This window comes from Sagittula stellata E-37, from assembly GCF_039724765.1.
In the GTDB taxonomy this organism is placed as follows: Bacteria; Pseudomonadota; Alphaproteobacteria; order Rhodobacterales; family Rhodobacteraceae; genus Sagittula; species Sagittula stellata.
In genome coordinates this window covers 1,576,987-1,631,009 of record NZ_CP155729.1, presented here as the reverse complement: position 1 = coordinate 1,631,009, position 54,023 = coordinate 1,576,987, and the positions used below count along the sequence as shown (strand labels likewise).

Sequence of the window (54,023 nt, the reverse complement as noted above, 5' to 3'; positions counted from 1 at the left end):
CTCGAAAACGATCTCCAGCGGTATGTCCTGCGCGACGACGTCATAGTCCTCCGCTTCGGGCACCGCGATTTCCAGCACGTCGCCCTCTGCCACCTTCGCCTTGGGGTCGGTCAGCAACGCGCCGTCGCGGGTCACGGCGCCCTCGGCGATCAGCCGGCCAAGACGGGTGCGCGACAGGGCCGCGGCCTCTGGCACATCGCGGGCAAGGGCCTTATCAAGGCGTTGCGGCGGATCGGCCGCGATGACGACACGAAGGCGGTCCATGGAAACTCCCGAGCCGGAATATCAGCACCCGCCGGGCCTGCGGTTCCTGCAGGCGATGGTGACGGTGCTCATGGTGGTGATGATGGTCGGGATCGTGGGGATCCTCGGCCTGATCTGGCACCGCTATAGCAAGGCGCAGGCCCCGCTGCCAGAGGTCATCACCCTGCCGGACGGCGCAACCGCCACCGCCTACACGCAGGGCGTGGACTGGTATGCCGTGGTGACCGGCGACAATCGCATCCTGATCTTCGACCGGGGCACCGGCAAACTGAGGCAGGAGATCGCGGTCGAACCGGCGGAATGATCCTTCGGGCGCGCCCTCAATACGCCGTCATGCGAAACTGATGCCGACCTGACCGAAAGCGCCGAAGTCCGCCTCCACATGGCTGCCCGGCGGGCATTCGAGCGGCCGGATGAACGAGCCCGACAGGATCACCTGGCCCGGCCGGATCGCCTGCCCATAGGTGCCCATCCGCTCTGACAGCCAGACGAGGCCCATAACCGGATCGTTCAGCACACCTGCGCCCAGCCCGGTCTCCTCGACCTCGCCGTCGCGGCTGACGACGGCCCCGACCCAGCGCAGGTCGACCAGGCGCGGATCGTGCCGTGCCTCCCCCAGGACAATCCCGGCATTGGCCGCATTGTCGGAAATCGTGTCGGCGATCACCCGTGCCCTGCCCGTCGCCGGATCGCTGCGCTGGATGCGCGTGTCGAGGATCTCGAGCGCGGGACAAACGTAATCCGTGGCGGCGATTACCGCGTCCCGTGTAACCCGGCCCTCCAGCGGCGCTTTCATGACAAAGGCGATCTCTGCTTCCACCCGCGGCTGGATGAAGCGTCCCTCTGGCACGACACCGCCCGTTTCAAAGACCATGTCGTCGAACAGCACACCGGAATCCGGCGTGTCGATCTTCAGCGCATCCTGCATCGCCCTGGACGTCAGCCCGATCTTCCACCCGATCACCTTGCGGCCCTCGACCAGCTTGGCCGTCATCAGCGCAGCCTGCACCGCGTAGGCGTCGTCCATGGTCATGCCCGGATGCTGCAGGGACAGGAGCCCGATCTGGATGCCCATCTTCTCCGCCTGCAGAAGGGCGGTGGCGGCGGCGTGGATCTCGTCCTCGGTCATTCGTCCTCCACCCCGTTTCTCAGGATGCCTATGCCTTCCGCCTCTACCTCGACCACGTCGCCAGGCTTCAGCCAGATCGGCGGATCGAACCGCGCCCCCGCGCCGGTAGGCGTCCCGCAGACGATCACATCGCCCGACACCAGCGTGGTGAAGGTCGAGACGTAGTTCACGATGTAGCGGAAATCGTACAGCATCCGCGACGTGCGGTCCTTCTGGCGCACTTCGCCGTTGACCCGCGTTTCCAGCGCGATGTCGTCCAACTGCGCGGGATGGGTGAACGGCACCAGCCACGGCCCCATTGCGGCGGACCGGTCCCAGTTCTTGCCCTGAGTCACGTTGAACTTCGCATGGCGCACCCAGTCGCGGATCGTACCCTCGTTGCAAAGCGTCAGGGCCGCGATGTGGTCGTAGGCGTCCTCCCGCGCGATCCGCCGACCGCCCTTGCCGATCACGATGGCGATCTCACCCTCGTAGTCGAGCTGTTCGCTTTCTGGCGGCCGCAAAAGGTTTGTGCCGTGCCCGACAAAGGACCGCGGGAACCGGACGAACAGAGACGGCTTGCCCGGCGCTTCCTGCCCGTCCTTGTATTCCGCATTGCGGTCCGGGAAGTTGACCCCGACGCAGATGATCTTCTCGGGCGTGCGCACCGGGATCTCCAGCACCGCATCCGCATGAGCAATGTCCGCGGCCTTCCCCATGGCCGCCTGCGCCAACCCCTTCAACGCCCCGGCCGCGATCACCTCGCGCAGGTCCGCGTGGCCGTCAAAACCGGTCATGTCGACCAGCCCGTTGTCCTGCCACAAACCGTATCCTGCCCGTCCTTCATGGGTGAAGCTGACAAACCTGACCATTACATCGCCTCCGAAATCTCGCGGATCACGTCCGCTGCCATCATCACGTCGTCGCGCGTGCAGTCGAACTGGCCGACCTGGAAGCGCACCACCTTGCGCCCGGCGAACATGCCCTGCGTGACATAGATCCGCCCGTCCGCATTGATCGCATCGACCAGCGCCTGCTGCGCCGCATCGTCCCCCGGCCCCCGGAAGGTAAACAGCGACAGGATCGGTTCCGTCACGATCTCGAACCCGGCGTCCCGCAGCGCCTCGCAGACGTCGCCGGACCATGCGACATGGTTGCGAATACGCGCCCGAAGACCCTCCAGCCCGTAATAGCGCAACATGAACCACAGCTTGAGGGCGCGGAACCGCCGTCCCAGCGGGATGGTCCATTCGGAGTAGTTCACCACCTCCGACCCGGAGGTCTTGAGGTACTCCGGCTCGATCTTCAGCGTGTCGATCTGCTGGCGCGGGTCCTTCAGGAACTGGACCGAACAGTCGAACTGCGCCCCCAGCCACTTGTGCGGATTGAAGACGATGCTGTCGCAGGCCTCGACCCCCGGCCACATCGCATCGCGGATCTCCGGGCAGATCATCGCGGCGCCGCCCCAGGCCGCGTCGAGATGCAGGTACAGCCCCTCCTCCCGGGCAACCGCTCCCACAGCCGACAGATCGTCCCAGGCGCCGATTCCGGTGCCGCCGGTGATCGCGATGATGCCCGCCGGCACATGTCCCACCGCCCGGTCCGCCGCGATGGCCGCCCGCAGCGCGGCGACATCCACCCCGTAGGCCGGGGCGCCCGCATCCGGCAGCTTCACAAGGTTCTCCTGCCCGATCCCCGCCACCCAGCAGGCCCTGTCGATGGACGAATGCGCCTGACCCGAACAATAGATCCGCAGCGCCCCCTTGCCCGACAGCCCCTCGCGGTTACCCGACCAGCCGGTCGCCCGCTCACGCATGGTCAAGACCGCAGACAGAGTGGCCGACGAAGCTGAATCCTGGATCACCCCCGACCAGCCCTCTGGCAGGCCCACCGCCTGCCGCAGCCACTGCACCATGACGCCTTCCATCTCGGTCGCCACCGGCGAAGTCTGCCACAACATGCACTGCGGCGCCATCACGGTGACCAGCATCTCCGCCAGCATCGAGGGCGGCGCGGCATTGGCCGGAAAATAGGCGAAGAACCGGGGATGCTGCCAATGCGTCAGCCGCTCGGGGACCACGCGCAGGAAATCCTGCCAGATGGTCTCCATGCCTTCCCCGGCCTCGGGCGGTGCCGCCTCCAGCAGGGCTGCCGCCTCGCCGGGGCGAACATCCGGCCGCACCGGCCGATCCCTGAGCGTCTTGTGATAGTCGGCCCCGAAAGCCGCCGCCTGCGCGCCCCAGCGCGCGAATTCATCCCAGTCCATCTTCCCTCCGCGCAGCGCGCCAGACAATGCGCTCCCTGCCCTTCATCTTGGCCCAAATACCTCGGGGGCGCCGCCAGCGGCGGCGGGGGCAGAGCCCCCAACCCGGCCCGCAACCCGGCACCGTCTCAGACCGCAGACGCTCACGGCGCGGCCCAAAGGCCCACCCTCGACTTCCAATTATCGGCCCCCGCTCCCCCTCCAGCCACAGCACGTCTTCATTCTCTACGCACACGGGAACGACGTCCGGGGCGGCAAACACCAATCTACCCGCGCCAAGTCGCCCGCCCACCCCCGCGGCAGAAACACTCACGGCGCCACGATGGGCGTCGCCTTCAGTTCCGCCGCACGCGGTTCCACACCTTCGAAGACCGAGCCTTCCTCGAACCACGACCGCGGCGCGGGCGCCCCCCAAAGCGTCTGGCGCTGCGGATCCTTCAGGTCCCAGCGGATCGGTTCGAGGTCCGGATCCACCGTCTGGTAGTCCGAACAGTAGATTTCGATCCGGTGCCCGTCGGGATCGCGGATATACAGGAAGAACGCGTTGGAGATCCCGTGCCGCCCCGGTCCGCGCTCGATGTTGGCAAGGTATCCGGTCGTCGACATCAGATCGAGCAGGTCGATGATGTTGAGCGGGGTCGGCACCCAGAACGCCGTATGGTGCAGGCGCGGTCCCGTCCCGTTGGTGAAGGCCACGTCGTGCACGCCCCCCTTCCGGTGCATCCACGCCGCCCAGAGCTTCTTGCTCTCGTCGTCCTCGGTGTATTCCGTCACCCGGAACCCCAACTTGCCGTAAAAGGCCACGGCCGCGTCCACGTCTGGAGCGAAACAGTTGAAGTGGTCGATCCGCAGCGGCTTCACACCGTTGTACAGCCTGTACTGCTGATGGATCGGCGGCAGACGGTCCATTCGGTGATAGAACTCCATCGGCGCGCCAAAGCAGTCCACAGTGCGCAGGGTCCGCCCCTGGTGCGACCGCTCCACCCACTCGACGGCATGGCCCTCGGCCAGGAACCAGTCGTGCGCGCGGTCCAGGTCGTCGTCGGAATAGACCTTGTAGGCCAGATACCGCACCGCCGGTCGGGCCGCCTTGCGCAGAACCATGCAGTGATGGCCCCGCTCCTCCATCGCCCGCAGGCACAGCATGTCGCTGGTTTCCTCCGTCACCTGCAGCCCGAGCGTATCGACATAGAACGCCTTCGAGGCCGCCAGGTCGGTGACGCCGAACTCCACGTGGCTCAGGCGCACGATGTTGAAGGGCGGATAAAGGTTCGGTTCGGGAATCGGCATCTCTCACTCCTCCGCGACGGCCCACGCCGCCGCATCTCTCTCGCATCGGGTCCATAGTGCCGCGGTCGGGATCGGGCGCACACCTCCGGCCCGTCGACCGTCAACTGCCCAGCTTCGGGATCCGGTGCGCCGCCGTGGCGAAACAGACATTCACCGTCTCCATGTAGAAATCGAACGACCAGTCACCCCCGTCGCGCCCGATGCCGCTGGCCTTCACCCCGCCGAAAGGCGTGGGCAGATGCCGGACGTTCTCCGAGTTCACCCACATCATCCCGGCCTCGAGGGCCGAGGTCATCCGGAACGCCCGCTCCAGGTCGCGCGTCCAGAGATAGGCGGTCAATCCGTAGTCCGTGTCGTTGGCAATGCGCAGCGCGTCCTCCTCGTCCCGGAAGGGGATCGCCGTCAGCACCGGTCCAAAGATCTCCTCCCGCGCCACCGCCATGTCGTTGGTGGCGTCGGTGAACAGCGTGGGCGCCACATAGCATCCCGTCTCGCCCACCTTCTTGCCGCCGGTGGCGATGGTCGCACCCTCCGCCTTCGCCCGCTCGAAGTAGGACAACACCTTCTCCTCGTGCACCGGATGGATCAGCGGCCCGATCACCGTCTCGGGGTCGAGCGGGTGACCCACCCTGATCCGCGCCGCCCGCTCGGCCAACTTCGCGCAGACCTCGTCATAGACGGTGTCCTGCACCAGAAGACGCGAGGACGACGTGCACCGTTCGCCGTTCAGCGAGTAGATCATGAAGACCGCTGCATCCACCGCGCGCTCCAGATCGGCATCGTCGAAGACGATCACGGGGTTCTTGCCGCCCAACTCGAAATGCACCCGCTTCAGCGTATCGGCCCCCTGCCGCATGATGTGCGAGCCGGTGGCGCTCTCGCCGACGAAGGCCACCGCCTTGATGCCCGGGTGCTCCGTCAAGGCCCGACCGCAGTCCTCTCCGAACCCGTTCACCACGTTCAGCACACCCGGCGGCAGACCCGCCTCTTCGGCGATCTCCACCAGCAAACGCGCCGTCAGCGGAGAGAACTCCGCCGGCTTCTGGACGACCGTGCAGCCGGCTGCGAGCGCCGGCGCGATCTTCCAGGTCGACAACATGAACGGCGTATTCCACGGCGTGATCACGCCCACCGGCCCGATGGGACGGCGCGAGGTCATGTTGACCTGCCCCGGAGCATGCAGGGTCTGCCCGTCGCAGGCCTCCGGCGCCTTGTCGGCGAAAAAGCGGAAGTTCTCCGCTCCGCGCACCGCAGCCTTCGCCATGAAACGGATCGCCTGCCCGGTGTCCATCGCTTCGACAACCGCGATCTCATCCGCCCGTGCCACGATGGCATCCGCCACCTTGTGAAGGATGGCACGGCGCTCCTTTCCCGGCAGCGCTTTCCACGCGCCAAAGGCCGCGCCCGCCGCCTGAACCGCCGCGTCGATCTCGGTAGCACCGCCCCGGGCGACACGCGCCAGCACCGCTCCGTCGACCGGCGACACCGTCTCGAAAGAAGCGTCCGACCCTATGTCCCTGCCGCCGATACGGTGAGTCACACCGCCCGAAAAGCGCGCCAGCGCCGCCTCCGCCCGTGCCAGATTTCCCGCCAGATCCGCCATCTTCCCGGCCTCCTGCTTCATCTTGGTCCAAATACCTGCATGCCCGGCCTCAGCCGTTTGCGCTGTCCGCCGCCAGGCGCGCGTGGATCGAATTTGCCTTCCACGACAGCTCCGGGTCGATCTCCCGGATCTCCAGCGAGAGAAGGAAATGCGGCGCGGCAAGCTGGTCCGCGCAGACCGCCTCGGCCACCTGGAAAAGCTGCCGCCCGGCCTCTGCCAGCACGTCCTTGTCGCGGCCCGCACCCACCGAAAGTTCCAGCGCGAGGAAGTGGTTGACCACCCCGCGCCCCGGGTTGAGGTCGCCCACCATGGCCAGCGAACAGCGGTGCATCTTCACCCGTATACCGCCCAGCGGAAACACGCCCGTCCCGGCCATGGCGGTGTGCAGCGTCCGCCCGAGCACCTCCATGTCGAGGTGCGCCTCAAGGCCCGCAGAATATTCGCAGCGCAAGTGTGGCATGTCATCCTCCCTTTGACACTTAACATGTTAAGTTTTATTCTGGCTGTCAACAGGAGACTTCCCATGCCCGATTTCCCGCTGTCCCAGACGCGCCGGACCCTGCCCATCGCCCTCTTGCGGGCGCGGGAAGCGGTCATGGAACGCTTCCGGCCCATGCTGCGCGCCATCGACATGACCGAGGCGCAGTGGCGCGTGCTGCGGGTCGTGCAGGAGATCCCGGGTATCGAGCCGACGCGGTTGGCGGAACAGGCGGTGATCCTCGCCCCGTCCCTGACGCGCATCCTGAAAACGCTGGAATCACGGGGGCTTGTCACCGTGGAGCGGCTGGCGGAGGATCGGCGGCGCACCCAGGTCCGGCTTGCCCCCGGCGGGGAAAAGCTGCTGCGCGAGGCGTCACGCGAGAGCGCCGCCATCTACGCCGCCATCGAACGCGAACTTGGGCGTGAGGACATGGCGGCCCTCATAGACAAGCTCGACATCCTGCTGACGCGACTGGAGGGGCCGGACAAGACCTCCGGGGACTGACATCAGGCGCCTCTGCCGCCGCAACCCGCCCGCCTCTAGCTTGCATCGCTTGCCCCGGTGACGAGGCATTCCCGGCACGCTTTCTGCGGCGCAGCGGCGGTCACGCTTTCTTAAGCGATGTGAAACCCGGCCCCCGGGCACGCCGGTCGGGCAGCCGTATCCCGCGCCATCCCGCCGCGATGCGGCGCGAATTTTCAGCAGCCGATACAATTGCTTGGGAAGCATAGCAGCCATGCGCCCGGCAACGATTGACGCGGCGCGGCACAGGCGACACCCAAGGCCCGACCTTGCCAAGAGCGACAGGAGAGCGACGATGAAGACCGGAACCAAACTGCCCGACGTGACCTTCCACACCCGCGTGCGGGACGACAGCATCGAAGGACCGAACCCCTTCCGCTGGCAGGACATGACCACCGCCGACTACTTCGCCGGCAAGCGGGTGATCCTGTTCTCGCTGCCGGGCGCCTTCACGCCCACGTGCTCCACCTACCAGCTGCCGGGATTCGAGAACAACTTTGCCGCCTTCCAGGGGCAGGGCATCGACGCGATCTATTGCCTGTCGGTGAACGACAGCTTTGTCATGAACCAGTGGGCCAAGGCGCAAGGCATTGAGAACGTGAAGGTTATCCCCGACGGCTCGGGCGAGTTCACGCGCAAGATGGGGATGCTGGTCCACAAGGACAACCTGGGCTTCGGCGCGCGGTCCTGGCGCTACGCGGCCATCGTGAACGACGGCGCGATCGAGGCATGGTTCGAAGAGCCGGGCCTGATGGACAACTGCCCGGACGACCCCTACGGCGCCTCTTCGCCGGAGAACCTGATGGCACACCTCACGCAGGCCGTGGCCGCCGAATAAGGGCCTTTCCGAAGGACGGAGGAAGCCCCGCCCTCCCGGTGGGGCTTTTTGCTGCGCGAGCGAAAGATCGGGGCCGAATGTGGTGTCGTCAACGCAGCGCCCGCCCCGTTCATCACGGCGCGTTAATCATTTCTTATGGTGAGTCCCGGCCGGTTCGCCCCCCTCAACCGGCCGGTTGTTAACCTTTTGCGCCGCATCGCAGCACGGGCGAATCGGGTGGGAGCGGCGGGACCGGGGCGGATGCGTCGGTTTGCGGCGACACAGGTGCCAAACCCCGCACAGGACGGCGCACGTTTCCGTGAGCCGCGGATGTTTTTTCGCCCGGCCCCGGCTCAGAGGCTTTCGGCGTGTTTCTTGAAGTTGTTCAGGATCGCCTGCCATCCCTCGCGCTGCATGTCGACGGAGTGCTGCGCCTCTGCATCGAAGACGGTAACGACCTGCGTGCCGCCGTCGACCGGGGTGAAGGTGGTTTCCGCCACCCGCCCATCCTCCAGCCGGAAACTGGCCTTCTCGTGCGGCACGACCTCCTGATAGGTGGCGTCGAAGTCGAATCCGAAAGAGCCGTCCCTGGCCTCCATCCGGGCGCTGTAGGCGCCGCCCGGACGCAGGTCGACGGAGGCCGAAGGGCAGCACCAGTCGTCGCTGGCAAAGTTCCAGCGGGTGATGTGGTCCGGCGTGGTCCAGGCGGTCCAGACCGTTTCGGGCGGCGCGTCCACCTGCGCGGCGATGGTGACCTTTTCAAAGCTCATGCGGGCGACCTTTCGGGTTCGAGATTGGCGGGCAGCGTGTCGGGCCGCGTCTGCGTACCGCTGCGCACCCGGCCTCGCCACTCCGCGCGCATCGCTGCGGCGGCTTGGGAAAGGTGGACGGGGTGCGGTACGGGCGGCGGTTTCATGGCGCCATCATGGCGCGTGTCTTCGGCCAGGTGAATACGCAAGTGCGCGATCCGGGCCGGAGGGCCGGCGGCCCGCGCCGGGAGAGGCTCTGCCTCCCCCGGACCCCCTCCGAGGTATTTGCGCCAAGATGAAGGGGTCAGCCGCCCGGTTTGCGGAAGAGGCGGGTCTGTTCGAAGAGGCTGTCGAGCCGGTCGAAGCGGTCGCGGGTGGCGGGCCAGCGTTCTTCCTGTGCGGCGGCGATCAGCGCTTCGAGCAGCATCATGGTGGAGATGTTCGAATCCCAGGCGGAAGGGATTTCGACCCAGCAGTTGAAGCTTTGCGTGGCGAGGTCGGCGATGGGGCTGGACCACTGGTCGGTCAGCAGGACGACGTTCACGCCCTTGTCGCGCGCCAGTTCGGCGAGACGCAGGAGGTTCGATTCGTAGCGCCGGATGTCGAACATCAGGAGCGTGTCGCCCCGTTCCATGTCGAGCAGGTAATGCGGCCAGTTGGCCGAGGCGGAGGTGAGGTGGATCGTCTTCGGGCGCACCGCCTGCAGATGGGTGAAGGCATAGTCGGCCAGCGCATGAGTGATCCGGCCGCCGACGATGAAGAGCGTGTGGTCGCTGTCGGCGAGCAGGTGGGCGGCGGCGTCGAAGGTGTCGGAGGAGAGGTTGGAAAAGGTGGTCTGGATGTTCTGCGTCACCGCCTTGGCGAAGCGGTTGAGGAGGTGGGATTCCGGCGCCTCCGCCGCCCAGTTGGCGCGGCGTTCCGTGGGGCCGGAGACCTTGGCCTGCAGTTCCTTCAGCAGCGCCTGGTGGAACTGGGGGAAGCCCTTGAAGCCCAGTTTCTGGACCATGCGGGCGATGGTGGGCGTGGAGGTGCCGGTTTCCGCCGCGACGATGGTGATCGAGGCGAGCCCGGCGGCCGGGTAGTTTTCCAGGAGCGCGTTGGCGGCCTTGCGTTCGGAGGCGGTGAGGCTGGTGTAATGCGCCCGGATCAGGTCGCGGACGGTGGCGTTGGGCTGCGTCAAGGTCGGTCCCCCCCGGGCATGTGCTGCGGCATTGGGCTGCGGTGGCGGGGCGCAACCGAAATCCCGCGCCCACTCTTGAAGAAATATTGACACAAGCGGCGCGGATGTGGAGAGTTTTCTTCAAAGCGGGGAGAAAAGGATGTCCGAAGGGCCGGGCGGAGACCGTCTGAACGCGGTCGACGTGATGAACGAGACGGGGCGCGGCGGCGTCCTGCTGATCTGCGAGCATGCGTCGGCGGAGATCCCGGCGCGGTTCGGGGATCTTGGCCTGACGGCGGAAGCGCGGGTCAGCCATGCGGCCTGGGACCCGGGCGCGCGGGATCTGGCGGTGGTGCTGTCGGCGGCGCTGGATGCGCCGATGGTGGCGGGCGCGGTGTCGCGGCTCGTCTATGACTGCAACCGCCCGCCCGAGGCGCCCGGTGCCATGCCCGCGCGGTCCGAGGTCTTCGACGTGCCGGGCAACGCCGGACTGACGGAAATGCAGAAGGCCGAACGGGTGGAGATGGTCTATCGCCCGTTCCATGCCGCCGTGGCCGCCCGGCTGGACGAGGCCCGCGCGGTGGTGACGGTGCACAGCTTCACCCCTGTGTTTCACGGTGCAAAGCGCGACACGGAGATCGGCCTGTTGCACGACAGCGACGCGCGGCTGGTGGATCTGATGCTGCCGCACGCGCCGAAGGGCCGCGTGGTGCATCGCAACCGCCCCTACGGTCCGGAGGACGGCGTGACCCATACCCTGAAGACCCATGCCCTGTACCGGGGCCTGCCCAACGTGATGATCGAGGTACGCAACGACCTGCTGACCACACCGGAGGACATCCGGACCGTGGCGCGCGACCTCATGTCGATGCTGACCCCGGCGCTGGAGGCGACATGCCCCGCGTCCTGATCGGTTTCGTCCGCGCCGTCGAGGCGATGAACCGGGCCATCGGCCGGGTCGCCATGTACCTGATCTTCGCGCTGATCGGCGTGCTGCTGTGGTCCTCGGTGTCGAAGGTGGCCTTCCTGCCCTCGCTCTGGACGCTGGAGACGGCGCAGTTCGTGATGGTCGCCTACTACATCCTCGGCGGGCCCTACTCGATCCAGCTGGGATCGAACGTGCGCATGGACCTGTTCTACGGCAACTGGAGCGTGACGCAGAAGGCCTGGGTCGACGCCTTCACGGTTCTGTTCCTGATGTTCTACCTCGGTGTGCTGCTGTACGGCGCGCTGGGATCGCTGGCCTATTCCATGGGCTACTTCGGGATGCAGCCGCTGGAGTATTTCGCCGAATTCTTCGGCGCCTTGTTCACCGGCGGGATCGACGGCGCAGCCGGGAAGATCGGCTTTCTCGAACGGTCCTCGACCGCGTGGCGCCCGATGCTGTGGCCGATCAAGCTGGTGCTAGCCTTCGGCATCTTCCTGATGATTCTCCAGACACTTGCAGAGCTGATCAAGGACATCGGCCGCATCCGCGGGGTAGAGATCTGATGTCCTATGAAATGATCGCGATCACCATGTTCGCCGGCATGATGCTGATGCTGATGACCGGCCAGCGCGTGTTCGGTGCCATCGGTTTCGTCGGCGCGCTGGCGGGGCTGCTGCTGTGGGGCACGGGCGGCGTGGACGTGCCCTTCGCCGCCGCTATGAAGCTGATGAAGTGGTATCCGCTGCTGACCCTGCCGATGTTCATCTTCATGGGCTACGTGCTGTCGGAATCGAAGATCGCCGACGACCTCTACCGGATGTTCCACGTCTGGATGGGGCCGGTGCGGGGCGGGCTGGCAATCGGCACCATCGGCCTGATGGTGCTGATCTCGGCCATGAACGGGCTGTCGGTGGCGGGCATGGCCATCGGGGCCACCATCGCGCTGCCGGAACTGCTGCGCCGGGGCTACGACAAGATCATGGTGACCGGCGTGATACAGGCGGGGTCGTCGCTGGGCATCCTCGTGCCGCCTTCGGTGGTGCTGGTGCTCTATGCAATGATCGCGCGCCAGCCGGTGGGGCAGCTTTGGCTGGCGGGCGTGGTGCCGGGGCTGATGATGGCCACGCTGTTCGTCATCTACATCTACGTGCGCTGCCGCCTTCAGCCGGAGCTTGGCCCGGTGCTGCCGAAGGAAGAGCGCGACGTGCCCATGTCGGAAAAGCTGCGCCTCCTGCGTGCGGGCGTCCTGCCGCTGGTGATCTTCTTCGTGATGATGTTCCCCTTCGTGAAGGGCTGGACCTCGCTGGTGGAAAGCTCGGCCATCGGGGCGCTGGCGGCCTTCGTCGCGGCAGTGCTGAAACGGCGGATGACGCGCGAGGTGTTCGAGACCTCGGTGCGGCAGACGCTGGCGATTTCCTGCATGTTCATGTGGATCATCCTCGCCGCACTGGGCTTTGGCGCGATCTTCGACGGGCTGGGCGCGGTGCGCGCCATCGAGAACCTGTTCACCGAACAGCTTGGCCTTTCCCCATGGATGATCCTGATCCTGATGCAGCTGTCGTTCATCGTGATGGGCACGTTCCTCGACGACACGGCGATGCTGGTCATCGTGGCGCCGCTGTACGTGCCGCTGGTGGGAGAGCTGGGCTTCGACCTGATCTGGTACGGCGTGCTTTACACGATCACCACGCAGATCGCCTACATGACCCCGCCCTTCGGCTACAACCTGTTCCTGATGCGCGCCATGGCGCCGCCGGAGATCGGGCTGACCGATATCTACCGCTCGATCGTGCCATTTGCGCTGGTCATGGTCTGTGCATTGGCGCTGGTGATGGCCTTCCCGGAGATCGCGCTCTGGCTGCCGGATCTGGTGTACGGAAAATAACCCTCAGAAGCCCCGTGCAGGGGACGCATTTCAACAAGGAGACTGGATATGACGACCTCACGCAGAAAGTTCCTGAAGACCGCCGGTGTCGGCGTCGCCGCCGCGCCGCTGGCCGCGCCCGCGCTGGCGCAGTCGACGATCACCTGGCGGATGCAGACCTATGCCGGTGCGGCACTGGCCGAGCACGTGGTGAAACCCGCCATCGACACCTTCAACAAGATCGCCGGCGACCGGATGCAGATCGAGCTCTACTTTGCCGATCAGCTCGTGCCCACGGGCGAGCTGTTCCGCGCGCTTCAGCGCGGCACCATCGACGCGGTGCAGTCGGACGACGACTCCATGGCCTCGCCGACCGAGGTGACGGTGTTCGGCGGCTACTTCCCGTTCGGGTCGCGCTATTCGCTGGACGTGCCGGTGCTGTTCAACCAGTACGGCCTCGACGAGATCTGGAAGGAAGAATACGCCAAGGTCGGCGTGAAGCACATCAGCGCCGGGTCCTGGGACCCCTGCCACTTCGCCACGAAGGACCCGATCAACAGCCTGGCCGACCTGGAAGGCAAGCGCGTCTTCACCTTCCCGACCGCGGGCCGTTTCCTGTCGCAGTTCGGCGTGGTGCCGGTGACGCTGCCGTGGGAAGACATCGAGGTCGCGGTGCAAACCGGCGAGCTGGACGGCATCGCGTGGTCGGGCATTACCGAGGACTACACGGTGGGATGGGCCGACGTGACCAACTACTTCCTCACCAACAACATCTCGGGGGCGTGGATCGGCCACTTCTTCGCGAACATGGGCCGCTGGGAGGAACTGCCGGAGGACCTGAAGCTCCTGTTGACCACCTGCATGGAGCAGTCGCACTACTACCGCCAGTGGTGGTACTGGGGCGGCGAGGCCTCGCTTCGGGTCAACGGCGACAAGATGAAACTGACCTCCATCCCCGATGCGGAATGGGACCAGGTCGAGAAGGCCGCCCAGACGTTCTGGGACGAGATCGCGGCGGAGTCGGAGACCAAGGCGAAGGTCGTGGAGATCTTCAAGAAATACAACGCGGACATGGCCAAGGCGGGCCGTCCGTACCGCTACAACGTGTGATACCTCTGCCCCGGCGCGCGTGTGCGTGCCGGGGCGCTTCTGAAAGGACGACGACATGCCCGGCCCACTTTCTTTCGATGAACTCAAGGCACAGGTCGACGGCGGCCTCGTGGACACCGTGCTGGTGTGCGCGGTCGACATGCAGGGCCGCCTGATGGGCAAACGTTTCCACGCCGGGCACTTCGTCGCCTCGGCCTGGGAAGAGACGCATTGCTGCAACTACCTGTTCGCCACCGACCTCCAGATGGCCACCCCGGAGGGCTACGAGTCGACCTCGTGGGAGAAGGGCTATGGCGACTACGTGATGAAGCCGGACCTCTCCACGCTGCGACCGATGCCGTGGCTGGACGGCACGGTGATGGTGCTGTGCGACATCCTCGACCACCACACCCATGAAGAAGTGCCGCACACGCCGCGCGCCATGCTGAAAAAGCAGGTGAAGCGGGCGGAGGCCATGGGCTTCACCCCGATGATGGCGACCGAACTGGAGTTCTTCCTGTTCGAGAAGTCCTATCCGGAGATCCGCAAGTCGGGCTTCCGCGCGCTGGAAACGCTGGCGGGCTACAACGAGGATTACAACATCATGCTCACCACGCGGGAGGAGCACGTGCTGCGCCCCGTGCGGAACCACCTGTGGGCGGCGGGCATCCCGATCGAGAATTCGAAGGGCGAGGCGGAGACCGGGCAGGAAGAGCTGAACATCAAGTACGCCCCGGCGCTCGACACTGCCGAGTACCACACCATCGCCAAGCACGCGATCAAGGAGATCGCGCACCAACAGGGCCACGCCGCGAGCTTCATCGCCAAGTGGCACGAGGACAAGGTCGGCTCCTCCAGTCACGTCCACATGTCGCTTTGGGAGGGCGACAAACCGGCCTTCTTCGACGAGGCGGACAGCCTCGGCATGTCGGGGCTGATGAAGCACTACGTCGCGGGGCTGCTGAAGTACGCGCCCGACGTGACCTATTTCCTGGCCCCCTACATCAACAGCTACAAGCGCTTCCAGGTCGGCACCTTCGCCCCCACGCGGGTGATCTGGTCCATCGACAACCGCACCGCCGGATTCCGTCTGTGCGGCGAGGGCACCAAGGGCGTGCGCATCGAATGCCGTGTCGGCGGGTCGGACCTGAACCCCTACCTTGCCATGGCCGCGCTGCTGGCGGCGGGCCTGAAGGGCATCGAGGACAAGCTGGAACTCGAAGACGCCTACAGCGGCGACGCCTATTCCGGCAATGCCTCGCGCCTGCCCGCCACCCTGCGCGACGCGCGGCGCGAACTGTTGCAGTCCGACATGCTGCGCGCGGCCTTTGGCGACAAGGTGGTGGTCCACTACGCCCGCGCGGCGGAGGTGGAGATCGAGGATTTCAACCGCGTCGTGACCGACTACGAGATCGCGCGCGGATTCGAGATGTCGTGACCGGGCGGTCCCGTCTTGGGACACCCGAACTGATCCAGAGGATGGAATGACAAATACCCTGAAATGTATCTCGCCCATCGACGGCAGCGTCTTTGCGGAGCGCCCGGTGCTGTCGCTGGACGAGGCGAAGGCCGCAGCGGCGAAGGGCCGCGCGGCGCAGGCCGCATGGGCGGCGCGTCCAATCGAGGAGCGTATCCGTCTCGTGATGGCCGGTGTCGCCACCGTGGGCGCGATGAACGACGAGATTGTGCCGGAACTGGCGCACATGATGGGCCGCCCGGTCCGCTTTGGCGGCGAGTTCGGCGGCTTCAACGAGCGTGCCACCTACATGGCCGAGATCGCCGAGAGCGCGCTGGCCCCGATCGAAGTGGGCGAGGACGCAACCTTCAAGCGCTACATCAAGCGGGTGCCGCTGGGCGTCGTGTTCGTGGTGGCGCCGTGGAACTACCCCTACATGACGGCGATCAACACCGTCGCGCCCGCGCTGATCGCGGGCAACACTGTCATGCTGAAACACGCCACGCAGACCCTGCTGGTGGGCGAGCGCATGGCAAAGGCGTTCCATTCGGCGGGCGTGCCCGAGGATGTGTTCCAGAACGTCTTCCTCGACCATGACACCACGTCCGATCTGATCGCGGCCAATGCATTCGACTTCGTGAATTTCACCGGCTCCGTCGGTGGCGGCAAGGCGATGGAGCGCGCAGCGGCGGGCACCTTCACCGGCACCGGGCTGGAGCTGGGCGGCAAGGACCCGGGCTATGTCATGGAAGACGCGGATCTGGATGCCGCCGTCGACACGCTGATCGACGGGGCGATGTTCAACTCCGGTCAGTGCTGCTGCGGGATCGAACGGATCTATGTGCATGAGGCGCTGTTTGACGCCTTCGTCGAGAAGGCCGTGGCGGTGGTGAAGGGCTACAAGCTGGGCAACCCGCTGGACAAGGAGACGACCATAGGCCCGATGGCCAACGTCCGCTTTGGCGCCGAGGTGCGCGCCCAGATCGCCGAGGCGCTGGACGCCGGGGCCACGGCCCATATCGACACCTTCGCGGAAGACGACGGTGCCGCCTACCTGACGCCGCAGATCCTGACCGACGTGACCCACGACATGCGGGTGATGCGGGACGAAAGCTTTGGCCCCGTGGTCGGCATCATGAAGGTGAAGGACGACGAGGAAGCGATCCGGCTGATGAACGACAGCGACTTCGGTCTGACCGCGTCGCTCTGGACCTCCGACATGGAGCGGGCCGAACGCATCGGCGACCGGATCGAGACCGGGACAGTGTTCCTGAACCGCGCCGACTACCTCGACCCCGGCCTGTGCTGGACCGGCTGCAAGCAGACCGGGCGCGGCGGCGGCCTGTCGCAGATCGGCTATCACAACCTGACCCGGCCCAAATCCTACCACCTGAAGCGGCTCGGCACCGCATGACATCGGCGCGCCTTCGGGCCGTCACATCGAACAACGCAGACATCGAGAAGGTGACCACATGAGTCTCACCGGAAACTGGTCCTACCCGACCGCCATCAAGTTCGGCGCGGGCCGCATCAGCGAATTGCCCGGCGCCTGCGCGCAGGCGGGCATCACGCGGCCCCTGCTGGTCACCGACCGCGGGCTGGCCGATCTGCCGATCACGGCGCAGACGCTCGACATTCTGGAACAGGCGGGGCTGGGCCGCGGGCTGTTCGCCGAGGTCGATCCGAACCCCAACGAAAAGAACCTCGACGCCGGGGTGAAGGTCTATCGTGACGGCGGCCATGACGGCGTGATCGCCTTCGGCGGCGGCTCTGGCCTCGACCTTGGCAAGATGGTGGCCTTCATGGCCGGGCAGACGCGCCAGGTGTGGGATTTCGAGGACATCGGCGACTGGTGGACCCGCGCCGACGCGGCGGCCATCGCCCCCATCGTCGCCGTGCCGACCACCGCCGGGACCGGGTCGGAGGTCGGGCGCGCGAGCGTCATCACCAACTCGGAAACCCACGAGAAGAAGATCATCTTCCACCCGAAGGTGCTGCCCTCGGTGGTAATCTGCGACCCGGAGCTGACCGTGGGCATGCCCGCGATGATCACCGCCGGAACCGGCCTCGATGCCTTTGCCCATTGCGTGGAGGCGTTCTCCTCCCCGTTTTATCATCCGATGAGCCAGGGCATCGCGCTGGAGGGCATGCGGCTGGTGAAGGACTACCTGGCCCGCGCCTACCAGAACGGCCAGGATCTGGAGGCACGGGCGCAGATGATGTCGGCGGCGATGATGGGGGCCACGGCCTTCCAGAAGGGGCTGGGCGCGATCCACGCCATGAGCCACCCCATCGGCGCGCATTTCAACACCCACCACGGAACGACCAACGCGGTCTGCATGCCGACGGTGCTGGACTTCAACGCCGAAGCCATCCGCGAGCGGTTCGACATGGCGTCGGCTTATCTTGGGATCGCGGGCGGCTTCGACGGGTTCCGCGCCTTCGTGCAGGAGCTGAACGACAGCCTGGGCATACCGCGCCGCCTGTCGGATCTGGGCGTGACCGAAGAGGCCATCCCGGCGCTGGTCAAGGGCGCGATCATCGACCCGTCTCGCGGCGGCAACCCGGTGGAACTGACGGAAGAGAACCTCGAAGAGCTGTTCCGCAGCGCGCTGTAACACCGCCCTGAGACGTCTGTGCGCGGCGGCCCGCCCGCCGCGCACATTCCCCTGGGGCCGTGGCGCAGATCGTGCCGCGGCCTCTTTGCTTTTGTGACCTCTGCGATACTGGCGAGATCACGGGCCGGCGAGGTCACGGGGGCGTTCAGGACCGGCGGCGCTTGCCCTTGGTCAGGGTCTTGGACGACAGGCGGCGGGCGTTGGCCCCGGCGCTGGCCTCGATCGGGGCCAGGGCCGCTTCCATCACCGCGCCGTAGCCCTTGTGCCCCGCCATGGCGCGCATCGCTGCCTCCGTGCCGCGCATGAAGGCCGACGGTTTCTCGAACACCATGCGTGTGGCTTCGACCGGTTTCATCGTGCCCATCGCCATCTGCGCGACGCGCACTTGGATCACCGTCCCGGCCGAGATCATCATCCGCGCCCCGGCCATCGTGGCCCGCTGCCACTCGACGGCGGCTTTCATCATGTCTGGATACATTTCGCGACACTCCTGTCTTGCATTGGGAAACCCCTTGCGGGACATGTCGGTTCCGCGCCGCAGCATTCTTTTCCCGCCACCGGACAGGATGCCGCGCCCCCGCCCCTCGTCCCGGTCGCACAGAGGGCTCAGACCACGCCAGAGCGGCGCGCTAACCGGCACCCGACCGATCGCAAAAGCGCGCTCAGCGGCGCGCCAAGGGCATCGGTCCGTGTTGGGAACTGCGTCCAGAACTGTCTCTGCAAAACTGTGTGGAAATGGTACCACCTCCCCGGCTCGAACGGGGGACCTCCTGATCCACAATCAGGCGCTCTAACCAACTGAGCTAAGGCGGCACTGGCAGGCGATTTACAAACTGCGTCCTTGGAATGCAAGCGTTAATCCGGGAATTTTTTCGGCCCCGGCGCGTGCAGGTCGATCTCCCACCCCTGTTCCACCACCGGTCTGCCAAAGCTGATTTTCGGCTCCGACCGGAGCAACCGCCAACCCGTCGCGGCATAGAGCGCACAGGCGGCCTTGTGGCTTTCGTGCGTCCAGAGCACCATCTTCCGATAGCCCGCCTGCCGCGCAAAGGCCAGGTTTTCGGCCAGCAGGCGCCGGCCCAGCCCCTTGCCGCGCGCCTCCGGCATCAGGAAGAAAAGCCGCAGCTTCGCCGCGTCGGGATCGTCGGAGCGGGCGCAGAAGATGCTGCCCAGCCGCGCGCCGTCCTCCCACGCGATGAAGGCCCGTTCCCGCGCCGGATCGAACCCGGCTACGAAATCGTCCAGCACCTGCCGCACCAGAATGGGGAAGCTGTCGTCGAACCCCTCGTCCCGCGCATAAAGACGCCCGTGTTCGGCCACCAGCCAATCCACGTCGCCGTCCGCGAGCCCCCGCAATTCCATCGCCATCGGCGCATCCTCCTGCGCTTGCATCAAAGCGCGGCGCGAACTAACTGACAAGGGCACCGCGAGGGACAGCCATGAGCATCAACGACGAAAGCGAAATCGAGGCCAACCTGCAGATCGGCCCGACCGACCTGGGCATGGTCCGGATGTACATCTTTGCCGGGGATCTGGAGATCCCGATGGACTTCGAGCCCGAAGAGGCCGAGGACATCGCCGAGGAACTGCGCGCCGCCGCCGCCACGGCACGCGGCATGAAACCGAAGAAGAAAAAGCGCTGAACGCAGCCGCAGGGCGTTCTTGCCCTGCCCTGTGCGACCGAGCCGTCCTCAGCCGGGGCCGTCCAGTATCGCGCCCGGATCGCGCAAGCCCTGCAGGCGCCGGGCCGCGTGGAAGGCGAACTTCTGCATCAGGACCTTGCGCCGCGCGCCCGCCAGCTTGGTTTCCGGCGACATGCGGAGGATCTCGGCGTCGTAGCCGTCGGCAACGATCAGGCCGGTGCCCTCGGGCAGAAGATCCGTCGGAAAATCCTGGTCCACGGCCCAGAAGTAGCGGTCGCACCAGTCGAGGTAGCCCTGCCACTTGCTGTCGCACATGAAGTCCGCGCGCGAGGATTTGCACTCCACCACCCAAAGCTCTCCCTTCGGGCCAAGCGCCATCACATCGACCCTGAGGCCGCGCTCCGGCACGAATTCCTCGATCGTCGCGAAGCCGTGTGTCGCGAGGTGGCGGCAGACGCCCCGGGCCAGCACCTGCCCCGGCATCAGGCCGGTTTCCATTAGGGTGTCACGCAATTCCATGCTGAAAACATATGAACAATACGTGAACAAATGCAACCCCCACGGAGAGGGACGTTGCAAATCGCGCCCGGGAGGTCATGTTTTACGGGCCGGTCGATTTTGGCCGACGCTTATGGAGACCGCATGAGCCAGAGCCAACGACAGGATGCCGTGCCCCTCAGCCGGGAGGCTGCACGCGGTGTCCGCAATGCCCGCGACCTCGAAGGTCACATCACGTGGCTCGACACGTTTTCCGGCACGGCGCTTGGCGTGCTGTCGGTGGCCTCGGGCATCTATACCTACCTCGGTGTGTCTTCGCTTCTGGACGAGAACGGCGCCATGTCGGTCTTTGCCGCCATCGCCTATTCCACCGCCGTGTCCGTGGGCATCTTCGTCTTCTGGTCGTACATGCTGCGGCTTTTCCCGGCCGTCACCACGACGCGCGCCCGCACCGGTCTTCTGGCCGCCATGGGCATGGGCAGCCTCGCCATCGTCGCCATGTCGTCCTGGCTGAACGCTGCGGCGCTGGCCGGATCGGCGGCGGTGGAGCAGCACCTCGCCAAGACCGTGCAGGATTACCAGACGGCGCTTGAACGCGCGCATGAGATCGCCCTGACCGGACAGGCGCTTGAACGCGACGTGGCCCGCGTGCGGCAGTCGTTCGAGGACCTGTCGGAACTGGAGGCGCAGGGGTCTCTCTCCGGCCTGGCCGGGCGCGGCGCGGTGTTCCGTGTGCTGCGCCAGAAATCGGCGGAACTGTCGGCGCTGGAAACCCAGATCGCAGAACAGACGCCGCTTGTCGAAAGCGCCTTTACGGAGGGCAACACCATCCTGTCGCGGATGCGCGCCCTGACCGTGGAGCCAGGCAGCGTGGAGGCCCGCTCCATCGAGTTTTCCGAGGCCGCCGTGCGCCTTCAGGGTTTGATCACACAACTTCGGCAACTGTCGGTGGCGCAGCTTGTGGAGCGGGCGGCGCAGGACCTCGCCGCCTCGGTCGTGCTGCCGGAGCTCGACAGTTCCACCGCCGCCGGGCGGGCCGACCAGTCTGCCACCATCACGTCGGTGCTTGAGGTGCTGGGCAGCCGCGCCGCGACGCTGGAACGGGCGGCGCAGAACGTGCAGGCGCTGGAAAGCCCGACCGACGTGACCTACACGCCGATTTCCGCCGCCGACGCAGTGATCCTTTATGCCCGCAATTTCGTGCCGTCCTGGGCGGGGGCCATCGCCATCGACCTTCTGCCCATGGTTCTGGTGTTCATCCTGGCGATCACCCACGGCGCGATCCGCCACGGGCGCGACGGTACGGGGATCGAGGACACGCTGACGCTGGCCGAGCTGCGCGCCGCCGTCACCGCCTTGCGCGACGTGGAGCAGCTTTCGGCCCCGCCGCCCCCTGCCACCACTGCGGCCCCAACGGTGCTGACGCCGGACGCCGCCCCGAAACAACCGCAGGAGCCGCCACGCGAGGCCGCTGAATGAGCGTCGGAGGAGCGCCATGCGGGCCGGCGTCGCCCGCTCGTGGGACGGACTGGATCGGTGCGGGAGGGACTGTCTGTATCTTGTCGCGCATCACCGCGACGGACCGCGTCTTGTCTCGCATCACCGCGACGGGCCGCGTCTTGTCGCGCATCACCGCGACGGTCCGTGTCTTGTCGCGCATCACCGCGACGGTCCGTGTCTTGTCGCGCATCACCGCGACGGTCCGTGTCTTGTCGCGCATCACCGCGACGGTCCGTGTCTTGTCGCGCATCACCGCGACGGGCCGCATCATGCCGTGCACCCGCACTCAAGGCGCCATCCGGGCCACCCGTCCGTCCCCCCCGGGAAAGGCACGGCCATGAGCACCCGCACAGCCCGCCCGGTCGCCCGGACGCTTGCCGCCGTGCTGATCTTTCAGGTCGGCATCGGCGTGCTGCTGGTGCTGGGCGACATTCGCAGCGCGCCCTTCTCGCTGCCGTTCTCGTCGCCGCAGGCCCCGCGACTGTCAGAGCCTGTGCGCCCCGGCGACCAGCGCCGCACCTTCAACCCGTCCCGCGACCGCCCCACGGTCCAGCCCAGCCGCGATCCGGGCGAATTGCCCGACCGGCTGACGCTGACCTACGAGGACGCCACGTGGCGGCTGGAGGGGGCGATTGAAGACGGCGACGCGCAGCGCCTCATGCCGCAGATAACCGCCGCCGATCCAAAGATCGAAACCCTCGTGCTGCAATCCCCCGGCGGGTCCGTGCGCGACGCCATCGACCTTGGCCGGCACCTGCGTGCCTCCGGGATCGCGACAACCGTGCTGTCGGGCGAAATCTGCTACTCCGCCTGCCCCTACCTCTTCGCGGGCGGCACGACCCGCACCGCCGAACCCTCTGCCTCGATTGGCGTGCACCAGCACTACTTCGGCGAAAGCACGATCCTGCCCGCTTTTGTCGCGGTCGAGGATATCCAGCGCGGTCAGGCCGAGGTCATGACCTACCTCGACGACATGGGGGTCGACGTGCGGGTCATGAGCCACGCGCTGGCGACCCCCTCGAACGAGATCTACATCCTGCTTCCCGAGGAACTGGAACGCTACGGGTTCACCACCCCGGAGACGTGAGGCAGCACACCTGCCCCGATGAGACGCCCGTGTGCCCCGGTCTGCGGCCCCCCAGTCGCGGATGTTCCTGCAATGTGTTTCGGGTGGTCGCGAAGGCTCCCGACGGCGCATCGGGCGGTACGTCTCGGACCCGCACATGACACTTTCCTCCCGATGCCGTCTGGGCTTTTCCGCCGGGTCGTTTTGCGCGCCCTTCACGAAATCGACAGGATGGACTTGCCGAGGCCGCGTCCCGGGCTTACCTGAGGCACTGGCGGGTTCTGCCCCTCACGTGAACGGGTACATTCCGGTGGCCTTAAGCAAATCCGAGGGAGCTGGCTCTGGCGTAGCCGTGGCTTCGTTACCTGGCGCCCACCTGTATATACAGGTCCTCGGGAATGCGTCACCCACACGGTCGTGGTGGTTCCCGCCGCTCATCGGGCCGGCCGCAAATTCTTCGCCGAAGAATTTGCGGCGGCACCGACTGCCCTTCGCACAGATGTACCGAAAAAGGCGCCGGCCTCTCCGCCCGCGCCCTCACAAATTTTCGACGAAAATTTTGGGCCCTGCGGCCCGGTCGGCACCTCAACGACGACGGAAGGCCCTGTCCCCTGCGCTCTTCTTCTCCACCGGCACGCGCAGCGCCAGAGGGGCAGGCAGATGCCCCGGCTGCCGCTTGCCGCCGCCTGGCGTGTCGTCCTCGCCCATGCGCATGACCGAGATCGCGAATTGCACGCCAGCAAAGACGATGCCGTTGGCGAAGAACAGCATCGCCACCGCGATCCAGCCCACCGGCGAAGTGCTCACAAGGTGCCAGAGGTTCGCCACATTGGCCCAAAGCAGCAGCCCCACGAAGATCGCCGATAGCCCGAAGCCCGCGCAGACCTGCAGGATGTAGAGTCGGATAAGTTTCGGCATGGCGCCCTCCATCATATTCGAGATGCAAGATACATCATGCGCAGACCAAGACAAGGGTGCACGGCGCCGCAGGGACGCCATGACCGACGCCGGCCTGCGCGGACATCACGCCGCGCGTGGCAGGCGCGCGTATCTTGCGTTGTGAAGACCCTTCAGGGTGCCTGGCCCCCGCGCGCCCCGACCTTCCGATGGGGTTGCGCCTTGCCACCGCGCGGTTCGGGTCAGAACGCCTCGGGCTTCGCCTCGCGTGCCATGTGGTCGAGCACGGCATTGACGAATTTCGCTTCCTTGCCGTCCGGGTAGAAGGCCACAGCCACGTCCACGTATTCGACGATCACCACCTTCGGCGGCGTGTCGGTGGCCACGAGTTCCGCCCCCGCCGCACGGAAGAGCGCGCGCAGCACCGGGTCGATGCGGGCGATGGGCCATTTCGCCACAAGCGCACGGTCGGTCATCTGGTCGACCTTGGCCTGCCAGTTCAGCGCTTCTTCGATCACGTGAGAAAACAGCGAAACATCGCCGTCGAGCATCTCGGTCCCGTCGTCGTCGTCGACCGCGCCAAAGCGGAACTCCAGGAACTCCCGGCGGACCTTGTCGACCGGAATGCCCGATTGCTCCATCTGGTAGAGCGCCTGCACGGCATAGAGCCGGGAGGCGGAGCGCATCTTGCGCTTCTGGTTACCGGACGGCTTGCCCGGCTGCGGTTTGGGCGCGTTCGCCTCGCTCATGCGACTGGACCTTTCCCGGACGTGGCGATCTCGTACTCGCCGCCGGACGGACGGAATCCGACGCCCTTCCGGGCCCCGCCGAACTTCCGTGCGATTGCAATAAGATGAAGGGCTGCCGCCGCTGCGCCGCCGCCCTTGTTCTGGCCATCCGATTCGGCGCGGACAGCGGCCTGATCGTACGTCTCGACCGTGAGGATACCGTTGCCGATGCACAGGCCCTGCAGGCCCAGCAGCGCCAGCGCGCGCGACGAGTCGTTGCAGACCGTCTCGTAATGCGTCGTTTCCCCGCGGATCACGCAGCCCAGCGCCACGTAGCCGTCGAAGTTGGACATGCGTTCCGCGATGCCGATGGCGGTCGGGACTTCGAGCGCGCCGGGCACCTCGATGATCTCGTGCCAGCCGCCGCAGGCTTCGACCTCGGCGATCGCGCCCTTCACGAGCTGGTCGGCGATGTCCTTGTAGTAGGGCGCCACGACGATGGCGATCTTCACCGGCTTGTCGAATTCCGCGCGCGGCAACGTGTAGTGGGTTTCGTTCGATGCCATCAGCCAAGCTCCGAAATCTTGCGGGTTTCAACGATCTCCAGACCGTAGGCGTCCAGCCCGACGACCTTCGGCTTCGGCGAGTTGGTCAGCAGAATCAGTTTCGACAGGCCCAGCGACGACAGGATTTGCGCGCCGAGGCCATACTGGCGCAGCGTCTTCGGAGAAACCTCCTCGCCCACGTCCAGCTTCGTCGAGGTGTCGCGCAGCAGCACAACGACGCCGCGCCCTTCCTCGGCCACGGCGTTCATCGCTGTGCGGAATTCGTCCGCCCGGCCCTTCAGCCCGGCGCCCACCACATCGAGCATCGGGTCCAGCGCGTGCATCCGCACCAGCACGGGCGCATCGTCCGAGAGATCGCCCTTCACCAGCACGATGTGTTCGTCGCCATGGGTCTCGTCGGTGTAGATCCGCATGGTCCACTCGCCGCCGAACTCGGACTGGACGACCTCTTCGGTGCGCACCTTCACGAGGTTGTCGTTGCGGCGGCGGTACTTGATGAGGTCGCTGATGGTGCCGATCTTGATGCCGTGCTTCTGGCCGAAGGCGATCAGCTCCGGCAGGCGGGCCATGGTGCCGTCGTCGTTGATGACCTCGCAGATCACGCCGGAGGGGTTCAGCCCCGCCAGCCGCGAGACGTCCACCGCCGCCTCCGTGTGGCCGGCGCGGACCAGCACGCCGCCGCGTTTGGCGCGCAGCGGGAAGACATGGCCCGGGGTCGCGATATCCGCCGGCCCTTTCGCGGAATCGATGGCCACCTGCACGGTGCGCGCCCGGTCGGCTGCGGAAATACCGGTGGTGACGCCTTCGCGCGCTTCGATGGAGGTGGTGAAGGCGGTCTCGTGCCGGGACGAGTTGTTCGTCGACATGAGCGAAAGGCCAAGGTCCTCGATGCGTTCCGGGGTCAGGGCCAAACAGATCAGGCCACGTCCGTAGAGCGCCATGAAGTTGATCGCGTCCGGCGTCGCCCATTGCGCGGGGATCACGAGGTCGCCCTCGTTCTCGCGGTCCTCGTGGTCGACCAGAATGAACATGCGACCGTTGCGTGCGTCTTCGATGATCTCCTCGACAGAGGAAATCGCATCGCGCCAGTTGTGCTCTACCGGGCCGGGGTTCTCGTAATCGGTCATAGCGTCTCGCCTCACTCAGGTCAGTCGCGGGATAATCCAGCGGGCACCTAAAGGCCAGAGGCTATGGCGTCCCACCGCCCCACGGGCACGCAGGGTCTTTCCCGAAAAATCGCACGATACGCCCGAAGGTCAGCCGAACCCGGCTGCCGGTCGAACCTGACCGTCAGTCGAAGATGTCGTCGAGCAGGTCGAAGGCCTCGTGCAGGAGACCCTTTTTCCGTTTCTTCCGTGTCTTCGAGGATTTGCGCAACGCCGTTTCCACCAGATCGAAAGGCGAATGCGCAGCGCGGCGTTTGCCCTTCCTACCTTTCTGCGGCATGCGATGTGCCTCTGGACGGACGGCGTCGGCGCGCAGCTTCTTCAGGTCGTGCAGCGGCGCCCCGCAGGAGGAACAGGCCAGTTCATGCGTCTGGTCGCCTTTCAGGACCAGCGCGGCGCGGGTTCCGCAATAGCAGCATGTGGCGATCTTGGTGTTCGGCATGCCCCTGACCTATGTACGCCGGGCGGGCGGGACAAGCCGCGACAGGTCGGGCCGTCAGGCCCGAACGGCATAAAGCGCCACCGCAGCCGCGTTCGACACGTTGAGCGAGCCGAATTCGCGGGCGAAGGGGATCTTGACCAGGGCATCCACCGTCTCGCGCGTCTTGGGGCGGAGGCCCGGCCCCTCGGCACCAAGGACCAGTGCGATGGGCCGGTCGCGCTTGCCTTCCACGGCGTCCTCGATGGTCGTCTCCGCTTCGCCGTCGAGGCCGAGCACGATGTAGCCGATGCCCTGCAGCGCGGTGATGGTGTCGGCGAGGTTGCGTTCGCGCAGGTAGGGCTGGCGTTCCAGCGCGCCGCTTGCCGTCTTGGCCAGAGCGCCGGTCTCGGGGGCGGCGTGGTGGCGCGTGCCGATCACCGCCTGCGCGCCGAACACCTCGGCCGAGCGCAGGATGGCGCCGACGTTGTGCGGGTCCGTGACCCGGTCGAGCAGCACCAGCCGCAGCGCGCCCTCGCCCGAGAGCGCCACGTCCTCCAGTTTGCCCCAATCCAGCGGTTTGACCTCAAGCGCGGCGCCCTGATGCACGGACTGCGGATCGAGCGGTGCGGCAAAGCGGCGGGGGTCGCTGATCTCGGGCTCCATCCCGGCCTCGGCCACGGCATCGCCCAGCTTTTCGGCGGCGTTGGGGGTCAGGATCAGGCGCAGCTTGACCCGGCGCGGGTTCAGGAGGGCATCGCGGACGGCGTGATGGCCAAACAGCCAGACGGTTTCCGCGGCAGAGGCGCGCTTGGCCTGTTCCTTCTCGACCACCCATTTCGGTTTCTTCGCCATGTCGCCTGCACCGCCCTTCGCAGCCTGTCCCAGAGAGCGTTCACTCATGCACGCGCGCAGGGTGGATTCCAAGGGATTTTCCTGTTGACGCCCCTTTGGGCCGGTTGTAATCAGCCCCCCACGTCCGGGGCCGCTGGCCTGCACGGACGCCCGGTGGGCGACAGGCCGCAAGGTGTGGCAGGGGACTGTAACTCCCTCGCGGAGACGCACGCTTGGTTCGATTCCAAGGTCGCCCACCATCTCCACTCTCACATCTACGCCTGACCCTGGACCGGGTCGCGTCGTGTCGGGATGTGTCGTGTGGTTCGTCCATTCATCCCTGAACCGAGGCCATGCACACTTCGCGGTTGTCCGACTCGGGGACCATCGTGCACCGTAGCGTCACCCTGCATCCAACGGGAGGACGCCAATGGACCGCCGCTCTTTCATCACAACCTCGCTGCTGGCCGCCGCCGGCGCCCTGACCGGCCTGCGAATCGCGCCAGTCGCCGCGCAGTCGGGCGCCCCCGGCATCGCCGTCGCGCAAAGCTTTCCCGTCGGCGGCGCGACCGTCACCGCCTTTTCCGACGGCTTCCTGCCCATCACCGCAGAAGCGCTGCAGGGCATCACGCCCGAAGACTTCAAAAGTCTCCTTCAAGCCGCCTACATCGACGGCGACGGCCATCCGAGCGGCGTCAATGCCTACCTGATCGAGACCGGCGGCGAACGCATTCTCGTCGACACCGGCACCGGGCAGCTGATGGGACCGGGGCTGGGACAGCTTGGCGCCAACATGGCGGCCTTCGGCTTGGACCCCGCCAGCATCGGCCGGATCGTCGCAACCCACCTGCACCCCGACCACATCGGCGGCATCCTCGGGCCGGACGGCAATCCCTACACCGGGGCCTCGCTGACCGTCAGCCAGCCCGAAATCGATTTCTGGCAGAGCGACGAGATCCGCAACGGCGCGCCGGAACAGTTCCACCCCTTCTTCGACCAGGCGCGGGCCGCCGTGGGCGCCTTCGGCGACCGGCTGGAGGTCGTGGCAAAGGACGCCGATCTGGGCAACGGCATCACGCTGGTGCCGCTGCCGGGCCACACGCTGGGACACACCGGCGTGATGCTGGAGAGCGAGGGCAGCCAGCTTCTGATCTGGGGCGACATCGTGCACGTCGGGCCGGTCCAGTTCGCCCGCCCCGAGGTCACCATCGTCTTCGACACCGCCGCCGACATGGCCGCGGCAACCCGGGCCGACATCCTCGCCCGCGCGGCGGCGGACCGGATGCAGATCGCCGGGATGCACATCGCCTTCCCCGGGATCGGCTATGTCGAAAAGGCGCAGGAAGGTTACCGCTTCGTGCCGCGCGCCTTCCCCTACGGCTGAGCCCTAAGGCCGGTTGGGGCGTCAGCGGCGCCCCCCGGCCACGGCGCTGACCGCGAACAGCAGGGCCGCCGCGCAGACCACCGCCGGTCCGGCGGGCAGGTCCAGCACCCATGCGCCCCACAGCCCGCCAAGCGCCGACAGGACGCCAAGCGCCGCCGTCCCGGCCAGCATCACCTCGGGCGTGCGCGACCACGGGCGCGCCGCCGCCGCCGGGATGATGAGCAACGCACCGATCAACAGCGCGCCCACCACCTTCAGCGCCACCGCCACGACCAGGGCGAGCGCCAGCATCAGGATCAGCCGCTCGCGCTTGGGGTCTATTCCCGCGGCAAAGGCCAGATCCTCGGACACGGTGGAAGTCACCAGCGCCTGCCAGCGCCAGCCGATGAGTGCCGCGACCACCGCGCCGCCGCCCCAGATCACCGCAAGATCGACCTTGCCCACCGCAAGGATGTCGCCGAACAGGTAAGCTTCGAGGTCGAGGCGCGGCCCCTCCAACAGAGACACCGCGACCAGACCGAAGGCCAGCGCGCCGTGGGCCGCCACACCCAGCACCATGTCGGCGCCATAGCCACGCCCCGCCAGCCGCGCCACCGTCAACGCCATGACCAGCGCCACCACCAGCGTCCCGGCAAAGACCGGCGCCGAGATGGCCAGCGCCAGCGCCACGCCCAGCACCGCCGCATGCGCCGTGGCGTCGCCGAAATAGGCCATGCGCCGCCAGACGACAAAGACGCCCAGGGGGGCCGCCGCCAGCGCCGCCCCGACCGCCGCCAACACCGCACGCACCAGGAAATCGTCAAGCATCAGTGGGCGCCCTCGTGCGTGTGCGCATGGTCGCGGGGATGGGTGTGATCGTGATCGCAGCCGTCGTGCCGGTGCGAATGCTCGTGCCGGTACAGCGCCAGCGCGCCCTGCGTACCGGTGCCAAACAGCGCGCGGTATTCCTCTGCCTGCGCCACCGTCTCCGGATGGCCTTCGCAGCAGATGTGGCCGTTCACGCAGATCACCCGGTCCGAGGCGCTCATCACCACGTGCAGCTCGTGGCTGACCATCAGGACGGCGCATCCCAGCCGGTCCCGCACCTCTTCCAACCGGCGGTAAAAGGCCGCCTGTCCCGGCTGGTCCAGCCCGGTTGTCGGCTCATCGAGGATCAGCAGGTCGGGACGGTCCAGCAGCGCCCGCGCCAGCAGCACGCGCTGGAACTGTCCGCCCGACAGCTCTGTCAGGGCGCGGTCCTCCAGATCCCCTGCCCCGGCCTCGTCCAGCGCCACCCGCCGCGCCTCGGCCGGCACCTTGCGCGGCAGGTTCAGGAACCGGCCCACGGTCATCGGCATCGACGCATCCAGCCGCAGGCCCTGCGGCACGTAGCCCACGCGCAGGCCCGGCTTCCGGGTGATCCGGCCCGACGCCGGCGGCAGCGCCCCGATCAGGGCGCGCAACAGCGTCGACTTGCCGGACCCGTTTGGGCCGACCACGGTCACGATCTCGCCGGGGTGAATGCTGAACCAGACCCGCTCCAGCACCACGCGCCCGCCTTGCGCGACGTCCAGAGCCTCCGTCCAGATGAGCGTTGCGGTCAAGCCTGCGCCTCTCGCGCCGCCTCGGGATGCTCCTGGCAGCTCGGGCAAAGCCCCTCGGCCTCGATCGCGACGCGCTCGACCTCGAAGCCCACTTCGCTCGCCGCGTTTCTCAGCGCCCGTCCGGCCCGCCATGCGGGGGTTTCCGCGACCGAGGAACAACTGCGGCAGATCAGGAAGGTCGGGGCGTGGCTCTCGCCCGGAGCGGCACAGGCGATGAAGGCGTTCAACCGCTCGATCCGGTGCGCCAGCCCGTTGGTCACCAGGAAATCCAGCGCCCGGTAAGCCACCGGCGGCTGCGAGCCGAGCCCCTCCTCGCGCAAATGATCCAGCACCTCGTAGGCGCCCATGGCCCGGTGTTTCTCCAGCAGGATCTCCAGCACGCGGCGCCGCACCTTGGTCAGTTGCAGCCCCTGCTCGTCGCAAAGATGCTCCGCCGCACCCATCGCGCTGGCAATGCACTGGGTGTGGTCATGCGCCTCGAAGCCCTTGGTTTCCATGCCTGTTCTCCCGCCTGACGTCCGCTGTTTCTTTTTCTCTTGAAGTGTTATGATATAACTCATAGCAAGGCCGGGACAAAAAGACAAGAAGGACCGCCACCATGCGCCTGCCGCTGTTTCCCGCCTGCAACGCCGCTGCCCTGAGCCTCGCGCTCATCGCCGGTCCGGCCATCGCCGAGGTGCCGCGCGTGATCACCGACATCCCGCCCGTGGCCAGCCTTGCAGCGATGGTGCTGGGCGATCTCGGCGCGCCCGAGGTGCTGGTGGCGCCGGGCACTTCCGCCCATGGCGCCTCGCTGAAACCGAGCCAGGCCCGCGCGCTGGAAACAGCGGACGTTGTGGTCTGGATCGGCCCGGCGCTCACCCCCGGCATCGCCCGCCAGATCGAGGCGCTGGCCGGCGACGCGCAGCGCCTGACCCTTTCCGAGCTGCCGGAAACGCACGTGCTGCCGTTCCGGGATGGCGGGCTGGCGCCGCACGATCACGGCGCAGAGGCGCAGGCCCACTACGATCATGCCCACGCCGACGACGACCATGGGGACGACATGGCCCACGAAGACCATGCGGAAGATATGCACGGCGCGGACACCCACCTCGACCCGCACCTATGGCTCGACCCGGAAAACGCCACCGCCTGGCTCTCGGCCATCGCCACCGCCCTCTCCGCTCAGGACCCGGAAAACGCGCAGACCTACGCCGCCAACGCAAGGGCCGGAGCCGCGCGCATCTCGGACGCCGCAAAGACCGCCAGTGTCGCGCTCGGCCCGGTGCGCGATCGTCCTCTCGCCGTGACACATGACGCCCTGCAATACTACGAGGCCGCCTTCGACCTCCAGGTGATCGGGGCCCTGACCGACGGCGACGACACCGCGCCGGGCGCCCAGCGGCTCGATGCGCTGCGCGCGCTCTACACAGACACCGCGCCGGTCTGTGCGCTGACGGACCCGGGCACCTCCCCCCGGCTGATGCACGCCGTGGGTCTCGACACGATCCCGCAGGCCGAGATCGATCCGCTCGGCAGCGCCCTGCCGCAAGGCGCGCCCCTCTACCCCGCGCTGGTCGAGGATATCGCGAAGCGCATCGCCGCTTGCGCCGGGCGATAACAGCCACCCGGCGCCGGCGCGCTCCCTCATCGGGGACCGGCCACCCCCTTCATCTTGGCGAAAAATACCTCGGGGGGCGCGGCACGCGCGGGGGCGGAGCCCCCTCTGCCCTCTCCGGTAAGACCACTAGGGCCAGACAACTTGGGCCAGACCGCTTGGGCCAGACCGCTTGCGGCCCTCAGATCGACCCGCGCCGGCCTTCGAAGGCCCGGACCGCGATGCCGGCCTCCACCAGCGCGGCGCGCACCGCGCGGGCGATCTCCAGCGCCGTTGCGCCGTCGCCGTGCAGGCAGATCGTGTCCACGGCCGCCGGGATCGCCTCGCCTTCCTCGGGCAGGATGGCGCCGGCCCGCACCATGCGCACGATCCGCGCCGCCGCGTGCTCCGGGTCGTGGATCACCGCGCCCGGCAGCGCGCGGTCCACCAGCGTCGCATCCGCGTTGTAGGCCCGGTCGGCAAAGATCTCACCGGCCCAGAGACACCCCAGCCGTTCGACCGCGCGCTGTTGCGCCGTCGCGGCAAGGATCATCACGATGATCTCCGGCGCCACTTCCAGCGCCGAGCCATAACAGACCTCCGCCAGCGCCTCGTCCTCCGACGCCATATTGGCGAGCGCGCCGTGCAGTTTCAGGTGCCGCACCTCCGCGCCCACCGCGCGCGCGATCCCCAGCGCCGCGCCAAGCTGGTACTGCACGAGGTGCCGGAGCGTCGCCTCCGGCAGATGCATCCGGCGCCGCCCAAACCCCTGCAGATCGGCAAAGCCCGGATGGGCGCCGATGCCCACGCCCTGCGCCCGCGCGACCTCCATGGTGCGGGCCATCACGTCCGGGTCGCCCGCGTGCATCCCGCAGGCCACATTGGCCGAGGTCACCACCTCCAGAAGCGCGGCGTCCTGCCCCATCACCCAGGGGCCGAAACTCTCGCCCATGTCCGCATTCAGATCGACCGATGTCATCGTGTCACCTCTCCATCCGTCACTCCACTGACCAGGTCGTGGTCCAGCAGGTTGATGTCCTTCGGATCGCGCACCAATGGCGCGATCCTCTTCGGCAGGCGGTTCAGCGCATCGCGCAGCCCGCGCTCCGCCGCCAGCGCCTCGTCCCGCGTGACGAAGCGAAAACGGATCTCCGCCCCCGGCGCCGCCTGTGCGACGTGCGGCAGGTCCGCCGGGATGACCGTCCCGATCCTCGGATATCCGCCGGTGGTCTGGCACTCGCTCAGCAGCACATAGGGCGCGCCGTCGCCGGGGATCTGGATGTCTCCCGGCACGATCACCTCCGACAGGATCCGCCCGCCCGCATCGAGCCCGAAGCCCGCGCCCTCCGGCACCAGCCGGACGCCCATCCGGTTGCCGCGCGCGTCGCGCCGGAAGGTCTCCGTACAGAACCGCGCCCGCATGTCTTCGGGGAAGACCTCGGTCTGCAGCGACGGCAGGACCCGCAGGGTACCGCCGCCGGACCGCGCCACCGGATCGAGCCCAAGACCCGTGGCCCCGCCCGCGTCCTGTCCCAGTGCCAGCCGGTCGCCTGCCGCAAGGACGCGCCCGATACCGGCGGCCAGATGCGCGCCCTGCGCGCCCAGAACCTCCGGCTGGTCGAAACCGCCGCCGACGGTCAGGTAGCCGTAGACCCCGTCCTGCGCCGCGCCGATCTCCAGCGTCTCGCCCGCAGGCAACAGCCAGCAGGCGTTCCAGCGCAGGGTCCGCCCGTCGACCGAGGCCGCCATGCGCGCCCCGGTCAGCGCGATGCGCAGGTCGCGGGTGGCACGGAACCGCCCGCCCATGCCCGCCAGTTCAAGCGCGACACCGGATGCCTGCCCCAGAAGGGCCGCGCCTTCCGCCAATGCCACACGGTCCGCCGCGCCGCCGCGCGACAACCCCTGCGCCAGCCATCCCGGGCGCCCCGCATCCTGCAGGCTGAGACCCGGGCCCGCCTGCAAGACCTCCAGAGCGCCGCTCATGTAAAAGGCTCCACGGTGATGCCGTCCCCGCCCGCCTCGCGCATCGCCTCGAAGGCGGCGCGGTCGACGGCGGGAAAACGCACTGCATCGCCGGGGCGCAAAAGGAAGGGCGCATCGGCCTCGGGACGGAAAAGGCGGGCATGGGTCTGTCCCACGTGCCGCCACCCGGTCGGCGTGGTGACAGAAAACAGCACGAGCTGCCGGATCGCCACAACCAGCGCCCCCACGGGCACCTTCGGCGTCAGCGCGGTCTGACGCGGGATGTCCCAGCACTCCGGCAATGTGCCGAGATAGGGCTGACCGGGCGCGAAACCGATGGTCGTGACCCGCACCTCCGCCTCCGACAGCGACCGGATCGCCGCGTCCTCCGACAGGCCCGCCGCCTCGGCGGCCTCCGCCAGTTGCGGCGCAAGATCCGTTCCGTACAGCGTGGGGATCGTGACGCGGCGCCGGCCCTCTGGCAGCTCTTCCGCGTACCAGTCGCGGGTGCCCAGCAGGTCGCTCAGGCGGCGCTCCAGCACATCAGGTGCCAGCGCCAGCGGATCGAATCGCACGAAGGCCGAGACCAGCGAGGTGGCGCATTCCTCCACCCCCTCGGGGGTCTCCCGCTCCAGCGCGGCGCGAAAGGCCAACGCCGCACGGTTGGCCCGCTCCGACAGGCTGTCGGCAAAACGCACCAGCAGGCCGTCGAGGCCCACGGGGTCGATCCGGGGAAAGGCGGTCTCAGCAGTCATGACGCAAGGGGATCACGCCGGGCGCAGGCTGTCCAGAGGGCGCAGGGCGGATGCCCTCCGCATCCCCCCGAGGCGCCGGTAACCGCCATGCCGGGGACAGGGCTACAGCCCCATCCCGTGGATCACCGAGAGGAAACGCCGCACCTCGTCGGGGCTGTTGTAATGTGCCAGCGACACGCGCACGCAGCTTTCCTGGCCAAGCGGCGTCAGGATGTTGCCAGAATAATGGTCGGCCTTGCGCGTATGGGTCCGGATACCTTCTGCATTCAACGCCGCGACGATCTCGGCCGCGGGTGTGTTGTCGCTCCAGAAGCTCACCAGACCCTCGCGCGCCGCGTTGTCCGCACCGCCCACGATGTGCACACCGTCGATGGACGCCAGCCCCCGCAGGTTGTCGGTGCCCTCGATCATCATCCGCGTCAGCGCGGTCTCATGGTCGTGGATCGCCTGGCCCGCCGCCTCGATCCGGGCGCTTGGGTCGGTGGCGTCGGAGACCTGCCCGCCCAGCCAGTCGAAATAGGCCACCACGTCGGAGAAGGTCGCATAGGCGCCGGTGTCCCGCGTGCCCAGTTCCCAGTTCCCCGCAGGCCCGCCGACAAGGCTGTCATGCGCCATGGCCGTCAGCCGGTCCGAGGCCCAGGCAAGGCCGTAGCCGTGCCGGGAGAAGACCTTGTAGGGCGAGACCACATAGGCATCGACACCGGCCGCCGCCACGTCGATCCGCCCGTGGCACGCGTGCTGGATGCCGTCCACGATGACGATTGCCCCGGGCGCCACGGCCCGCACCGCTTTCACGATGGCGGACAGGTCCATCCCCATGCCCGTGACCGGCGAGGTGTGCAGGATCGTCACCACCGCCGTCTCCGGCGAGACCGCCGCGGCATAGGCCTCCGCCGTCACCCGCCCCGTGGCATCGTCATGCGCGATCAGCACGTGGCGCCGGCCCGACACATCGGCCCACCGCGCCGCCGCGCTGCGCGAAGCCGGATGCTCCACCGTCGAACCAAGGACATCGCCGGGGCCCGCGCCCAGGCAGGCGTCGCGGATCACCCGGAACAGCAGCTCCGTCCCGCTTTCCCCGAACAGCACCGCCCCGCCTTCGGCGTTGAAGAACCGCCGCACATCGGCCCGCGCCCGGTCGATCACCGCGACCAGCGCCTGCGACGCCGGGTTGTCCCGGCCCTGGTTGTCGGGAATCGCCGCGAACCGCGCCGATGTCTCGACGACGGAGCGCAGCGTCAGCGCGCCCCCGGCGTTCTCGAAGAAAATGCGCGGCCCGGTGAAGGGACAGTCGTCCACATGGGCGAACCGCGCGCGGATGGCGGAAAGAAGCGTATCGTCGAACATGCCGGATGAGTACGCCTGCCGCGCGGCGAAGAAAAGCGCCATCGTCGGCCCGGCAAGGCGCAACCCGCACCTTCATCTTGGCAAAAATACCTCTGCCCGCGCCCGCCATCCCGCGCACCCCGACGGGACAAGGGCCACCCGCCGCCGCAGGCGGCGCGGATCGGCGCGCGCCAGCGCGGCGAAACCCGTCTCAGTGCGGTTTGCGCAATGCCTCTTCGGCAGCTTGCGCCGCCTCCTCCAGATCCTCCGGGTCGTCCGAGGGGATCGCGTATCCGCCCCCCAGCCACTTCGCGAGGTCCACATCGGCACAGCGCTTCGAACAGAAGGGCCGGACCTTGGGCTCTGTCGGTTTTCCGCAGATCGGACAGCTCACAGCAGCCCCCCGACCGGCACCCGGTCCCTTTTGCGCTGCAATTCCAGCAGCCCGAGGTTGGTCCAGCCGACGACGATGGTCTCCACCGCGTCCTTCTTCAGCGCCGCCTTCAGCGCACTCTCGACCTGGCGGCGGTCCTTCTTCGGCATCGGCGCCGGGTCGACCACCACCTGACCGCCCAGTCCCCGCAGCCGCAACTGGCGCGGCAGGTCGCGGAATGCGGCGATCGTCGCCTTCAGCCCGGCCGCCGGAGACGTATCGCCACCGGTGTTCACGTCGACCGCGATCAGCGCGGTGGTCGGCTCGATCACCATGGAGGCGTTGGCCCCCAGCGCCACGCGCGGCGACTTCAGCGCATCGAGCGCCTCGTCCACGCCGTGCCGTTCGAAGCTGCCCGGGGCGTCGTCGACCTCTGCCGGTTCGGCCCATTCACGCCAGGCCAGCGCGTGCGGGCCGTCGCCCTCGACCAGCAGTTCCGCGCCACCCGTTGTGTCCGACAGGACGGCGGCGGCCAGTTGCGACATGGCCAGGATGTCCTCGGCCACGGCGTCGTCGGCAGCGCCCGCGCAGGACGACCGCAGGATCAGGCCCGCGCCCTCCGGCAGCGGTGCCTCGGCCAGCACGTCGTGCGCCAGCTCCAGAACGGCTTCGCGCGCGTCGTCGTCCCGGATCTGGCGCGAGACGTTGATGCCGGGCGCATCCGCCGTGACGATGGCGTGGCGCGACTTGAACAACAGTTTCGAGGTGACCGGCAGCGCCTTGCCCGGCTCGGCGAAGCCCGTTACCTGCACAAGGATCAGTCCGCCCTGCGACAGGCCCTTGACCTGCCTCAGGAAGGCATTGCCGTCCGGCGTTTCGAGGAACATGCCCCCCTGCCCTTTCATCGGGCGTTGCGCGATGGCGCGGTAGAGACTGCCGGGGCGCGGCAGGTCGCCCTCGATGAAGAGGTCCTCCAGCCGGCCATCCACCATCAGCGCGGCGGCCTCCCGGCCGTTCCACGTGTCCAGAGCGATCGTGCGTCCCTTCATGGCGCGTCCTTGTATAGCGGGTAGCCCGCAGCTTGCAGCAGATGCGCCGTTTCGGCCAGCGGCAGGCCGACGACAGCAGTGAAAGAGCCGGAGATCCAGGGGATCAGCGCCCCCGCCGGCCCTTGTATCCCGTAACCGCCCGCCTTGCCACGCCAGTCGCCGGAGGCAAGGTAGGCGTTCATTTCCTCGTTCGACAGCATCTTCATCTTCACCTGGGTGACGACGTCACGCTCCCACACACGGTCGCCGCGGCGGACGGCCACGGCGGTGACGACCCGGTGACGGCGCCCGGACAGCAGGGCAAGGAACGCCGCGGCCTCCTTCTCGTCCTCCGGCTTGCCGAGGATGCGGCGCCCGAGGGCGACGGTGGTATCGGCGGAGAGCACGATTTCGTCGTCTTCCGCAGGGATCGCCAGGGCCTTTTCCCGCGCGAGCCGCACGCAATAGGGTCGCGGCAGTTCTCCCTTCACAGGGTCCTCGTCGATGTCGGGCGGACGGATATCGTCTGCCACGATGCCCAGCTGCGCCAGCAACTCGCGGCGGCGCGGAGAGCCTGACCCGAGGATGAGGCGGGGTTTCGTCATGTGATACCTTCCGGACCGTCGCTGCAAAGTTCAGCCGTGACCTACGCCACGCGGGCAGGATGATAAAGGGTGCGCCGCGCGTCGCGGGCGGCACGATCCAAGCGTCGGACAAGGAAAGACCGCGCCGAAAGCGCGGTCCATCTTCGTGGTCTCGGTTATTTGAAGCGGTAGTTGATGCGGCCCTTCGTCAGATCGTAGGGCGTCATTTCCACCTGGACCCGGTCGCCGGCCAGAACGCGGATGCGGTTCTTGCGCATCTTGCCTGCCGTATGTGCGATGATCTCATGGCCGTTTTCAAGCTCGACCCGGAACGTCGCATTCGGCAGGAGTTCCTTCACGACACCGGGAAATTCGAGCGTATCTTCCTTGGCCATGGTCTCTCCTTCGTGGTCCGCCCCTGCTGCGCAAGGGCAAGGCGCACCACGATATGGTCCGATCCCTTCCGGTTTTCAAGTCACATCTCGTCAGTGCGTCATTTCAACAGCGTGACAGGCGCCCTGCCGTCACGGCCGGACTGCTCTGCCCAATGGGTGCGGTTCAGGACGACGCCATCGCGCCGGACCTCCGCCACCGCTGCAAGATCCACCTCCGCAAAGGTCCAGCCCGGTGCGTTCAGCTTGCCCTCGGCGATCACGCCTGTCGAGGGAAAACCCCGGTCCGGGGGCGCAAACACACCGCCCGCGCCGCAATTGGTGTCGACCGCGTAGGACCAGTCGCAGGTGCCGACGGTGGAGGACATGGCCACCGCGCACTGCTGTTCCAGCGCCCGCGCCATCGAACCGATTCGCACGCGCCAGTACCCGGCCAGCACTTCCGTGCAGGAGGGCACCAGCAGGAGTTCCGCCTCTGACAGCCCGCGCGCCAGAAGCGGGAACTCCGAATCGTAGCAGATCAGCACGCCGATCCGTCCCAGGGCCGTGTCGAAGACCTCCAGCGGTGCGCCGCCGCGCACGCCCCACTCCTCGCGCTCGAAACGGGTCATGATCTGCTTGTCGATCGTCGCCATCGCGCCGCCCGGCGCGAAGAAGCGCGCGCGGTTGACCGGCAGCCCCTCGCCCGTCTCGACCGGCGCGGATGCCGCGAGGATGTGCACCTCGTAGCGCTCCGCCAGTTTGGCGTGAAGCGCATCGGCCTCCGGCACACGTTGCGACACCGCCCGGATGGAGCCCTGCAGGTCCATCGCCACGTCCCGCCCGGCCAGCGTCGCCAGTTCCATCGCGCCGTATTCCGGGAAGACCAGCAGGTCCGCGCCCTCGCCCGCCGCGCCGCTGACCCAGCGTTCAAGCTTGGCCTCGTAGGCGGCCCAGTCGTCGAGGAAATCCATGTTGTAGGCGGCGGTGGCGATCTTCATTCCGTGGTCCTCATGTCTTGCACCCTGTGCGGACGTGTCCCTGCCCCGGCCGGGACAGCGCCGCAAGGCTCAAAGCCGACGCATCCAGGCCTGAAGCCTGTGCGGGCGCTCCTCCGTGTCGCCCAGATCCGTCCAGTGGAACGTGGCGGTGACACCCTCTGCCTTTTCGTACCCGCGCTTGCGCCAGAACCCATCGAGCGGGCGGTAGCCTTCCGGGCGCATCGGATGATCCTCCGGGCGAACGACGCCACAGAACAGGGTGTAATCGAACCCCTGCTTCCGCGCCTCCGCCTCGCGCAGGTCAAAGAACGCGTGCCCCAGCCCATGCCCGCGGTAGTCCGGCAGCAGCACGCTTTCGGCGCAGTAGAAGACACGTTCGACCGACGGCAGCGGGCCGGAGATCTGCGAGGCGTCGGCGTGATCGGCCAAGGGCATGCCGGTCGCGGCACCCACGATCCTGTCACCGTCGCGCGCGGCCACCAGCACGGCGCGCGGGTTGTCGGAATAGGACCGCAGGTAGTGACGTTCGTACTCAAGATCCCCGTCGTAGAGATAGGGAAAGGCCCGGAACACCGAGATCCTCAGCCGCGCCAGATCGCCAAGCGCCGCCTCAAGCGCATCGCCTGTCAGACGTTCGACCTTCATGAGACCTGGCGCACCCAGTCGGCAAGGTTGTAGTAGGTCACGACGCGGGTGATCAGCCCGTCCTTCAACGAAAAGAACGACCCCGCAGGCAGGCGGTAGGTCTGGCCTTTGGCCTCCGGCAGGCCGGAATCGGTGGCCTTGTAGGTGCCGTTGACGATGTATTCCGCCGCGCCGCGGGTGCCTTCGTCATTGGCGAAGACCACCATGTCCGTGAGGTTCTCGGCGTAGCAGTGGCTCATGTGCGCGCAGAATTCCGCGAACTTGACCTTGCCGACGCGGATCTGACCCTCGTTGACGTGATGCTCCACGTCCGTGGCAAGACAGTCCAGCATGCCCTCCGTGTCGCCCGCGTTGAATGCTGCGAAATACCGCTCGATGACCTCGCGCCCCATGGCCGTCTCCTTCTGTCGATCCGATGGCCGCCTTAGCCGGTTTCGGCGCCGTGGAAAACACATCCGTCGGTCGGTAGGATCAGACGCCCCTCAGACGCCCCAGAGTTCCTGCACGCGCTTCACGATCTGGTCGCGCGTCTGGCGGTAGGCGTTCAGCTTCTGCTCTCGCGACTCGCCGATGCCGGTCGGATCCATCACCGGCCAGTAATCCACCGTCAGGTGATAATACCGTGTCAGTTCAAGCGCTTTGCGCTGCGAGGCCGGCGACATGGTGACGATCATGTCGAAGCCGGACAGCATCTCGCCCATCTGCTCCATCTCCTCGAAGGAGCGCGAGCGGTGCCGTTCCAGCGCGACGCCGATCTCCTTGCAGACAGCGATGGCGAAACCGTCGATCTCGAGGTCGTTGACCACGCCGACCGACTGCACGTAAGTCCGGGTGCCCACGAATTTCTTCATGATCCCCTCCGCCATCGGCGAGCGGACCGCATTGTGGTCGCAGGAGAACAGTACCGACTGCGGATAGTCCTTCAAATCACCCCCCGAAGTGCAGCACGCAGACCAGCGTGAAGAGCCGTCGTGCGGTGGCATCGTCCACCTCCACCTTGCCCTCCAGGCGTTCCTGCAGCACGCGTGCCCCTTCGTTATGGATGCCCCGCCGCGCCATGTCGATGGTTTCGATCTGGCCGGGAGCTGCGGTCTTTACCGCGTCGAAGTAGCTTTTGCAGATGGCGAAGTAGTCCTTGACCACCTGCCGGAACGGGCTGAGCGAAAGATGAAACTCCGCCGCCGTTTCTCCGTGCTCGGTCATCACCACGAAGACCAGCCTCTTGTCCCGGATCGACAGGGCGACGTTATAGGGCCCCGGAGGCACCACGCGGTCGTCGCGTTGCGGCAGGATGAAGGAGTTCTCCTCCATCAGGTCGAACATGGCGACGCGGCGCTCCTGCTCGATCTCCGGGGTCGGAGGCGGCAGGTTGGCATCGTCAAGCTGGATGTGGGCGATATGGCTCATCTGGACGTCTTTCGCATCTGCAGCAAAAAGGTTACCAGCCGGTTAACATTTTTGGCAAGGGCGCGCAGGGTCGTAAGGGCAACCGACTTTCGGATAAACCGTTTCCAGGGGCGCGCGCCGATCAACCGTTGAGTTTCTGCAACCGCGCGGTAACGCTCAGGCCATGCGCCTCCAGGCTTTCGGAGCGCGCCAGCACCTCGGCCGCGGGACCGATCGCGCCAAGCGCCTCCGGCGACATCCGGGCCATGGTCGTCCGCTTGAGGAAATCCATCACAGACAGTCCCGACGAGAACCGCGCCGACCGTGCCGTCGGCAGGACGTGGTTCGGGCCGCCGACGTAGTCGCCGATGGCCTCAGGGGTCCATCCTCCGAGGAAGATCGCACCGGCGTGCACGCATTTCGCGGCCAGTGCCTCCGGATCGGCGACGCACAGTTCCAGGTGCTCCGGCGCGATGCGGTTCGACAGGCGCGCGGCCTCGTCGAGGTCCGAAACGGTGATGACCGCTCCGAAGTCGCGCCAGGATGCACCGGCGATATCGCGGCGCGCCAGCGTTTCCAGCCGCTTCGCAACGGCGTCCGCCACCTTCTGGCCAAAGGCCGCGTCGGTGCAGATCAGCAGGGCCTGCGCCGATTCGTCATGCTCGGCCTGGCTCATGAGGTCGAGCGCCAGCCAGTCGGGATCGTTGTCCGAGTCGGCGATGACGAGGATCTCGGACGGGCCCGCGATCATGTCGATGCCCACCTTGCCGAACACGCGCCGTTTCGCTGCGGCGACAAAGGCATTGCCCGGGCCGGTGATCTTGTCGACGGGGGCAATGCTCTCGGTGCCATAGGCCAGCGCCGCAATCGCCTGCGCCCCACCGATGCGGTAGATCTCGTCCACGCCGGCGATCTTCGCCGCCAGCAGCACAGCCGGGTTCACCACACCGTCCGGCGTGGGCACACAGATCGCGAGCCGCTCGACACCCGCCACCTTGGCGGGCACTGCGTTCATCAGGACAGAGGACGGGTAGCTGGCCAAACCGCCGGGCACATAAAGCCCCGCCGCCGACACCGCCGTCCAGCGCCAGCCCAGCGTGGCGCCTTCCGGGTCGGTCCACGCAGCATCCTCGGGGATCTGGCGCACGTGGTAGGCGCGGATACGCTCGGCGGCGAGTTCCAGCGCACGAGCCTCGGCCTCGGGCACACGGGCGCATTCCGCCTCGATCTCCGCCGCAGTGAACCGCATGGTGTCGGATGTCAGGGCCAGACGGTCGAACTTTGCCGTCAGGGCAAGGACCGCCGCATCGCCCTTTTCACGCACGTCGGCAATGATCCCGGCGACGACATCGTCCACGTCCGGGCTGTCTTCGCGCTTGGCGGACAGGAGCGCCGCGAAACGGGTCTCGAAATCGGCGGACGTGCTGTCCAGAAAGACGGGCATTGGCAAACCTCCGTTGACGCTGGCTGACATAGCTTGCCGGGCGGCAAGCCTCAACACCCGGTCGCAGCGCGGGGCCGCGCCGTGGGAATCAGCCGTGGTCGGGCATCTTGCGCGACGGGGCGACGTAGGGGCGCGTCACGTCGCGCAGGCTGACCTCCAACGCTTCGACATGCGCGCGGAGCGCACCGTCCCCGGCCAGCGTCAGCACGACATGGCCAGCCGCATCCTCGCCCGCTTCCCAGTCGATGGACAGGATCTGCAGCACGAGGTCCCTGTCCGCCCGGTCGACGCCCTGGCTGGACACGCCTTGCACGTTGTCGATCACCAGGAGCGACTGCACCCGTTCCACATCGGGGGTGCCGACCTCGCGGCGCAGGCGATTGACCAGGAGCCCAAGCCGACGTTGCGCCTTTTGCCACTTGATCTCCGTCACCGGCAGAACCGCATCCTGCGCGAGGGCAGAGATAACCTGCAGGTCCTCCGCATCGAACGCACCGAGGTTCAGGGGGCGTTCGATGCCGTCTTCGAAACGCGCATCCTCGGTCATTGTCCGGCCACCCGTTCGATCCGTGCGCCCAGGGCCGACAGCTTGTCTTCGACATTCTCGTAGCCACGGTCGAGGTGATAGACGCGGTTCACGATGGTCTCGCCCTCTGCGGCGAGCCCGGCAAGGATCAGCGAGACAGAGGCGCGCAGGTCCGTCGCCATCACCGGCGCGCCTTTCAACCGTTCGACCCCGGTCACGGTCGCGGTGCCGCCGTGCACGTCGATGCTGGCCCCCATGCGGATCAGTTCCGGCGCATGCATGAAGCGGTTCTCGAAGATCTTCTCTTCCAGCACCGCTTTGCCGTCCGCCGTGCACATCAACGCCATCATCTGTGCCTGCAGGTCGGTGGGGAAGCCGGGGAACGGCTCTGTCACGACATCCACGGCCTTCACCCGGGCGTTCTTGCGCGCGACCTTCAGACCCTTGTCGGTTTCCTCGACCGAGACGCCTGCGGCATCCAGACGTTCGCAAAAGGCTTCGAGCAGGTCGATGCGCCCGCCGAGACAGGTGACTTCACCGCCACAGATCGCGGGGGCGAGCATATAGGTCCCAAGTTCGATCCGGTCGGTGACGACGCTGTGGGTCGCCCCGCCCAGCCGCTCGACGCCCTGGACCTCGATGGTCGAAGTCCCCTCGCCCGAGATCTGCGCGCCCATCTTCTGCAGGCAGTGCGCGAGGTCGACGATCTCCGGCTCCCGCGCCGCGTTCTTGAGAACTGTGGTGCCCTTCGCGAGCGTTGCCGCCATCAGCGCGTTTTCAGTCGCACCGACCGAGACGAAGGGAAAGTCGACCACGCCGCCCTTCAGACCGCCCGCAGGGGCCTTGGCGTGGACATAACCGTCGCGCAGGTCCATCTCCGCGCCCATGGCCTCCATTGCCTTGAGGTGCAGATCCACCGGGCGCGCGCCGATTGCGCAACCGCCGGGCAGCGAGACCTCGGCGTAACCGTACCGCGCCAGAAGCGGCCCGAGCACAAGGATCGACGCCCGCATCTTGCGCACGATGTCGTATTCCGCACGTTGCGAGGTAAGCGCGTGGGAGGACATGGCCAGCACCTTGCCGGCGTTCATGGCCGTCACCTCCGCGCCCAGCGACTGCAGGAGCAGCGTCATCGTGCGGATGTCCGAAAGGCGCGGCGCGTTGGTCAGCGTCAGCGGCTCTTCCGACAGAAGCGTCGCGGGCATCAGCGTCAGGCAGGCGTTCTTGGCGCCCGCGATGGGAATCTCGCCGCTCAACGGGCCGTTTCCCGTCACCAGAATGGAATCCATGCCTGCCTGCCTCTCAATCCGAATTCGAGTCGTTGTCCGTGGTCCGCCCGGCGTCTCCGGGCTCGTTTTCGGACCGGGCACGCGCCTGCGCCTTGCGACGCGCCAGATTCACCTTGAGAGCCGCCTTCAGGCGGTCCTCACGGCGACTGTCCTTGGACGCCTTGCTCTTGCGATTGCCCCGATCCATGGGGCGGATGTACCCCAGCCGCGATAACGGGTCCAGCCTCCGGAAAATCGCTGTACGTTTTTTCGCCAAACCCCTCTTGCGCGCTTCAAAGAGAGAGTCTAAACGCCCCCACACGGCGCTGCTGTAGCTCAGAGGTAGAGCACTCCCTTGGTAAGGGAGAGGTCGAGAGTTCAATTCTCTCCAGCAGCACCATCTCTCCTTTCTCCCTTGATGACACGTTTTGGGTGGCGCCCGTACGCGGTATCGTTGGCCATGTGTCGTGAAGCCGATCGGCTGCAGGCAAACGCATCCAAACCGACGCCGCGTGCAGGGCAAGGCCCGGATCGAAGGCCGTTTGAGCACTGCGCACCCGTGCACCTTGCCCGGAGCGCCCATTTGGGGACACGGGACGCTCCAGGCCATCGGAGCAAACCTTAAACCGTTGAATAAAATTCACTAAATCCGGCTCTCTGTGACGGAAACAACGCGGCACAACACCCTCCAGTGTCCTCGTTGCATACCCAATGACGCAAAAGCTTCGTCTTTGCGCCCCACCGCATCCGGATTCTCTCGCAAATCTTGCATCGGGTTCGAAACGCCCCTCGCAGCCGGCGCCTGAATGGTGGCCGCCCCATGCCGATCAGAAGGATCGCTCTTCCCTCAAGTCCCGACGTCCGTACCCGGCGGACGGCCCGTCATCGAAGAGAGCGACCATACATGTGTTTCCTTTGCCAAGCCCGCGACCCGTCGACATCCACCTACGACACCCACGGCGCCACCTCTTTCGATTCCAGCGGTGACGCGTCCGGTGCCAGCCTTTCGGCCACCCTGCCCAGTTATTCGCTGGATCAGGTCGCCGCGCAGTTGACGGACGGGTACTGGCACTCCACCGGCCGCGCGCGCAGGTCTTTCGATGCAGAGGCCGGTGACACGCTGACCTTCAACGTCTCGCAACTGGATTCGACGGGACGCGCCACCGCCATAGAGGCATTCGAGGCATGGTCCGCCGTCTCTGGCCTGAACTTCCAGATCACCACGTCCACCGGCGCCGATTTCGTCTTCACCGACGATTCCTCCGGGGCCTATTCCTATTCCTACATCGCCGGGCAGACGATCACACAGTCCTATGTCAACGTGAACACCGGCTGGCAGGGTTACGGCGACTACTACCTGCAGACCTACATCCACGAGATCGGCCATGCGCTCGGGCTGGGCCACGCGGGCAATTACAACGGGTCCGCCGACTTCGGCACCGATGCGCACTACCAGCAGGACAGCTGGCAGTATTCGATCATGTCGTACTTCGGCCAGTGGGAAAACCCGCACACCAACGCGTCTTCGAACTATCTCGCGACCACGCAGCTGGCCGACATCCTCGCGATCCAGAACCTGTACGGCACGCCCACGAACGTGAACACCGGAAACACCGTCTATGGCGACAACACCAACCTCGCGCAGAAGGGCATGGGTCTTTCGACGCAATGGGCCGTGGCGATCTTCGACAGCGCCGGGACGGACACGATCAACCTCGGGTCACGGTCCGCGAACCAGCGTCTCGACCTGCGTGACGGCACCTTTTCCGATCTGAACGGCGAGGTCGGCAATTTCGCCATTGCCCGCGGCGCGGTGATCGAGAACGCGACCACCGGTAGCGGGCGCGACAGCATCACCACAAATTCGGCCAACAACAACATCCATTCGGGCTCCGGAAACGACACCATCTTCGGGTCGGACGGAAACGACACAATCAACGGCGGCGCGGGCAGCGACCTGCTGGCGATGGGCGGCGCTTTCACCGACTACACCTTTGGCTGCAACGGCGCCGCGACGTTGACGGTGAACGGCAACACCACGCGCTTCACCGGGATCGAGACACTGACCTTCGCCGACGGCACGGCGGTTGTCGGGTCCTCGGCGAACGGTCAGACGATCACATTCACCGCAACGGGCGCCGACTATGCCGCATGCCGCGTGACGGTCGACACGAACAACTCCGCCAACTGGAGCGCCTACACCGACACCTTCGACAGCTCCGGCACGCTGCTGACCCGCACCACACTGAACGACGATGGCACAATCCGGACCGAGAGCTTCGTCGGCACCGCGTATTCGACCACGGCGACCGACGACGGCGATCAGTTCGATTGGGATACGATCACCTACGATTACGATGCCGACGACACCTTGCTGCGGACCACCACCGTCATGGACAACGGCGTGCGCCGGGTTGCGGAGTACGCGAACGGCGTTGCGACGCACATGACAGCCACCGACCTGTCGGACGTATACGACTGGGACAGCTACACCGACACCTATGCCGCCAACGGGGCGCGCGTATCGCAAGACATGACCCTGGACAATGGCTTGGTGGTCGAAACCGCGTTCTCGGGCGGGCAGCGGTCCTCCGTGACGGTGTCCGACGCGCAGGACACCCGTAGCTGGACAAGCTACACCGACACATTCGACCAGTCGGGCAACCTCGCCACGCGCAGCATGCAGCATGACAGCGGCCTGCGCGTCGACACGACCTTCGATGGCGGCAACCGCGCATCCGTCACCGTCACGGACGGCGGCGACATCCGGACATGGAGCAGCTACACGGATACCTTCGACTCCTCCGGCACCCTCTCCACGCGGAGCATGTTGCTGGACAACGGGCTGCAGCTCGACACGGATTATGTCAACGGCAACCGATCCACGGTCACCGTGACAGATAACGACAATTCCAGAGGCTGGACCAGCTACACCGACCACTACAATGCGTCAGGTGCACGGACCATGCAGAACCTCCAACTCGACAACGGGTTGCAGGTGCAAACCGATTTTGTCGGCGGACAAAGGGCCACCGTGACGGTCACCGATGCCAACAACGAAAGACCCTGGAGCAACTACGTCGACACTTACGACCAGCAAGGCAGCCGGGTGTCGCAAGTCATGACCTTCGACGATGGCCGCACGGTCGAAACCAGTTTCAGCGGCGGTCGTGTTGTGACGAAGACGGTGCACGATACCGCCGACAGCTTCTTCTGGGACAGCGCTGCGGATCACTTCGACATGAACGGGGCCCGCATCCGGCAGGTGCTGTGCCGCGACGACGGTGTCGAGATCGACTCCGCCTTCGCCAACGGCATCCGGACCTCCGAAACGGTCAGGGATATGCAGGACGACTGGAACTGGTCCAGCTACACCACGACGTTCGATGCCAATGGTAATGCCGTCCAACGCGTTCTGTACCTGGACAACGGGTTTGAGATCACGACCGACTTCATGGAACCGGCGGTCGAGATCGCCTGACGCGTCCGCACATGAAAAAGGCGGCCCCTTCCCCGGGACCGCCGTCAGGAATACGCAACCGGCGGAGACTGGTCAGCCGGCCTTGTCCAGATCGAACGCGTCGTGCAGCGCCTGAACAGCCAGTTCCATGTACTTGCGCTCGACCAGAACGGAAATCTTGATCTCCGACGTCGTGATGACCTGAATGTTGATGCCTTCCTGCGCCAGCACCTTGAACATCTTCGCGGCGACCCCGGTGTGGGACCGCATGCCGATGCCCACGACCGAGATCTTGCAGACCGCCGTATCGGCGAGGATCTCGTGGAAGTTGATGCTGCCGGACTCCTTGGCGTCGTTCATCGCCTTTTGCGCCCGCGCCACCTGGTTCGTCGGGCAGGAGAACGTCATGTCCGTCCGCCCGTCCTCCGAGATGTTCTGAACGATCATGTCGACGTTCACGCCTGCATCCGCCAGCGGGGTAAAGATCGCCGCGGCGATCCCCGGGCGGTCGGCGACAGAGACGAGGGTCATCTTGGCCTCGTCACGGGAATGGGCCACACCGGCCACGACCTTGCTTTCCATGATGTCCTCCTCGTCGCAGACCAGGGTGCCGGCCGCGTCGTCCATTTCCTCGAAGCTGCTCAGAACGCGCAACTTCACCTTGTACCGCATCGCCAGCTCGACCGAACGGGTCTGCAGAACTTTCGCGCCGAGGCTCGCCAGTTCCAGCATTTCCTCGAACGCGATCCTGTCCAGCTTCCGCGCCTTTTCGCAGATGCGCGGGTCGGTGGTGTAGACACCGTCCACATCCGTATAGATATCGCAGCGCTCGGCGTCGAAGGCGGCGGCAAACGCCACGGCGGTGGTGTCGCTGCCCCCGCGACCCAGCGTGGTGATGCGTCCTTCGGGAGAGATCCCCTGGAAGCCCGCGACGACGGCAACGCGCATACCTTCGCCGAACTTCGCCATGATGTTGTCGGTCGGGATTTCCTCGATCCGGGCAGACGCATGCGCAGAGGTCGTGCGGACCGGCACCTGCCAGCCCTGCCAGCTGCGCGCCGGAACGTCCATTTCCTGCAGGGTCAGCGCCATGAGGCCGGCGGTGACGTTCTCGCCGCTCGACACGACCGCATCGTATTCGCGCGCGTCGAAAAGGGGCGAGGTTTCCTCGACATAGCCGACAAGCTTGTTCGTTTCACCCGACATGGCGCTGACGATGACGATGACGTCATAGCCTTTGGCGACTTCGACGCCGACGCGCTTTGCGGCGCGCCGGATGCGGTCCAGCGTGGCGACGGACGTGCCGCCGAATTTCATCACGAGAACAGGCATGATCTTTCTTCCTTCAGGTCGGAAGGGCCTTTACGCCGCTGCATGACGCTGCGCAAGAGCGGCGTGTCGCATCGGAAGCGCAACCGGCCGTTTGACCGGCTCAGTTGGACTCTCGCCTGGGCCGGAAAGGCAGCGGCGCGATCTGGATCCCGTCCTCGACCAGAGCCTTTGCCTCGTCAGAGCGCGCCTCGCCCCAGATCGGGCGTTCGGGCACGGCGCCGACATGCATCGCACGCGCTTCGCGGACGAAGTCCCGTCCGACGTAATCCGAGTTCTTTTCCACGTGATCGCGCAGCGCCGCCAAGGCCTGCTCCGCCGGATGTTGCGGGGTCCCGGTCAGGGGTTTGGCCTGTTCGGCCTCTCCACTGCTGACGCGCGGGGCCATCATCGCTTTGTCGACCTTGGTGGAGCCGCATATGGCGCAGCTCACATGCCCTGCGGCGTCGAGCCGGTCGAAGGCGGACGCGGATTGGAACCAGCTTTCAAAGCTGTGGCCTTCGGCGCATTTCAGGGCATAACGGATCATACCGTCCTCGATCCCGTAAACATCTTGACTGCAGTATATTAAAGGTAGCGTTTACCCAGTCTCAAGAGTTCCCGAGATCTTCTCGCAAATCGTCTCGATCCCTGCCTCCGGACGCAGCGTTTCGCGGGCCAGAGCCCCCATGCGCGCCTGTTCGCCGGGATCGGCAAGGGCGGCCAACGCCTGTACGAGGTCGTCTGGCTGCGCGATTTCCAGCGCTGCGCCAGCCCCAGCCAGGCGCCCGTAGGCCGCGCGGAAATTGCGCACATCAGGGCCATGGATCAGGGAGGCGCCAAAGGCGGCGGGTTCATACGGCGTGTGCCCGCCCCGGTCCGTCAGGGTGCCGCCGACAAACACGCGCCCTACCGCCGCGTACCACAACGCCATCTCGCCCATCGTGTCGGCAAGATAGACCGTGCCGTCCGTTTCCCCGAGGCTGCGCTGCGCCACCGTCAGCCCAAGATCCTCGGCCATCGCGCGCACTTCCCTTGCTCGGCGCGGGTGCCGTGGTGCGAGAATGAGACGCAAGTCGGGTTCGGCCTCCCGCGCGGCCGCATGCGCTGCAAGAACGATGGCCTCCTCGCCTTCGTGGGTCGAAGCGGCCAACCAGGTATGGTTTCTGGCGAACCCTGCCGGAGGCGTGACGGTGGGGGGTGCGTAGAAGGACTTGAGGTCGACGACCGGACCGCGCGCCATCTCTGGCAGGCCGAGAGCGACCAGACGAGACATGGACCCCGCATCCTGTGCAGAGGCGAAGCGGACCCTCTCCAGCACCCGCCGGGAGAGGCCGGGCACCCGACCCCAGCCGCGTGCCGTGCCTTCGCTCATGCGTGCCCCCAACAGGATGACCGGCCCGGGACAGTCCAGGAACCGGTGCGCCCATATCTCCGCTTCCAGGGAAACATGCGCGGTCACGCCCCAGTCGCGGATGACCTTGCCGGTAACGCGTTGCAGATCCACCGGCGCAAGCCGTGCGCTGACGCGGGGCAATGCCCAGCCTGCCACCATGTCTCGCGCTGTTTCGGTGTTGGCCGTCACAAGCCACCGTCGCTCCGGATCGGCGGCCGTCAACCGCTCCAGAACGGGGCGGACGGAGGCAAGCTCTCCGTTCGACGCACCGTGCAACCAGACGTGCGGCCCATCCTGCGGGTCCGGTATGGTTAAGCGCGACGGACCGCGGCGCAGAAGGACTGCGGTGGCAAAGAGGCTGATCAGCAGTCGGTAAAGTAGCATGCCAGTCTCTCTTGCCCGGAACCGCCCCCGCGCTTATGACGCCGCCGGCACGCTTTGCAAGCGCTGCGACTATCCAGAAGCCGACCGTTTCGACCGCCAGACGGCATGACAAATTCGTAACGTGCCGGTTCGTTTTTCCGGGGTTGCTAAACCAGGAAGAGAGGCGCGCCCAGGGACAAACAGGACCCCTTTTTCGGATCAGATTTTTGACTTTTTGCAACTTAGAACGTCCAAGGTGGCGATCCAGGTCCCATAAAGCATCATATACACTGCCAATCCACAGAGTTATCCACATTCTTCCGGCACAAAATCGGCCCTCCTCCTGGGGACAACTCCTTAAACTGAACAGTTTCAATGATATGCGGGCGGAACTTCGTCAGGCAGAGACTGTCCGGACAAGCGATGAAATACATGTCATTCGCTCCCCGGAAATTCGCCCTTAGCGGGAAAAATGCCCGGCCGGTTTTGAAAAGCCATTTCCCAACCCGCCCGCAATGCTCTATCCCTGCAAGCCGCACGGTCCGAGGAATACTGATCACATGGTGCCCAAAACAGAATCGGAAAGCCGCAAACTTCTTGGCCGGCTGAGGGACACGATGGCCGAGGACGCAGCCGGTCAGGCGCGTCTGGACAAGATCACTCATCTGACCGCCGACAGCATGGGAACCGAGGTCTGTTCGATCTATCTCTTCCGTGACGCCAACACCCTGGAACTTTGCGCAACCCAGGGCCTGAAGCCTGAAGCCGTGCACGAAACCCGCATGAAGCTGGGCGAAGGCCTCGTCGGCCGTGTCGCGCGATCCGGCAAGCTGATCAACACCGCCGATGCGCCCGCCGCGCCCGGGTTCCGATACATGCCGGAGACCGGGGAAGAGATCTATTCCAGCTTCCTCGGCGTGCCTATCCAGCGTCTGGGCGAGAAACTGGGCGTTCTCGTCGTTCAATCGAAACAGGTGCGTGAGTTCTCCGACGACGAGATCTACGCGCTCGAAGTCGTGGCCATGGTGCTGGCGGAGATGACGGAACTGGGCGCGTTTACCGGCGAAGGTGCTGCGCTGAAAGCGCGCCACACGCAGGCCGTGCTGTTCCGTGGCGCGACCGGCCAGGAAGGCACAGCCATGGGCCAAGCCTGGCTGCACGAACCCCGCGTCGTCGTCACCAACCTCGTGACCGACGACCCTGAGCGCGAGGCCGACCGCCTGCGCGAAGCCGTGGACACGCTGCGCGTGTCAGTCGACGAAATGCTGGCCGGTGCCATGGGCGACCAGGAACAGGTCGATGTGCTGGAAGCCTACCGGATGTTCGCTAACTCCAAGGGCTGGCTGCGGCGCATGGAAGAGGACATCGCCCTTGGCCTGTCCGCCGAGGCCGCCGTCGAGAAGGAACAGTCGCAGGCCCGGTCCCGCATGAGCCAGGTCACCGACGGCTACCTGCGCGAGCGTCTTCATGACCTCGACGACCTGTCCAACCGGCTCCTTCGCATCCTCACGGGGCAAGGCCGCGAGACCGGTGCCAAGATGCCGGACGCGCCGATCCTGATCGCCCGCAACATCGGCCCGGGCGAACTGCTGGACTATGGCCGCAGCCTCAAGGGCGTCGTTCTTGAGCAGGGCTCGGTCGGATCGCATGCCGCCATCGTGGCGCGCGCGCTGGCCATCCCGCTGGTGATCCACGCGGAACGCATCACCAACGAGGCGCTGAACGGCGACCACATTCTTGTGGACGGCGATCAGGGCGTCGTGCACCTGCGCCCGGACGAAACCGTGGTGAACGCCTTCCGCGACAAGATGGCGATGCAGGCGAAGGCACAGGAGAGGTACGCCTCCATCCGCGAAACGGATTGCGTTTCGGCCGACGGCAAACGGGTGCACCTGTTGATGAACGCCGGGTTGATGGCGGACCTGCCGTCGCTCGTGAGCTCCGGAGCCGAGGGCGTGGGGCTGTTCCGGACGGAACTTCAGTTCCTCGTCAGGAACCAGATGCCGCGGCGCGACGAACTGGCCGCGCTTTACAAGCGCGTCTTGGATGCTGCCGCCGGCAAGCAGGTGATCTTCCGCACGCTGGACATCGGTTCCGACAAGGTGCTGCCCTACATGAAACCGCAGGAAGAGCCGAACCCGGCGCTTGGCTGGCGCGCGATCCGGGTGGCGCTCGACCGGCCCGGCGTCATGCGCATGCAGCTCCAGGCCTTGCTGCGCGCGGCAGATGGCCGGCCGATGTCGATCATGTTCCCGTTCATCGCGCAATACGAGGAATACGCCCGTGCACGCGCCGAGGTCGACAAGGTCATCGCCCGCGAGAAACGCCTTGGCCATAAGGTTCCGGAACGACTGTCCGTCGGCTGCATGCTGGAGACGCCCTCGCTGGCCTATGCGTCTGACCGGTTCTTCCGCGAGGTGGAGTTCCTGTCGATCGGCGGCAACGACCTGAAGCAGTTCTTCTTTGCAGCCGACCGCGAGAACGAGCGCGTCCGCCGCCGTTACGATACGCTGAACGTGTCTTTTCTGAGCTTCCTCGAACAGATCGTGAAGCGCTGCGAGGCAACGGGCACGGCATTGTCTTTCTGCGGCGAAGACGCGGGGCGACCGGTCGAAGCGCTCTGTTTCGCCGCCATCGGGCTCCGCAGACTGTCGATGCGTCCGGCCTCCATCGGCCCGGTCAAGTCGCTTCTGATGCGCTATTCGCTGACCGAGATCCGCGACGTGATCGAGGAGGCGCGCCTGCGCGGCGAACAGT

General features: G+C 66.5%; 58 protein-coding genes, 3 tRNA genes and 1 other RNA gene (2 of these 62 only partly in view). 20 read left to right on the top strand and 42 right to left on the bottom strand.

Annotation, left to right across the window (positions count from 1 at the left end; translation table 11 throughout):
- Positions 1-264, bottom strand: partial view of an RluA family pseudouridine synthase gene (locus tag ABFK29_RS07825; protein WP_005856743.1) — the 5' portion only. The gene continues 765 nt to the left of window position 1, outside the view; 264 of the gene's 1,029 nt are visible here — the first part of the coding sequence; its start codon is at positions 262-264; its stop codon lies beyond the left edge, outside the window.
- Here ABFK29_RS07825 and ABFK29_RS07820 point away from each other — a divergent pair.
- A complete protein-coding gene (locus ABFK29_RS07820; RefSeq protein ID WP_005856742.1) occupies positions 263-568 on the top strand; it encodes a DUF6476 family protein in 306 nt (101 codons plus the stop codon). The two genes, ABFK29_RS07825 and ABFK29_RS07820, sit on opposite strands and share 2 nt — an antisense overlap.
- Before the next feature lie 27 nt (positions 569-595).
- Here ABFK29_RS07820 and hpaH read toward each other — a convergent pair whose 3' ends face one another.
- The 6 genes from hpaH to ABFK29_RS07790 all read right to left on the bottom strand — a co-directional run bounded on the left by hpaH (position 596) and on the right by ABFK29_RS07790 (position 6,988).
- Entirely contained in the window at positions 596-1,393 is a 798-nt protein-coding gene (hpaH, locus tag ABFK29_RS07815; RefSeq protein ID WP_005856739.1) for a 2-oxo-hept-4-ene-1,7-dioate hydratase, read from the bottom strand.
- Positions 1,390-2,244 (bottom strand): fumarylacetoacetate hydrolase family protein, encoded by an 855-nt coding sequence (locus ABFK29_RS07810; RefSeq protein ID WP_005856737.1) that lies wholly within the window; start codon positions 2,242-2,244, stop codon positions 1,390-1,392. The genes hpaH and ABFK29_RS07810 overlap by 4 nt, the downstream gene beginning before the upstream one ends.
- Positions 2,244-3,638, bottom strand: a complete 1,395-nt coding sequence (locus ABFK29_RS07805; RefSeq protein ID WP_005856735.1) for a pyridoxal phosphate-dependent decarboxylase family protein — start codon at positions 3,636-3,638, stop codon at positions 2,244-2,246. The genes ABFK29_RS07810 and ABFK29_RS07805 overlap by 1 nt, the downstream gene beginning before the upstream one ends.
- A 306-nt stretch (positions 3,639-3,944) precedes the next feature.
- The gene (gene hpaD / locus ABFK29_RS07800; RefSeq protein WP_005856733.1) at positions 3,945-4,925 is read right to left on the bottom strand and encodes a 3,4-dihydroxyphenylacetate 2,3-dioxygenase; all 981 of its coding nucleotides are present in this window, start codon (positions 4,923-4,925) and stop codon (positions 3,945-3,947) included.
- 100 nt (positions 4,926-5,025) lie between these two features.
- The gene (gene hpaE, locus ABFK29_RS07795; protein WP_040604312.1) at positions 5,026-6,528 is read right to left on the bottom strand and encodes a 5-carboxymethyl-2-hydroxymuconate semialdehyde dehydrogenase; all 1,503 of its coding nucleotides are present in this window, start codon (positions 6,526-6,528) and stop codon (positions 5,026-5,028) included.
- 49 nt (positions 6,529-6,577) lie between these two features.
- Complete coding sequence (locus tag ABFK29_RS07790) at positions 6,578-6,988, bottom strand: 5-carboxymethyl-2-hydroxymuconate Delta-isomerase (RefSeq protein WP_005856729.1); 411 nt, start codon at positions 6,986-6,988, stop codon at positions 6,578-6,580.
- A gap of 63 nt (positions 6,989-7,051) precedes the next feature.
- On the opposite strand from ABFK29_RS07790, the gene hpaR reads away from it, so the two are divergent.
- Both hpaR and ABFK29_RS07780 read left to right on the top strand, forming a co-directional pair.
- Positions 7,052-7,513 (top strand): homoprotocatechuate degradation operon regulator HpaR, encoded by a 462-nt coding sequence (gene hpaR / locus ABFK29_RS07785; RefSeq protein WP_005856727.1) that lies wholly within the window; start codon positions 7,052-7,054, stop codon positions 7,511-7,513.
- Between the two features lie 313 nt (positions 7,514-7,826).
- On the top strand, positions 7,827-8,369 hold the full coding sequence (locus tag ABFK29_RS07780) for a peroxiredoxin (protein WP_005856725.1): 543 nt from the start codon (positions 7,827-7,829) through the stop codon (positions 8,367-8,369).
- Between the two features lie 332 nt (positions 8,370-8,701).
- Here ABFK29_RS07780 and ABFK29_RS07775 read toward each other — a convergent pair whose 3' ends face one another.
- The 3 genes from ABFK29_RS07775 to ABFK29_RS07765 all read right to left on the bottom strand — a co-directional run bounded on the left by ABFK29_RS07775 (position 8,702) and on the right by ABFK29_RS07765 (position 10,277).
- The gene (locus ABFK29_RS07775; RefSeq protein WP_005856723.1) at positions 8,702-9,118 is read right to left on the bottom strand and encodes an SRPBCC family protein; all 417 of its coding nucleotides are present in this window, start codon (positions 9,116-9,118) and stop codon (positions 8,702-8,704) included.
- A complete protein-coding gene (locus tag ABFK29_RS07770) occupies positions 9,115-9,264 on the bottom strand; it encodes a hypothetical protein (protein ID WP_347100288.1) in 150 nt (49 codons plus the stop codon). The genes ABFK29_RS07775 and ABFK29_RS07770 overlap by 4 nt, the downstream gene beginning before the upstream one ends.
- A 137-nt stretch (positions 9,265-9,401) precedes the next feature.
- Positions 9,402-10,277: a MurR/RpiR family transcriptional regulator gene (locus ABFK29_RS07765; protein ID WP_005856721.1), complete on the bottom strand. Its 876-nt coding sequence runs from the start codon at positions 10,275-10,277 to the stop codon at positions 9,402-9,404.
- A 139-nt stretch (positions 10,278-10,416) separates the two neighbouring features.
- Between ABFK29_RS07765 and ABFK29_RS07760 the strand changes: the two genes are divergently transcribed.
- The 7 genes from ABFK29_RS07760 to ABFK29_RS07730 are packed head-to-tail and all read left to right on the top strand — an operon-like array spanning position 10,417 to position 18,211.
- Positions 10,417-11,166, top strand: a complete 750-nt coding sequence (locus ABFK29_RS07760) for an N-formylglutamate amidohydrolase (protein WP_005856719.1) — start codon at positions 10,417-10,419, stop codon at positions 11,164-11,166.
- On the top strand, positions 11,151-11,747 hold the full coding sequence (locus ABFK29_RS07755; protein ID WP_005856717.1) for a TRAP transporter small permease subunit: 597 nt from the start codon (positions 11,151-11,153) through the stop codon (positions 11,745-11,747). The genes ABFK29_RS07760 and ABFK29_RS07755 overlap by 16 nt, the downstream gene beginning before the upstream one ends.
- Positions 11,747-13,069, top strand: coding sequence for a TRAP transporter large permease (locus ABFK29_RS07750; RefSeq protein ID WP_005856715.1), 1,323 nt, complete (start codon positions 11,747-11,749; stop codon positions 13,067-13,069). Before ABFK29_RS07755 ends, ABFK29_RS07750 begins: the two co-directional genes overlap by 1 nt.
- 48 nt (positions 13,070-13,117) lie before the next feature.
- The gene (locus tag ABFK29_RS07745) at positions 13,118-14,158 is read left to right on the top strand and encodes a TRAP transporter substrate-binding protein (protein WP_005856713.1); all 1,041 of its coding nucleotides are present in this window, start codon (positions 13,118-13,120) and stop codon (positions 14,156-14,158) included.
- 55 nt (positions 14,159-14,213) lie between these two features.
- Positions 14,214-15,575, top strand: a complete 1,362-nt coding sequence (locus ABFK29_RS07740) for a glutamine synthetase family protein (protein WP_005856711.1) — start codon at positions 14,214-14,216, stop codon at positions 15,573-15,575.
- Positions 15,576-15,621: 46 nt separating this feature from the next.
- The gene (locus tag ABFK29_RS07735) at positions 15,622-17,007 is read left to right on the top strand and encodes an aldehyde dehydrogenase family protein (RefSeq protein ID WP_005856709.1); all 1,386 of its coding nucleotides are present in this window, start codon (positions 15,622-15,624) and stop codon (positions 17,005-17,007) included.
- A gap of 58 nt (positions 17,008-17,065) precedes the next feature.
- A complete protein-coding gene (locus ABFK29_RS07730; protein ID WP_005856707.1) occupies positions 17,066-18,211 on the top strand; it encodes an iron-containing alcohol dehydrogenase in 1,146 nt (381 codons plus the stop codon).
- 145 nt (positions 18,212-18,356) lie between these two features.
- Here the strand turns inward: ABFK29_RS07730 and ABFK29_RS07725 are convergent, their stop codons facing one another.
- The 3 genes from ABFK29_RS07725 to ABFK29_RS07715 all read right to left on the bottom strand — a co-directional run bounded on the left by ABFK29_RS07725 (position 18,357) and on the right by ABFK29_RS07715 (position 19,579).
- Positions 18,357-18,689, bottom strand: a complete 333-nt coding sequence (locus ABFK29_RS07725; protein WP_005856705.1) for a hypothetical protein — start codon at positions 18,687-18,689, stop codon at positions 18,357-18,359.
- Between the two features lie 258 nt (positions 18,690-18,947).
- A tRNA-His gene (locus ABFK29_RS07720) sits at positions 18,948-19,024 on the bottom strand.
- 42 nt (positions 19,025-19,066) lie between these two features.
- Complete coding sequence (locus ABFK29_RS07715) at positions 19,067-19,579, bottom strand: GNAT family N-acetyltransferase (RefSeq protein WP_050772372.1); 513 nt, start codon at positions 19,577-19,579, stop codon at positions 19,067-19,069.
- A 71-nt stretch (positions 19,580-19,650) separates the two neighbouring features.
- On the opposite strand from ABFK29_RS07715, the gene ABFK29_RS07710 reads away from it, so the two are divergent.
- Positions 19,651-19,854, top strand: coding sequence for a DUF6324 family protein (locus tag ABFK29_RS07710; protein WP_005856701.1), 204 nt, complete (start codon positions 19,651-19,653; stop codon positions 19,852-19,854).
- A gap of 48 nt (positions 19,855-19,902) precedes the next feature.
- Here the strand turns inward: ABFK29_RS07710 and ABFK29_RS07705 are convergent, their stop codons facing one another.
- Positions 19,903-20,352 (bottom strand): MmcB family DNA repair protein, encoded by a 450-nt coding sequence (locus ABFK29_RS07705; RefSeq protein WP_005856699.1) that lies wholly within the window; start codon positions 20,350-20,352, stop codon positions 19,903-19,905.
- A 144-nt stretch (positions 20,353-20,496) separates the two neighbouring features.
- On the opposite strand from ABFK29_RS07705, the gene ABFK29_RS07700 reads away from it, so the two are divergent.
- The 3 genes from ABFK29_RS07700 (at position 20,497) to ssrS (ending at position 23,349) form a co-directional block, all read left to right on the top strand.
- A complete protein-coding gene (locus tag ABFK29_RS07700) occupies positions 20,497-21,831 on the top strand; it encodes a hypothetical protein (protein ID WP_005856697.1) in 1,335 nt (444 codons plus the stop codon).
- Between the two features lie 358 nt (positions 21,832-22,189).
- Entirely contained in the window at positions 22,190-22,939 is a 750-nt protein-coding gene (locus tag ABFK29_RS07695) for a hypothetical protein (RefSeq protein ID WP_005856693.1), read from the top strand.
- Positions 22,940-23,193: 254 nt separating this feature from the next.
- A non-coding RNA gene (gene ssrS, locus ABFK29_RS25150) (6S RNA) lies at positions 23,194-23,349 on the top strand.
- Positions 23,350-23,503: 154 nt separating this feature from the next.
- On the opposite strand, the gene ABFK29_RS07690 is transcribed toward ssrS, so the two are convergent.
- The 6 genes from ABFK29_RS07690 to rlmB form a co-directional block, all read right to left on the bottom strand.
- Entirely contained in the window at positions 23,504-23,836 is a 333-nt protein-coding gene (locus tag ABFK29_RS07690; protein WP_040604310.1) for a hypothetical protein, read from the bottom strand.
- 221 nt (positions 23,837-24,057) lie between these two features.
- Positions 24,058-24,564: a transcription antitermination factor NusB gene (gene nusB, locus ABFK29_RS07685; protein ID WP_005856689.1), complete on the bottom strand. Its 507-nt coding sequence runs from the start codon at positions 24,562-24,564 to the stop codon at positions 24,058-24,060.
- On the bottom strand, positions 24,561-25,109 hold the full coding sequence (locus ABFK29_RS07680; RefSeq protein WP_005856687.1) for a 6,7-dimethyl-8-ribityllumazine synthase: 549 nt from the start codon (positions 25,107-25,109) through the stop codon (positions 24,561-24,563). Before ABFK29_RS07680 ends, nusB begins: the two co-directional genes overlap by 4 nt.
- The gene (ribB, locus tag ABFK29_RS07675) at positions 25,109-26,236 is read right to left on the bottom strand and encodes a 3,4-dihydroxy-2-butanone-4-phosphate synthase (RefSeq protein WP_005856686.1); all 1,128 of its coding nucleotides are present in this window, start codon (positions 26,234-26,236) and stop codon (positions 25,109-25,111) included. Before ribB ends, ABFK29_RS07680 begins: the two co-directional genes overlap by 1 nt.
- A gap of 163 nt (positions 26,237-26,399) precedes the next feature.
- Positions 26,400-26,717, bottom strand: a complete 318-nt coding sequence (locus ABFK29_RS07670) for a hypothetical protein (protein WP_005856684.1) — start codon at positions 26,715-26,717, stop codon at positions 26,400-26,402.
- Positions 26,718-26,771: 54 nt separating this feature from the next.
- Entirely contained in the window at positions 26,772-27,548 is a 777-nt protein-coding gene (rlmB, locus tag ABFK29_RS07665) for a 23S rRNA (guanosine(2251)-2'-O)-methyltransferase RlmB (RefSeq protein ID WP_040604309.1), read from the bottom strand.
- Between the two features lie 155 nt (positions 27,549-27,703).
- Here rlmB and ABFK29_RS07660 point away from each other — a divergent pair.
- Both ABFK29_RS07660 and ABFK29_RS07655 read left to right on the top strand, forming a co-directional pair.
- Positions 27,704-27,787, top strand: a tRNA-Tyr gene (locus tag ABFK29_RS07660).
- Between the two features lie 170 nt (positions 27,788-27,957).
- Positions 27,958-28,911: an MBL fold metallo-hydrolase gene (locus ABFK29_RS07655; RefSeq protein ID WP_005856680.1), complete on the top strand. Its 954-nt coding sequence runs from the start codon at positions 27,958-27,960 to the stop codon at positions 28,909-28,911.
- A gap of 21 nt (positions 28,912-28,932) precedes the next feature.
- Here ABFK29_RS07655 and ABFK29_RS07650 read toward each other — a convergent pair whose 3' ends face one another.
- The 3 genes from ABFK29_RS07650 to ABFK29_RS07640 are packed head-to-tail and all read right to left on the bottom strand — an operon-like array spanning position 28,933 to position 30,991.
- The gene (locus ABFK29_RS07650) at positions 28,933-29,718 is read right to left on the bottom strand and encodes a metal ABC transporter permease (protein WP_005856678.1); all 786 of its coding nucleotides are present in this window, start codon (positions 29,716-29,718) and stop codon (positions 28,933-28,935) included.
- Complete coding sequence (locus ABFK29_RS07645) at positions 29,718-30,494, bottom strand: metal ABC transporter ATP-binding protein (RefSeq protein ID WP_005856676.1); 777 nt, start codon at positions 30,492-30,494, stop codon at positions 29,718-29,720. Before ABFK29_RS07645 ends, ABFK29_RS07650 begins: the two co-directional genes overlap by 1 nt.
- The gene (locus tag ABFK29_RS07640) at positions 30,491-30,991 is read right to left on the bottom strand and encodes a Fur family transcriptional regulator (RefSeq protein ID WP_005856674.1); all 501 of its coding nucleotides are present in this window, start codon (positions 30,989-30,991) and stop codon (positions 30,491-30,493) included. The genes ABFK29_RS07645 and ABFK29_RS07640 overlap by 4 nt, the downstream gene beginning before the upstream one ends.
- Positions 30,992-31,092: 101 nt before the next feature.
- On the opposite strand from ABFK29_RS07640, the gene ABFK29_RS07635 reads away from it, so the two are divergent.
- Entirely contained in the window at positions 31,093-32,094 is a 1,002-nt protein-coding gene (locus ABFK29_RS07635) for a zinc ABC transporter substrate-binding protein (protein WP_005856673.1), read from the top strand.
- Positions 32,095-32,272: 178 nt separating this feature from the next.
- On the opposite strand, the gene ABFK29_RS07630 is transcribed toward ABFK29_RS07635, so the two are convergent.
- The 16 genes from ABFK29_RS07630 to murA all read right to left on the bottom strand — a co-directional run bounded on the left by ABFK29_RS07630 (position 32,273) and on the right by murA (position 44,760).
- Positions 32,273-33,049, bottom strand: a complete 777-nt coding sequence (locus ABFK29_RS07630; RefSeq protein WP_005856671.1) for a LamB/YcsF family protein — start codon at positions 33,047-33,049, stop codon at positions 32,273-32,275.
- Positions 33,046-34,053 carry a biotin-dependent carboxyltransferase family protein gene (locus ABFK29_RS07625; protein ID WP_005856669.1) on the bottom strand — a complete coding sequence of 336 codons (1,008 nt, stop codon included), beginning with the start codon at positions 34,051-34,053 and terminating at the stop codon, positions 33,046-33,048. Before ABFK29_RS07625 ends, ABFK29_RS07630 begins: the two co-directional genes overlap by 4 nt.
- Complete coding sequence (locus ABFK29_RS07620) at positions 34,050-34,787, bottom strand: 5-oxoprolinase subunit B family protein (protein ID WP_005856667.1); 738 nt, start codon at positions 34,785-34,787, stop codon at positions 34,050-34,052. Before ABFK29_RS07620 ends, ABFK29_RS07625 begins: the two co-directional genes overlap by 4 nt.
- Before the next feature lie 102 nt (positions 34,788-34,889).
- Positions 34,890-36,176, bottom strand: coding sequence for an aminotransferase class V-fold PLP-dependent enzyme (locus ABFK29_RS07615; RefSeq protein ID WP_005856665.1), 1,287 nt, complete (start codon positions 36,174-36,176; stop codon positions 34,890-34,892).
- A gap of 148 nt (positions 36,177-36,324) precedes the next feature.
- Entirely contained in the window at positions 36,325-36,507 is a 183-nt protein-coding gene (locus ABFK29_RS07610) for a DNA gyrase inhibitor YacG (protein ID WP_005856663.1), read from the bottom strand.
- Entirely contained in the window at positions 36,504-37,535 is a 1,032-nt protein-coding gene (locus ABFK29_RS07605; RefSeq protein WP_005856661.1) for a ribonuclease E/G, read from the bottom strand. The genes ABFK29_RS07610 and ABFK29_RS07605 overlap by 4 nt, the downstream gene beginning before the upstream one ends.
- Complete coding sequence (locus ABFK29_RS07600; RefSeq protein WP_005856660.1) at positions 37,532-38,119, bottom strand: Maf family protein; 588 nt, start codon at positions 38,117-38,119, stop codon at positions 37,532-37,534. The genes ABFK29_RS07605 and ABFK29_RS07600 overlap by 4 nt, the downstream gene beginning before the upstream one ends.
- A gap of 155 nt (positions 38,120-38,274) precedes the next feature.
- The gene (infA, locus tag ABFK29_RS07595) at positions 38,275-38,493 is read right to left on the bottom strand and encodes a translation initiation factor IF-1 (protein ID WP_005620785.1); all 219 of its coding nucleotides are present in this window, start codon (positions 38,491-38,493) and stop codon (positions 38,275-38,277) included.
- Positions 38,494-38,591: 98 nt separating this feature from the next.
- Complete coding sequence (locus tag ABFK29_RS07590; protein ID WP_005856658.1) at positions 38,592-39,470, bottom strand: carbon-nitrogen hydrolase family protein; 879 nt, start codon at positions 39,468-39,470, stop codon at positions 38,592-38,594.
- A 69-nt stretch (positions 39,471-39,539) separates the two neighbouring features.
- The gene (locus ABFK29_RS07585) at positions 39,540-40,115 is read right to left on the bottom strand and encodes a GNAT family N-acetyltransferase (RefSeq protein WP_005856656.1); all 576 of its coding nucleotides are present in this window, start codon (positions 40,113-40,115) and stop codon (positions 39,540-39,542) included.
- Positions 40,112-40,507 carry a ketosteroid isomerase-related protein gene (locus ABFK29_RS07580; RefSeq protein ID WP_005856654.1) on the bottom strand — a complete coding sequence of 132 codons (396 nt, stop codon included), beginning with the start codon at positions 40,505-40,507 and terminating at the stop codon, positions 40,112-40,114. Before ABFK29_RS07580 ends, ABFK29_RS07585 begins: the two co-directional genes overlap by 4 nt.
- 90 nt (positions 40,508-40,597) lie before the next feature.
- Positions 40,598-41,041: a low molecular weight phosphatase family protein gene (locus ABFK29_RS07575; protein WP_005856653.1), complete on the bottom strand. Its 444-nt coding sequence runs from the start codon at positions 41,039-41,041 to the stop codon at positions 40,598-40,600.
- Position 41,042: 1 nt separating this feature from the next.
- Complete coding sequence (locus ABFK29_RS07570; protein ID WP_005856651.1) at positions 41,043-41,522, bottom strand: UPF0262 family protein; 480 nt, start codon at positions 41,520-41,522, stop codon at positions 41,043-41,045.
- A 121-nt stretch (positions 41,523-41,643) separates the two neighbouring features.
- Positions 41,644-42,945, bottom strand: coding sequence for a histidinol dehydrogenase (gene hisD / locus ABFK29_RS07565; protein WP_005856649.1), 1,302 nt, complete (start codon positions 42,943-42,945; stop codon positions 41,644-41,646).
- A gap of 88 nt (positions 42,946-43,033) precedes the next feature.
- Positions 43,034-43,492 (bottom strand): DUF2948 family protein, encoded by a 459-nt coding sequence (locus tag ABFK29_RS07560; protein ID WP_005856647.1) that lies wholly within the window; start codon positions 43,490-43,492, stop codon positions 43,034-43,036.
- Positions 43,489-44,760, bottom strand: coding sequence for a UDP-N-acetylglucosamine 1-carboxyvinyltransferase (gene murA, locus ABFK29_RS07555; RefSeq protein WP_005856645.1), 1,272 nt, complete (start codon positions 44,758-44,760; stop codon positions 43,489-43,491). Before murA ends, ABFK29_RS07560 begins: the two co-directional genes overlap by 4 nt.
- A 304-nt stretch (positions 44,761-45,064) precedes the next feature.
- Between murA and ABFK29_RS07550 the strand changes: the two genes are divergently transcribed.
- Together ABFK29_RS07550 and ABFK29_RS07545 are read left to right on the top strand one after the other, a co-directional pair.
- Positions 45,065-45,139, top strand: a tRNA-Thr gene (locus ABFK29_RS07550).
- 504 nt (positions 45,140-45,643) lie between these two features.
- Positions 45,644-48,220, top strand: coding sequence for a M10 family metallopeptidase (locus tag ABFK29_RS07545; protein WP_347100275.1), 2,577 nt, complete (start codon positions 45,644-45,646; stop codon positions 48,218-48,220).
- A 72-nt stretch (positions 48,221-48,292) separates the two neighbouring features.
- Here the strand turns inward: ABFK29_RS07545 and ABFK29_RS07540 are convergent, their stop codons facing one another.
- From ABFK29_RS07540 to ABFK29_RS07530, 3 genes are all read right to left on the bottom strand, one after another.
- On the bottom strand, positions 48,293-49,531 hold the full coding sequence (locus ABFK29_RS07540) for an aspartate kinase (protein WP_040604249.1): 1,239 nt from the start codon (positions 49,529-49,531) through the stop codon (positions 48,293-48,295).
- Positions 49,532-49,631: 100 nt separating this feature from the next.
- A complete protein-coding gene (locus ABFK29_RS07535) occupies positions 49,632-50,057 on the bottom strand; it encodes a DUF1178 family protein (RefSeq protein WP_005856637.1) in 426 nt (141 codons plus the stop codon).
- A gap of 51 nt (positions 50,058-50,108) precedes the next feature.
- Positions 50,109-51,287 carry a 3-deoxy-D-manno-octulosonic acid transferase gene (locus tag ABFK29_RS07530; RefSeq protein WP_005856635.1) on the bottom strand — a complete coding sequence of 393 codons (1,179 nt, stop codon included), beginning with the start codon at positions 51,285-51,287 and terminating at the stop codon, positions 50,109-50,111.
- Positions 51,288-51,826: 539 nt separating this feature from the next.
- On the opposite strand from ABFK29_RS07530, the gene ptsP reads away from it, so the two are divergent.
- On the top strand, positions 51,827-54,023 hold the 5' portion of the coding sequence (gene ptsP / locus ABFK29_RS07525) for a phosphoenolpyruvate--protein phosphotransferase (RefSeq protein ID WP_005856633.1). It continues 44 nt past the right edge of the window; 2,197 of the gene's 2,241 nt are visible here — the first part of the coding sequence; it begins with the start codon at positions 51,827-51,829; its stop codon lies off the right edge, out of view.

Bases quoted from the DNA above. Each gene is read 5' to 3' on its own strand.
- ABFK29_RS07745 (WP_005856713.1), top strand. From the start codon at position 13,118: ATGACGACCTCACGCAGAAAGTTCCTGAAGACCGCCGGTGTCGGCGTC.
- ABFK29_RS07590 (WP_005856658.1), bottom strand. From the start codon at position 39,470: ATGAAGATCGCCACCGCCGCCTACAACATGGATTTCCTCGACGACTGG.
- ABFK29_RS07670 (WP_005856684.1), bottom strand. From the start codon at position 26,717: ATGCCGAACACCAAGATCGCCACATGCTGCTATTGCGGAACCCGCGCC.
- ABFK29_RS07710 (WP_005856701.1), top strand. From the start codon at position 19,651: ATGAGCATCAACGACGAAAGCGAAATCGAGGCCAACCTGCAGATCGGC.
- ABFK29_RS07605 (WP_005856661.1), bottom strand. From the start codon at position 37,535: ATGAAGGGACGCACGATCGCTCTGGACACGTGGAACGGCCGGGAGGCC.
- hisD (WP_005856649.1), bottom strand. From the start codon at position 42,945: ATGCCCGTCTTTCTGGACAGCACGTCCGCCGATTTCGAGACCCGTTTC.
- ABFK29_RS07650 (WP_005856678.1), bottom strand. From the start codon at position 29,718: ATGCTTGACGATTTCCTGGTGCGTGCGGTGTTGGCGGCGGTCGGGGCG.
- ABFK29_RS07725 (WP_005856705.1), bottom strand. From the start codon at position 18,689: ATGTATCCAGACATGATGAAAGCCGCCGTCGAGTGGCAGCGGGCCACG.
- ABFK29_RS07700 (WP_005856697.1), top strand. From the start codon at position 20,497: ATGAGCCAGAGCCAACGACAGGATGCCGTGCCCCTCAGCCGGGAGGCT.
- ABFK29_RS07630 (WP_005856671.1), bottom strand. From the start codon at position 33,049: ATGACATCGGTCGATCTGAATGCGGACATGGGCGAGAGTTTCGGCCCC.
- ABFK29_RS07810 (WP_005856737.1), bottom strand. From the start codon at position 2,244: ATGGTCAGGTTTGTCAGCTTCACCCATGAAGGACGGGCAGGATACGGT.
- ABFK29_RS07735 (WP_005856709.1), top strand. From the start codon at position 15,622: ATGACAAATACCCTGAAATGTATCTCGCCCATCGACGGCAGCGTCTTT.
- ABFK29_RS07635 (WP_005856673.1), top strand. From the start codon at position 31,093: ATGCGCCTGCCGCTGTTTCCCGCCTGCAACGCCGCTGCCCTGAGCCTC.
- ABFK29_RS07640 (WP_005856674.1), bottom strand. From the start codon at position 30,991: ATGGAAACCAAGGGCTTCGAGGCGCATGACCACACCCAGTGCATTGCC.
- ABFK29_RS07820 (WP_005856742.1), top strand. From the start codon at position 263: ATGGAAACTCCCGAGCCGGAATATCAGCACCCGCCGGGCCTGCGGTTC.
- hpaD (WP_005856733.1), bottom strand. From the start codon at position 4,925: ATGCCGATTCCCGAACCGAACCTTTATCCGCCCTTCAACATCGTGCGC.
- ABFK29_RS07655 (WP_005856680.1), top strand. From the start codon at position 27,958: ATGGACCGCCGCTCTTTCATCACAACCTCGCTGCTGGCCGCCGCCGGC.
- ABFK29_RS07805 (WP_005856735.1), bottom strand. From the start codon at position 3,638: ATGGACTGGGATGAATTCGCGCGCTGGGGCGCGCAGGCGGCGGCTTTC.
- ABFK29_RS07760 (WP_005856719.1), top strand. From the start codon at position 10,417: ATGTCCGAAGGGCCGGGCGGAGACCGTCTGAACGCGGTCGACGTGATG.
- ABFK29_RS07775 (WP_005856723.1), bottom strand. From the start codon at position 9,118: ATGAGCTTTGAAAAGGTCACCATCGCCGCGCAGGTGGACGCGCCGCCC.
- ABFK29_RS07790 (WP_005856729.1), bottom strand. From the start codon at position 6,988: ATGCCACACTTGCGCTGCGAATATTCTGCGGGCCTTGAGGCGCACCTC.
- ABFK29_RS07615 (WP_005856665.1), bottom strand. From the start codon at position 36,176: ATGGCGCTTTTCTTCGCCGCGCGGCAGGCGTACTCATCCGGCATGTTC.
- ABFK29_RS07755 (WP_005856717.1), top strand. From the start codon at position 11,151: ATGCCCCGCGTCCTGATCGGTTTCGTCCGCGCCGTCGAGGCGATGAAC.
- infA (WP_005620785.1), bottom strand. From the start codon at position 38,493: ATGGCCAAGGAAGATACGCTCGAATTTCCCGGTGTCGTGAAGGAACTC.
- ABFK29_RS07780 (WP_005856725.1), top strand. From the start codon at position 7,827: ATGAAGACCGGAACCAAACTGCCCGACGTGACCTTCCACACCCGCGTG.
- ABFK29_RS07625 (WP_005856669.1), bottom strand. From the start codon at position 34,053: ATGAGCGGCGCTCTGGAGGTCTTGCAGGCGGGCCCGGGTCTCAGCCTG.
- ABFK29_RS07705 (WP_005856699.1), bottom strand. From the start codon at position 20,352: ATGGAAACCGGCCTGATGCCGGGGCAGGTGCTGGCCCGGGGCGTCTGC.
- ABFK29_RS07535 (WP_005856637.1), bottom strand. From the start codon at position 50,057: ATGATCCGTTATGCCCTGAAATGCGCCGAAGGCCACAGCTTTGAAAGC.
- murA (WP_005856645.1), bottom strand. From the start codon at position 44,760: ATGGATTCCATTCTGGTGACGGGAAACGGCCCGTTGAGCGGCGAGATT.
- ABFK29_RS07620 (WP_005856667.1), bottom strand. From the start codon at position 34,787: ATGACTGCTGAGACCGCCTTTCCCCGGATCGACCCCGTGGGCCTCGAC.
- ABFK29_RS07730 (WP_005856707.1), top strand. From the start codon at position 17,066: ATGAGTCTCACCGGAAACTGGTCCTACCCGACCGCCATCAAGTTCGGC.
- ABFK29_RS07750 (WP_005856715.1), top strand. From the start codon at position 11,747: ATGTCCTATGAAATGATCGCGATCACCATGTTCGCCGGCATGATGCTG.
- ABFK29_RS07715 (WP_050772372.1), bottom strand. From the start codon at position 19,579: ATGGCGATGGAATTGCGGGGGCTCGCGGACGGCGACGTGGATTGGCTG.
- ABFK29_RS07570 (WP_005856651.1), bottom strand. From the start codon at position 41,522: ATGAGCCATATCGCCCACATCCAGCTTGACGATGCCAACCTGCCGCCT.
- ABFK29_RS07690 (WP_040604310.1), bottom strand. From the start codon at position 23,836: ATGCCGAAACTTATCCGACTCTACATCCTGCAGGTCTGCGCGGGCTTC.
- ABFK29_RS07680 (WP_005856687.1), bottom strand. From the start codon at position 25,109: ATGGCATCGAACGAAACCCACTACACGTTGCCGCGCGCGGAATTCGAC.
- ABFK29_RS07740 (WP_005856711.1), top strand. From the start codon at position 14,214: ATGCCCGGCCCACTTTCTTTCGATGAACTCAAGGCACAGGTCGACGGC.
- ABFK29_RS07600 (WP_005856660.1), bottom strand. From the start codon at position 38,119: ATGACGAAACCCCGCCTCATCCTCGGGTCAGGCTCTCCGCGCCGCCGC.
- ABFK29_RS07580 (WP_005856654.1), bottom strand. From the start codon at position 40,507: ATGGGGCGCGAGGTCATCGAGCGGTATTTCGCAGCATTCAACGCGGGC.
- hpaR (WP_005856727.1), top strand. From the start codon at position 7,052: ATGCCCGATTTCCCGCTGTCCCAGACGCGCCGGACCCTGCCCATCGCC.
- nusB (WP_005856689.1), bottom strand. From the start codon at position 24,564: ATGAGCGAGGCGAACGCGCCCAAACCGCAGCCGGGCAAGCCGTCCGGT.
- ribB (WP_005856686.1), bottom strand. From the start codon at position 26,236: ATGACCGATTACGAGAACCCCGGCCCGGTAGAGCACAACTGGCGCGAT.
- ABFK29_RS07540 (WP_040604249.1), bottom strand. From the start codon at position 49,531: ATGCCTGTTCTCGTGATGAAATTCGGCGGCACGTCCGTCGCCACGCTG.
- ABFK29_RS07770 (WP_347100288.1), bottom strand. From the start codon at position 9,264: ATGAAACCGCCGCCCGTACCGCACCCCGTCCACCTTTCCCAAGCCGCC.
- ABFK29_RS07695 (WP_005856693.1), top strand. From the start codon at position 22,190: ATGAGCACCCGCACAGCCCGCCCGGTCGCCCGGACGCTTGCCGCCGTG.
- hpaE (WP_040604312.1), bottom strand. From the start codon at position 6,528: ATGGCGGATCTGGCGGGAAATCTGGCACGGGCGGAGGCGGCGCTGGCG.
- ABFK29_RS07530 (WP_005856635.1), bottom strand. From the start codon at position 51,287: ATGCTACTTTACCGACTGCTGATCAGCCTCTTTGCCACCGCAGTCCTT.
- ABFK29_RS07585 (WP_005856656.1), bottom strand. From the start codon at position 40,115: ATGAAGGTCGAACGTCTGACAGGCGATGCGCTTGAGGCGGCGCTTGGC.
- rlmB (WP_040604309.1), bottom strand. From the start codon at position 27,548: ATGGCGAAGAAACCGAAATGGGTGGTCGAGAAGGAACAGGCCAAGCGC.
- ABFK29_RS07545 (WP_347100275.1), top strand. From the start codon at position 45,644: ATGTGTTTCCTTTGCCAAGCCCGCGACCCGTCGACATCCACCTACGAC.
- ABFK29_RS07560 (WP_005856647.1), bottom strand. From the start codon at position 43,492: ATGACCGAGGATGCGCGTTTCGAAGACGGCATCGAACGCCCCCTGAAC.
- hpaH (WP_005856739.1), bottom strand. From the start codon at position 1,393: ATGACCGAGGACGAGATCCACGCCGCCGCCACCGCCCTTCTGCAGGCG.